The 41,854-nt window shown below is 46.0% G+C and carries 26 protein-coding genes and 1 rRNA gene (1 of these 27 running past the window's edge); 21 read left to right on the forward strand and 6 right to left on the reverse strand.

The annotated features are described in order from the left end of the window. From IE165_RS16795 to IE165_RS16850, 12 genes are all read left to right on the forward strand, one after another. Positions 1–1,684 carry the 3' portion of an alpha-L-rhamnosidase-related protein gene (locus IE165_RS16795; protein ID WP_189627808.1) on the forward strand. It extends 476 nt beyond the left edge of the window, so only the last 1,684 of its 2,160 coding nucleotides appear in the window; the start codon falls outside the window, past its left edge; it ends in the stop codon at positions 1,682–1,684. Continuing rightward, entirely contained in the window at positions 1,662–4,943 is a 3,282-nt protein-coding gene (locus IE165_RS16800; RefSeq protein ID WP_229826613.1) for a glycoside hydrolase family 2 TIM barrel-domain containing protein, read from the forward strand. Before IE165_RS16795 ends, IE165_RS16800 begins: the two co-directional genes overlap by 23 nt. Positions 4,944–4,950: 7 nt before the next feature. Next, positions 4,951–8,346, forward strand: a complete 3,396-nt coding sequence (locus IE165_RS16805) for a glycosyl hydrolase (protein WP_189627809.1) — start codon at positions 4,951–4,953, stop codon at positions 8,344–8,346. A 23-nt stretch (positions 8,347–8,369) separates the two neighbouring features. Further along, the gene (locus tag IE165_RS16810; RefSeq protein WP_189627810.1) at positions 8,370–10,388 is read left to right on the forward strand and encodes an aceric acid hydrolase; all 2,019 of its coding nucleotides are present in this window, start codon (positions 8,370–8,372) and stop codon (positions 10,386–10,388) included. A 33-nt stretch (positions 10,389–10,421) separates the two neighbouring features. After that, positions 10,422–11,840 carry a sialate O-acetylesterase gene (locus tag IE165_RS16815; protein ID WP_229826614.1) on the forward strand — a complete coding sequence of 473 codons (1,419 nt, stop codon included), beginning with the start codon at positions 10,422–10,424 and terminating at the stop codon, positions 11,838–11,840. Between the two features lie 28 nt (positions 11,841–11,868). Continuing rightward, the gene (locus IE165_RS16820; protein WP_189627811.1) at positions 11,869–14,214 is read left to right on the forward strand and encodes a DUF5703 domain-containing protein; all 2,346 of its coding nucleotides are present in this window, start codon (positions 11,869–11,871) and stop codon (positions 14,212–14,214) included. Between the two features lie 118 nt (positions 14,215–14,332). Next, on the forward strand, positions 14,333–15,406 hold the full coding sequence (gene rhaT, locus IE165_RS16825; RefSeq protein WP_189627812.1) for an L-rhamnose/proton symporter RhaT: 1,074 nt from the start codon (positions 14,333–14,335) through the stop codon (positions 15,404–15,406). A gap of 22 nt (positions 15,407–15,428) precedes the next feature. Further along, positions 15,429–17,537 (forward strand): bifunctional aldolase/short-chain dehydrogenase, encoded by a 2,109-nt coding sequence (locus IE165_RS16830; protein ID WP_189627813.1) that lies wholly within the window; start codon positions 15,429–15,431, stop codon positions 17,535–17,537. 75 nt (positions 17,538–17,612) lie between these two features. Beyond that, a complete protein-coding gene (locus IE165_RS16835; RefSeq protein ID WP_189627814.1) occupies positions 17,613–18,887 on the forward strand; it encodes a sugar isomerase in 1,275 nt (424 codons plus the stop codon). Positions 18,888–18,897: 10 nt separating this feature from the next. Next, positions 18,898–20,253 (forward strand): FGGY-family carbohydrate kinase, encoded by a 1,356-nt coding sequence (locus IE165_RS16840; RefSeq protein WP_189627815.1) that lies wholly within the window; start codon positions 18,898–18,900, stop codon positions 20,251–20,253. A 248-nt stretch (positions 20,254–20,501) separates the two neighbouring features. Next, positions 20,502–21,908, forward strand: a complete 1,407-nt coding sequence (locus IE165_RS16845; protein WP_229826615.1) for a 3-keto-disaccharide hydrolase — start codon at positions 20,502–20,504, stop codon at positions 21,906–21,908. 18 nt (positions 21,909–21,926) lie between these two features. After that, entirely contained in the window at positions 21,927–23,342 is a 1,416-nt protein-coding gene (locus IE165_RS16850; protein ID WP_189627816.1) for a Gfo/Idh/MocA family oxidoreductase, read from the forward strand. Positions 23,343–23,598: 256 nt separating this feature from the next. On the opposite strand, the gene IE165_RS16855 is transcribed toward IE165_RS16850, so the two are convergent. From IE165_RS16855 to IE165_RS16870, 4 genes are all read right to left on the reverse strand, one after another. Continuing rightward, positions 23,599–24,243: an HAD family hydrolase gene (locus tag IE165_RS16855; RefSeq protein WP_229826616.1), complete on the reverse strand. Its 645-nt coding sequence runs from the start codon at positions 24,241–24,243 to the stop codon at positions 23,599–23,601. A gap of 693 nt (positions 24,244–24,936) precedes the next feature. Beyond that, positions 24,937–25,752, reverse strand: a complete 816-nt coding sequence (locus IE165_RS16860; RefSeq protein ID WP_189627818.1) for a ZIP family metal transporter — start codon at positions 25,750–25,752, stop codon at positions 24,937–24,939. Positions 25,753–25,863: 111 nt separating this feature from the next. Then, positions 25,864–26,649, reverse strand: coding sequence for a response regulator transcription factor (locus IE165_RS16865; RefSeq protein ID WP_189627819.1), 786 nt, complete (start codon positions 26,647–26,649; stop codon positions 25,864–25,866). Next, positions 26,642–29,758: a ligand-binding sensor domain-containing protein gene (locus IE165_RS16870; protein ID WP_189627820.1), complete on the reverse strand. Its 3,117-nt coding sequence runs from the start codon at positions 29,756–29,758 to the stop codon at positions 26,642–26,644. The genes IE165_RS16865 and IE165_RS16870 overlap by 8 nt, the downstream gene beginning before the upstream one ends. Positions 29,759–29,854: 96 nt before the next feature. On the opposite strand from IE165_RS16870, the gene IE165_RS16875 reads away from it, so the two are divergent. The 5 genes from IE165_RS16875 (at position 29,855) to IE165_RS16895 (ending at position 37,317) form a co-directional block, all read left to right on the forward strand. Next, a complete protein-coding gene (locus tag IE165_RS16875) occupies positions 29,855–30,979 on the forward strand; it encodes a family 43 glycosylhydrolase (RefSeq protein ID WP_229826617.1) in 1,125 nt (374 codons plus the stop codon). Further along, on the forward strand, positions 30,976–32,076 hold the full coding sequence (locus IE165_RS16880) for a glycoside hydrolase family 43 protein (RefSeq protein ID WP_229826618.1): 1,101 nt from the start codon (positions 30,976–30,978) through the stop codon (positions 32,074–32,076). Before IE165_RS16875 ends, IE165_RS16880 begins: the two co-directional genes overlap by 4 nt. Before the next feature lie 267 nt (positions 32,077–32,343). Continuing rightward, on the forward strand, positions 32,344–34,002 hold the full coding sequence (locus IE165_RS16885) for a sulfatase (protein ID WP_229826619.1): 1,659 nt from the start codon (positions 32,344–32,346) through the stop codon (positions 34,000–34,002). A gap of 1 nt (position 34,003) precedes the next feature. Further along, entirely contained in the window at positions 34,004–35,854 is a 1,851-nt protein-coding gene (locus IE165_RS16890) for a glycoside hydrolase family 2 protein (protein WP_229826620.1), read from the forward strand. 290 nt (positions 35,855–36,144) lie between these two features. After that, on the forward strand, positions 36,145–37,317 hold the full coding sequence (locus IE165_RS16895) for a chloride channel protein (protein WP_229826621.1): 1,173 nt from the start codon (positions 36,145–36,147) through the stop codon (positions 37,315–37,317). Between the two features lie 207 nt (positions 37,318–37,524). On the opposite strand, the gene IE165_RS16900 is transcribed toward IE165_RS16895, so the two are convergent. Together IE165_RS16900 and IE165_RS16905 are read right to left on the reverse strand one after the other, a co-directional pair. After that, entirely contained in the window at positions 37,525–38,244 is a 720-nt protein-coding gene (locus IE165_RS16900; RefSeq protein WP_189627822.1) for a 3-ketoacyl-ACP reductase, read from the reverse strand. 46 nt (positions 38,245–38,290) lie between these two features. Further along, on the reverse strand, positions 38,291–38,776 hold the full coding sequence (locus IE165_RS16905; RefSeq protein WP_373297927.1) for an MFS transporter: 486 nt from the start codon (positions 38,774–38,776) through the stop codon (positions 38,291–38,293). A gap of 71 nt (positions 38,777–38,847) precedes the next feature. Between IE165_RS16905 and IE165_RS16915 the strand changes: the two genes are divergently transcribed. The 4 genes from IE165_RS16915 to IE165_RS16930 all read left to right on the forward strand — a co-directional run. Then, positions 38,848–39,051 (forward strand): Lrp/AsnC ligand binding domain-containing protein, encoded by a 204-nt coding sequence (locus IE165_RS16915; RefSeq protein ID WP_506004874.1) that lies wholly within the window; start codon positions 38,848–38,850, stop codon positions 39,049–39,051. Between the two features lie 84 nt (positions 39,052–39,135). Continuing rightward, the gene (locus tag IE165_RS16920) at positions 39,136–39,783 is read left to right on the forward strand and encodes a FadR/GntR family transcriptional regulator (protein ID WP_189627825.1); all 648 of its coding nucleotides are present in this window, start codon (positions 39,136–39,138) and stop codon (positions 39,781–39,783) included. A gap of 9 nt (positions 39,784–39,792) precedes the next feature. Beyond that, positions 39,793–41,001, forward strand: a complete 1,209-nt coding sequence (locus tag IE165_RS16925) for an MFS transporter (RefSeq protein ID WP_189627826.1) — start codon at positions 39,793–39,795, stop codon at positions 40,999–41,001. A 560-nt stretch (positions 41,002–41,561) separates the two neighbouring features. Beyond that, positions 41,562–41,854 (forward strand): 16S ribosomal RNA (locus IE165_RS16930); the annotation flags it as partial.

A 41,854-nucleotide genomic window follows, 5' to 3' on the forward strand; every position in this document is an offset into this window, starting at 1 on the left:
CACCTATGTAAAGGCGGGCTACTGGAATTTTGATCAAGCTGCCCAGCGACCATCGACGTTCAAGCTGCCCACGCGCCACGAGGAATCCGTAGCCAGCACAACGCAAGGCAAAGGAACGCTCATAGACTTTGGCAAAAATACCTTTGGTTTTCTAACGCTACATAAATTAAACGGAAACGGAGAGCTAAATATTTACTATGGCGAATCCAAGGAGGAAGCACTGGCTACGGCGACTTGTGAAACACTGGATCTGCTCAGCATCAACCAGCAATCTGCACAAGATAGCACGCTTGATTTGTCGAAGGCATTCCGTTACGTATACATCGAATCTAAAGGCAATGTATCATTTGATAAGGTTTCGATGGAGTATGAATACCTTCCGGTAGAAGACCGCGGTGCATTCAAAAGTTCAGACGAAGAGCTAAACAAGATCTGGGAAGTAGCCAAATATACGATGGAGCTTACCTCTCGAGAGTTTTATATCGATGGAATTAAGCGTGATCGCTGGATATGGAGTGGCGATGCTTACCAGTCCTACGCCATGAACTACTATCTGGGTTTTGATTCGGAAACGGTAAAGCGTACCATTTTGGCGCTGCGCGGAAAAGAGCCTACCGTGAGCCATATCAACACCATTATGGATTACACCTTTTATTGGTTTTTGAGTATCTACGACTATTACCAATATACGGGCGATAAAGAGTTTATTGCGAGTATTTACCCGCGCATGCAATCACTGATGCAGTTTTGTTTGGATCGTCGAAATGCCGACGGCTTGATGCAAGGGCTTTCGGGCGACTGGGTGTTTATTGATTGGGCCGATGGATTAAGCAAACAAGGCGAAGTCAGTTTCGAGCAGTTGCTGCTATGCCGTAGCTTGGAAACCATGACGCTCTGTGCTGACTTGATTGGGCAACAGGACGATCAGAAGCACTACGCAAAGGAAGCAACAAAATTAAAAACCAAGATTTTCGATTATTACTGGGACGAACAAAAAGGCGCATTTGCCCATAGCCGGATCGATGGTAAGCAAACCGGTAATGTAACGCGCTACACCAATATGTTTGCGATATTTTTCGATTACCTTTCTGAGGCGCAGCGGACAGCGGTAAAGGATAAGGTATTGTTGAACGATGCCATTCAAAAGATCATGACTCCCTACATGCGCTACTATGAGCTGGAAGCACTTTGTGCGCTCGGAGAGAAGGATTATGTGATGAAGGAAATGAAAAAATATTGGGGTGGGATGTTAAAACTGGGAGCAACGACCTTTTGGGAAGAGTACAATCCCGACAAAAAAGGCGCAGAGCATTATGCGATGTATGGACGCGAATTTGGAAAAAGTCTTTGCCATTCGTGGGGCGCTAGCCCGATATACCTATTAGGGAAATATTATTTGGGCGTAACGCCTACAGCCGCAGGTTACGAAAAATATACGATCGAACCTTATTTGGCTTCCTTGGAATGGATGGAAGGGAAAGTGCCAACACCTCAAGGCGATATAGCAATCCATGTATCTAAAAAGAAAATCAAGGTGCAATCACCCATCGGAACGGGGACGCTGCACATCAAAAGTAAGGTTTTGCCACGATGCAAACAGGGAACAGTAAAGAAACTGGAAAATGATACGTACAGCGTGGAATTGAAAAAAGGAATCAGCTATGAAGTGGATTATGAAGCGTAGTTTATCGGTGTATTTGGCAAGTATCTTCAGCTTGCTAGCGCTTAGCATTTCCTCGCGGGCACAAACAGTCGATGGGAAGCCGGCCGTTATTCCACCGGTGCCGGATGGCGTAATTGCGTCTGCGTGGGAAAATCCCATGATTACCTCCATCAACCGAGATCCCGCACGCACAACGGCCTATTCCTATGCATCGGTAGAGGCAGCGCTCAAAAACGATCGAGCAAACAACGATAGGTTACTGTTCCTTAATGGCGAATGGGATTTTAAATTTGTCTTCAAACCTGCCGATGCGCCTAAAGACTTCCATTTGCATGAAGTCAAGGGATGGGACAAAATTCAGGTGCCCTCCAATTGGGAAATGAAGGGCTACGATATTCCGATTTACCGATCGGCGGTTTATCCTTTTCAACCCATCGATCCGCCAAGAATACCGACAGACTACAATGCTGTAGGATCTTATCAGCGCAGTTTCGAACTGCCTAAAAATTGGGAGGGGATGAATATCACCTTGCATTTTGGTGGTGTGATCTCTGCCTATCATCTGTGGGTGAATGATAAGTACGTCGGCTATGCCGAAGATTCCTGCCTGCCTTCAGAATTTAACGTAACACCCTATCTGCATGCCGGTAAGAACCGGATATCGGTGCAGGTGATCCGCTGGAGCGACGCTTCTTATCTGGAAGATCAGGATCATTGGCGCATGAGCGGCATACACCGGGAGGTGTTTCTCATGGCCGAGCCGAAGGTGCGTATTGCTGATTTTCATTGGCAGGCGAAACTGGATGAAAACCACCAAGATGCCATTTTTTCTTTACGCCCGAAGATCGATAACTTCTCCGGAGATAGCATCCGCGGCTTTGTCGTCAAAGCGCAACTCTATGATGCCACAAATCGTCCGCTTCTAAAGAAAGATCTCCAAAAGGACGCCGATCAGATCTTTAATGAGATCTATCCACGATTGGATAACGTGAAGTTTGGGCTACTGGAAACTACGATTTCAAATCCAAAGAAATGGTCGACCGAAGATCCGAATCTGTACACCTTGGTGCTCAGCCTCTACGATAAAGACAATAAGCTCTTGGAAGCGAAGAGCTGTGTCGTCGGTTTCCGCGATATCGCCTTCTCCCCAAAAAATGGAAAGCTGCTCATCAACGGTAAAGAAACCTATCTCTATGGCGTAAACCGGCATGACCATCACCCCGAGCGGGGGAAGGCTTTGACGCGTGAAGACATGGAGGCCGATATCCGGCAAATCAAACAGTTTAATTTCAACGCCATCCGCACCTCGCATTATCCCAATGATCCGTACATCTACGAGTTGTGCGATCGATATGGACTGATGGTGATGGACGAGGCCAATCTGGAAACACATGGTCTTGGGGGTAAATTAATGAATGATCCGGTTTGGCTTGCCGCGCATATGGAGCGTGTAACGCGGATGCTAGAGCGCGACAAGAATCATCCATCGATCGTCATCTGGTCGTTGGGCAATGAGTCCGGACGCGGGCCTACGACTGCGGCAATGGCTGCTTGGATCCACGATTTTGATATCACCCGACCGGTACATTATGAACCGGGCATGGGAAGTCATCAGCTTCCGGACTATATCGATCCTTCGGATCCGCGTTATCCAAAATCTAATGATCATGCCCATCGTCTGCAAAATAATAAAGATCAGTATTACGTGGATATCGTATCGCGTTTTTACCCGGGTATATTTACTCCGGAACTTTTGCTGAACCAGCAAAACGGCGATAAGCGACCTATTTTGTTTGTTGAGTACTCCCATTCTATGGGAAACTCCACGGGAAACATCAAGGACTTTTGGGATATCTTCCGTGCACATCCGCGACTCATCGGCGGCTTTATTTGGGATTACAAAGACCAAGCGCTTGTTCGCGAAGATTCCGTCTATGGGAAGGTACTGGCTTATGGCGGCGATTTTGGTGAAAAGGTACACAATGGATCCTTTAGTTTGAACGGCATCGTCGATGCTTGGAACAGACCCAAAGCGGCGATGTATGAAAATAGGCGCATATACCAAGCAGCCGAGGTAACTCTGCTGGAACCGGAGAACGCACGCATAACGATAAAGAACCGCTCTAGTTTGTTGAACTTGGATCATTACCAAGCAGTATTGCAGGTCCGCGAGAACGGAAGCGTTGTGCGTGAGATCAACCTACCGTCCATCAACCTTGCTGCCGGCGATAGCCTGCAAATGGATCTGCTTCCGTATATTCCCATAAAACGGGTAGCGGAAAAAGAGTACCAGTTGGATGTGCAATTTCGGTTGAAAGAAAATGCCGCTTGGGCGGCTAAAGGTTTTGTAGTTTCCTCTAGCCAGCTCCGTTGGCAGGAAGTGCAAGGTTGGCCAACGGTAACGAAGAATAAAGGCAAAGCTTTGCAGCTGCAACAGCAAGATAGTCTATATCGCGTATTAGGGCAAGATTTCGAGGCCGCTTTTAGCAAAAAATCGGGCGCATTGACACAATTTGTTTATAAGAACGAGACGGTTGTAAACGGCGATTTGCTGCCTAATTTTACGCGACCAGCAACCGACAACGACCGCCGTGGATGGAAGCCGCAACTGAAACTTAAATATTGGTACAATCCTGTTTCGTTCGAAGATATAGCCGTAAAGGAACATGCTGACAGCATGAGCGTGGAAAGCCGCTACCGTTTGTCTGGGGATTCTGCACAGCTACATGTGCGCTATACGGTTTATAAGGACGGAACTGTCGGCGTCGATTATCGCTTGCATACGACAGCGCAGCTGCCCAACATTCCAAAGGTCGGGATGCAACTCGGCATTAATCCGCAGTTTGACAGTATCCAATATTACGGATTGGGCGCCTTGGAAAATTACGCCGATAGGGCCTATGGTTTTGATTTAGGTGTTTACAGTAGCAACATCGACGATTTTATGGAACCCTACCTGTATCCGCAGGAAAACGGAAACCGAATGGATGTCCGCTGGTTTAGCCTGCAAAACAAAAAGTATGGTCTGATGGTAACGGGCAAACAGCCTTTGCAAATGAGCGCTTGGCCTTTTTCACAAGCGCAGATCAGCCAGATAAAACACTGGTATAAGTTGAAGAAGGAGAGCCGCATTACGTTAAATATTGATTACCTGCAGATGGGCATAGGAGGAAATGATACGTGGACAGATGTATCGCAGCCTTTAGAGAAATATCAGATTCCTGCTAAAGATTATCAGTATTCTTTCCGTTTGAAACCATTTGAAGTAGGCAAAAAGTAAGTTACCCATGAAGATAAAAAGCTATATACTGGGATGTCTGCTGTGTTGCATATCGACGCTTAATGCGCAGATTAAAGGTATTCCGGCCTCGCTGATCGCCTTGGACGAGCAGTCCTATCAACAGGCAAAACCTTGGGTCGTTTGGTATTTTATGCATGCCAGCTACTCCAAAGAAGGCATTACGGCGGATTTGCAAGCCATGGCGGCAAATAATATTGCAGGGGCGTACTTTACGCCCATCAAAGGAAAGACCGATCCACCCTTGTTCGAACCGGCTATCGAAACGTTGACGCCCGAATGGTGGGAAATGTTCCGCTATTTGGTAAGCGAAGCAAAGAAATACAATATTAAGATTGCGCTTTTTCCAAACGATGGTTTTGCAACGGCTGGAGGTCCTTGGATTACAGCAGATAAGTCTATGCAGAAGATTGTGGCAGCAGATACGGTTGTCTCGATCGATGGATCGTCCAAAGTACGTATCAGGTTACCCGATCCTGAGCGAAATGAAAGTTATTATCAAGACATCAAGCTATATGCCATCTCGCAGCGACAGCGGTACAAAAGTAGCGAGACCAATATACCCAAGGTGAGCAATAGCTATGGCGAAGATCTGCAGCGCTTGGCTACTAAAGGAAACAAGCAACATTTTGCAAGCTCCCAACCGGGCTGGATACAATATGAGTTTGACGAACCTTTTGCAGCAAATGCACTCAAGATCGAGTGGAACGCATCGAATTACCAAGCAAACCGCTTACAGGTTTTGGTGAGCGAAAATGGTAAAGACTTCAAACTGCTGACGCAGCTGCAATCGCCTCGGATGGGTTGGCTCGATTGGGACAATGGCGTTACGCATACCTTGCCGCAAACGAAGGCGAAATTCTACCGTTTCGTGTATGACCCCAAAGGCTCGCAGCCGGGAGCAGAAGATCTGGATATCGGCAAATGGAAGGCTTCGTTGAAGCTGTTGGGCATTACGCTCTTTGAAGAAGCCAAGATCAATCAGTTTGAAGGAAAAACGGGCGAGATCTGGCGCGTTTCGCTACCCACATCGCCTACCGATATCCCGAAAGAAAAAATTATCCAAGCACAAGACGTTCGGATACTTCCTGCACCATCCGCCAGTGGCGAAATAGAACTGGATTTACCGAAAGGATTATGGAAAATTCTTCGCGTAGGGCATACCAGTACCGGTCACAAAAATGAAACTGCCGGTGCCGGAAAAGGATTGGAGTGTGATAAGCTCGATGCCGAAGTCGTGGCCTTTCAGTTCGAACAATGGTATGGAAAGGCAAAGCAAGCTGTGGAGCCGAGCTTGTCGAAAGAGGTACTGACGGTATTTCATATCGATTCTTGGGAATCGGGAAGCCAAAACTGGACAAAGCGCATGCCTGAAGAATTTAAAAAACGAAACGGTTATGCCTTGCAAGACTATTTGCCTGTGCTGGCGGGCTATGTCGTAAACAGTGTGGAAGCCTCCGAAGCATTTTTGCACGACTATCGCGAGACAATTGCTGCTTTATTGCTGGACAAAGGTTTTGGAACCTTGCGCCGAATGTCAGATAAATATGGCGTGGAACTTACAGCGGAAACGACGGCTCCCGTCATGACCAGTGATGGGCTTTCCCATTTTAGTTTAACCGATCGCACCATGGGCGAATTTTGGTTCAGAAGCCCGTCGCACGATAAACCCAACGATGTATTGGATGCCGTATCTGGTGCACATATTTACGGCAAGAATGTCGTGATGTCCGAAGCGTTTACGCAGATTCGGATGCAGTGGGACGAGCACCCACGGTTACTAAAGCCCGTGCAGGATCTAAACTATGCCTTGGGCGTAAATAATTTGGCTTACCATGTGTATGTGCACAACCCCTGGATGGATCGCAAGCCCGGCATGACCTTGGACGGCGTGGGGACTTACTTCCAGCGCGATCAAATCTGGTGGAAGCCGGCCAAAGCTTGGGTTAATTATGCCATCCGTACCCAGCAGTTGCTTCAACAAGGTAAGCCGGTGCGTGATGTGGCGGTATTTATCGGCGAAGAAATACCACGAAGGGCGCTTTTGCCCGATCGATTGGCCGACGTATTGCCCGGCATCATTGGTGCAGATCGTGTCGCTCGTACGGCTACAAAATTGGCCAACGAAGGACAACCTTTGCAGAAAATAGCAAGCGTGACGACCTCCGCTAATATGTACAATCCGGTAGATTGGATAGATCCGCTACGCGGATATGCGTATGATTCTTTTAACCCACATGCATTGCTACAGGGCGCAAAAGTGGTTGATGGTGCAATCCAGTTTTCAGACCATATTGCCTACAAGCTATTGGTCGTGCCGGGTAAGCACCTGTTGAATCCGAACCCGGAAGCGAGCTCACTGGCCGTGCTTTCGAAATTTGCCGATTTGGTGGAAGCTGGAGCGACGATCTTGTTCCAAACCAAGCCCAGCAAACTCAATGGAATTGTGACAGCACCGGATTCAGCTGCTTTTCAGACGCTATTGGGACGCTTATTTGATGAGATGCATACAGATCATGGTTTGCAGGTCAAAAGCCTGGGGAAAGGAAAGGTTTATTTAGGCGCCTATGAAGGAAGCGATTTTAACGCGTTAGGTATTGCGGAAGATCTGATTATCGACAGCAAGAAGAACGAAACGATTGCTTGGAACCACCGACATTTAGATGGAATCGACAGCTATTTCTTGAGCAATCAGGATAGTTCAGCGCGTGAAGTAGCGCTTTCTTTCCGCAGAAAAGCGGCCCATATTTATTTGTATGATGCGGTAAGTGATAAAATACGTGCTATAGAAACAAGAAATGACGATGGCCGTATTGCCGTTTCCATAGATTTTGCTCCTCATCAATCGTTGTTTATACTCTTGAGCGACAAACAGCTAGATCTGCCGGTTTGGAAAGAACAACGGGCCGAAACTTTAAAGGGCAAGTGGACACTGCAGCTCGAAGGGCAAGAGGCCAAAGTAATGGAACAGGGAGTTCCTGCATTTTGGACGGAGTCAGATGAAGAAGCGATTCGCTACCATGCGGGCAAAGGAACCTATTCCTTGCGCTTTAAACAGTCCAATACAATAAAAAACAAGCGCGTAGTACTTCGCTTAGCGGATGTAGAAGGTATGGCCGAAGTACTATTGAATGGAAAGGAAGTGGGCGTAATTTGGGCAAAACCTTATGAGATGGATGTCACTGATTACTTGAAAAAAGGTGAAAATCTATTGGAAATCAACGTTTATCATACTTGGGGCAATCGATTTGGCTATGAAGAAAGTGGCAAGGCCGAGCAGCAGATGATACAGACGACGGCGACGCCAAAATTTCTGAAAGCGTTACAACCGGCGGGATTAGCAGGAGATGTGCAGTTGCTTTGGTTTGAAAAAGGGGAAAAATAGATTTTTTACAGGGAAGGATAAAAATGATCAATAAAAAAATATACGGTATAGGCCTTGCGCTGCTCTGTTTAAGCAAGGGACTGTCCGCGCAGGAGCGTGCGATAACCAACACGAGTTCTAGCCCATTTGCGCTACAGAAGGCTGTGGATATGGGCGATGTAACCTGGACAAAAGGATTTTGGGCCGATCGGACGGCAACATGCTACCAGCACATGGTGCCCAATCTGTGGGAGGTTTACACGCGGGCAGATATCAGCCACGCTTATCGGAATTTTGAAATCGCCGCTGGAATTGAACAAGGCGAGCACAAAGGCCCTTCCTTCCACGATGGCGATTTTTACAAAACGTTGGAAGCCGTTTGCGCACTCTATGCACAGACGAAAGATAAGAAGCTGTTGCAGATGATCGATCAGGTGATCCCGGTCATTGCTAAAGCGCAGCGCGCCGATGGCTATATCTATACCAAGGCAACGATCGATCAGCGCAATGCTGGAACGAACATCGAATTTCAGGATCGGCTGAGCTTTGAGTCGTATAATATTGGACATTTGATGACTGCCGGATGTATCCACTATCGCGTCACGGGGCAGCGTGATCTACTGGATATTGCCATAAAAGCGGCCGACTACCTGTATGGATTCTATAAAAAATCCAATCCAACCTTGGCACGCAATGCTATCTGCCCTTCGCACTACATGGGCACAGTCGAACTCTACCGGACGACCAAAGAGCCGAAATACCTCGAGTTAGCTAAACATTTGGTGGATATTAAAGGCGAGATTGCAGACGGAACGGATGATAACCAGGATCGCATTCCTTTCCGCGAGCAAAATAAAGCAATGGGACATGCCGTCCGCGCGAGCTATCTGTATGCTGGCGTAGCCGATCTTTGTGCCGAATTGCAGGATACCACATTGAGTAATCGACTTTTTAATATTTGGAATGATGTCGTGCAACATAAAATGTACATCACAGGTGGATTGGGTGCCTTGTATGACGGTACTTCCCCTGATGGTACATCCTACGATCCAGCGGAAGTGCAAAAGATACATCAAGCTTTCGGTCGCGACTATCAGCTTCCTAATTTGACCGCACATAACGAAACTTGTGCCAATATTGGAAATATGCTGTGGAACTGGCGCATGACCAACTTGACAGGCGATGCCAAATATATGGATGTATTGGAGTTGGCGCTCTATAATTCGGTGCTGTCCGGTATAAGTTTGGACGGTGATAAATTTCTGTATACCAATCCACTTAGCTTCTCCAATGCTTTGCCGTTTCAACAGCGCTGGTCGAAAAAACGTGTGCCCTATATTTCGCTTTCGAATTGCTGTCCACCGAATGTTGTACGGACAATTGCAGAGGTCGCCAATTACGCATACGGTCTGTCCGAAAATACAGTTTGGGTGAACCTCTATGGCGGCAACGTGTTGAATACAAATATTCAAGGTAAAGCCATTAAGATTAAACAGCAGTCCAATTATCCTTGGGATGGTGACGCCACTTTTACCGTAGAGGAAGTCCCTCGCGATTACCGGTTGAAATTTCGCATTCCGGGTTGGGCATCTACTGCCGAAATAAAGAAAAACAACCAACCGACCGCTTTTAAAATGGAAAAAGGATATGCGATCATTGCAGAACCAATAAAAAAAGGCGACCAATTCAGTCTACACCTGCCAATGGAGGTGGAATTTATGGAGGCAAATCCATTGGTCGAGGAAACACGTAATCAGTTAGCTGTAAAACGGGGTCCTGTCGTTTATTGCCTGGAGCAAGCAGATTTAGCTGATGAACAAGATCTTTTTGCATTAAAAATCAAGACCGCAGAACGATTTGAACCGGTTCATGATGCCGTGTTGGGACAGGATTTGGTATTCTTAGAAGGAAAGGCATATACCGACGATGCTGGGGAATGGAGTAGTCTATACCGTAAGCTGTCTAAAGATGAAAAGAAAGCCGTGTCGGTACGGCTTATTCCGTATTTTGCTTGGGGGAATCGGGAGCATGGCGATATGTCCGTTTGGCTTCCGGTTCGATAAACTAAGTCCATCTAAAATTTTAAACTGTTTCGCGTGAAAAATCTACTAACCCTTCAGTTACTTTTTTTGTCGGTATTATTGAAAGCTGAAATTCGTCTCGCGGCTATCTTTACCGATGGGATGGTTTTGCAGCAGCAGAAAGTGGTGCCTATTTGGGGCTGGGCCAAACCCTTATCTGTCGTTAAGATCCGCACGTCTTGGGATAATAAGGCCTATCAGCTGAAAGCTGATAAAGAAGGCAAATGGCGCCAAGATGTGCAAACAGCAAAGGCCGGAGGGCCGTATACGATCGGCATTTCAGCAGATACGAATATCACGCTAACGGATGTATGGCTAGGTGAGGTTTGGTTGTGTGCTGGTCAATCCAATATGGAGATGCCTTTGAAAGGATATCCTGCGCAGCCCATTGTCGGTAGTACCGAAGCGATACTAGATAGTGAAGATCAGCAATTGCGCTTATATACCGTTCCCCGAAACACACAACTGAAGCCGGCAGCGGATAGTAAGCCTTCCTTATGGAAAGTAGCAAGGCCGCAAACGGTCGCCAATTTCAGTGCGACGGCGTACTTCTTCGGAAAACGCTTACGGCAACAACTCCATGTACCTGTAGGTTTGATTGTGAGCAGTTATGGCGGTTCCAATGTAGAAGCTTGGATGGATGCCGCTTGGCTTGCCGATCAACAAGACATCACGATACCGCAGCAGGAAGAAGGACTAAAAGATAAGAATCGCGTGCCGACTATGCTGTATAACGGCATGATCCATCCGCTGATAGGATTTGGAATAAAAGGAATGATATGGTATCAAGGGGAGTCTAATTATGAGCGTCCAGATGTTTACGAACATCTTTTTCCACGCATGGTAGAAAAGTATCGAACGTTGTGGAATGCGCAAGAGATGCCTTTTTATTTTACGCAAATAGCACCTTTCCATTATGCTAGTTTACCTCCATTTCATGTTGGATCCAAATACAATTCGGCCTATTTGCGCGACGCGCAACGGAAATCTTTAAGACATATTCCACATAGTGGAATGGCCGTGACATTGGATTTAGGGGAAGAAAATTGTATCCATCCTGCGCGCAAAAAGGAGGGTGGCGAACGTTTAGCCTTACTGGCTTTGGGCAGTAATTACGGCTTCGACGCTGTCGCTTACCGTAGCCCGAGCTTCGATAGCCTTTCCATTGATGGCAGTACGGCCGTACTTCGTTTTCAAGATGCGCCCTTGGGGCTCACCTCATTTGGCAAACCAATTGCAACAGTTGAAATTGCCGGAGCAGATAAGGTCTTTTACCCGGCAACAGCCCATATACAAGGAAAAGTAGTTGTGGCTTCTTCACCGCGTGTCTTGCATCCTGTAGCCGTGCGTTACGCATTTAAAGATTTTGTTGTCGGTGATTTATTTGGTGTTAACGGTCTTCCGGTAAGTTCGTTTCGTACGGATGATTGGTAATGCAAAACGTCGTTTTAACCCTGTGCGCATGAAGTTCATATTGTATTGTTTTTCTGTTGTTATCGTATGCTTCCTCTCACCTGTTGAGCGTTTGCAGGCGCAATCATTTGCTTGGGAAAATTACAACGTTCGTTGGACAAGCCCAAGTAAAAATTCATCGGAATCGATGCCTGTAGGTGCTGGCGATATCGGCCTGAATGTGTGGGTAGAAAATGGCGATGTCCTGTTTTACCTAGGCAAGAGTGGTGCTTTTGATGAAAATAATACCTTACTGAAACTGGGACGTGTGCGGTTGAACATATCACCGAATCCATTTCAAGGCGTAACGTTCCGGCAGGAACTGCTGCTAGAGAAGGGGCAGGTAGTTATTGCCGGGCAGAGCAATGGTGTCAAAGCCGAGTTGCTCCTTTGGGTGGATGTCCACGCACCCAATGTGCATGTTGAGTTAAAAACCGATAAGAAGGTGGAGCTCGTAGCAACCTATGAAAATTGGCGCTACAAAGATCTTTATCCGCAAAAAAAGGAAAACAATGCCAACTCGTGGAAATGGGCGCCGCCGAAACCGGTGGTAACGCATCGGGACAGCATCTCTGCAATATCCAACGGTCTGCTGTTCTTTCACCAAAACAAACCGGAAACAGCCTTTGATATTGTCGTTGGACAGCAAAAGCTGGAATCGGTAAAAGACTCGCTCTTCAATCCGCTCTACCCCCTCATCTCGGGAGGCATCTTGCGGGGGCAGCATATGCTGTTCGATGGCTATCACCACGGACGCTATCTAGACACCGACTTTATGGGCTGGCGCCTAAAAAGCAAGAAGGCATCCACGATACATCGGCTGCAGGCGACTTTGTTGGTACGCCAAGCTGCCGAGCTGACCGACTGGAAAAAGGAAGTAGAACAACAGGTTGAAGCATGGAGCACGTTGCGTCAAGTGAAACAAAAGGCCGAAAAATGGTGGTCAAATTTTTGGTCGCGCAGCTATATCGCCATCAATCCGTCAGCTGAGAATACCACAGACGCGGCATGGCAAGTCGGGAGAAACTATCAGCTTTTTCGCTACATGCTAGCCTGTAACGCCTACGGCGAATATCCAACCAAGTTTAACGGTGGACTGTTTACCTATGATCCTTCTCGCGTGGAAAGCAGCTTTACCTTCACACCAGACTTTCGAAATTGGGGCGGGGGGACGCATACCGCGCAGAACCAACGCTTGGTGTATTGGCCGATGCTGAAAAGTGGAGACTTCGATATGATGGAAGCGCAGTTTAAGTTTTACCAGCGCATACAACGGAATGCCGAATGGCGATCTAAAGTCTACTGGGGGCATGCCGGCGCAAGCTTTACCGAACAGCTAGAAAATTTTGGGCTGCCTAATCCAGCTGAGTATAACTGGAAGCGGCCACAGGATTTCGATCCGGGACTGGAATACAACGCTTGGTTGGAGTATCAGTGGGATACGGTACTGGAGTTTTGTATGATGATGCTTGAAACCCATAACTACGGAGGCCAGTCGATCAAAGGCTACCTACCTTTTGTAGAAAGCTGCATCCGTTTCTTTGATGAGCATTATCAATATCGCGCGCGACAACGGGGAAGCAAAATACTGGATCAGGATGGTCATCTTGTTTTTTATCCTGGATCCTCGGCAGAGACCTATAAAATGGCTTACAACGCGTCAACCACCATCGCAGCACTGCAACAAGTGACCAAACGCATGCTCGCCTTGCCCGCTCAAGACCTCGAAGAAAAACAACGTGCCTATTTCGAATCCTTTCTCAAAAAGATACCGCCATTGCCTACGCGCACATTGGATGGAAAAGCAATGCTGGCTCCTGCGCAAGTATGGGCTCGTATAAATAATACGGAGGCACCCCAACTCTATCCGGTATTTCCTTGGGGCATATATGGTGTGGGGTTACCAAATATCGAGCTGGCAAGAAACACCTATTGGCATGATCCTGATGTGCAGAAGTTTAGGAGCCATGTGGGCTGGAAACAGGATAACATCTTTGCCGCTCGTCTCGGTCTGACAGTAGAAGCCAAGCGATTGACCCTGTTAAAGCTATGCAATGCCGACCGCCGTTTCCCGACATTTTGGGGTCCAGGATTCGACTGGGTGCCCGACCATAATTGGGGGGGATCAGGCATGATTGGCCTCCAAGAAATGCTACTGCAAACGGTGGACAGCCAAATTTTATTGTTCCCTGCTTGGCCAGAAGGCTGGGATGTAGATTTCAAACTGCACGCTGGTCGACAAACCACGGTAAGCGGAAAATTACGTAACGGAAAGCTGATTGAACTGCAGGTGTTCCCTGTCGAGCGGAAGAGCGATGTGGTCAATATGCTGGAAGAAAAAGAATACAACATGTAGGGTATAGATGGACCGAGAAAGGTAAAAGGTGTTAGCATGACAGTGCATAACAGTTTTTCCCATTTTTCATGTTACCTTAGAGCATCAATATGAATCTATCTTATTTTAACACATAATTATGCATGCATTAGCGGGAGTTATATTCCACTTTATTGGAGGTTTCGCATCCGGAAGCTTCTACGTACCCTATAAAAAGGTCAAAGGTTGGTCGTGGGAAGCGATGTGGATCTTAGGTGGTCTGTTTTCATGGATCATCGTGCCGCCGATTGCAGCCTATCTTACCATTCCAAATTTTATAGCTATTATACGGGAAGCAGGTGTATCAACGACGGGTTATACCTATCTTTTTGGACTATTGTGGGGCATAGGTGGATTGACATATGGTCTGGGTGTGCGCTACTTGGGTGTATCGCTAGGAAGCAGCGTGATTCTAGGATTAAGTATGGTTTTTGGCTCCCTGATGCCCGCTATATACTATTTCTTTCATGAAACGGTCGGAAAACAAGGCATCGACTACTTCCTAACGACAGATGCTGGGCGGTGCGTGTTGTTGGGTCTTTCCGTATGTGTGGTGGGCATCTACCTATGTGGACGCGCCGGGATGCTGAAGGAAAAGAACTTGGCCAATCTGTCTGCAGAAACGAAATCTGATTTTAATTTCGGTATCGGTATTGCGGTGGCTATCGTTTCAGGAATTTTAAGCGCTTGTTTTAATTTTGGAATTGAGGCTGGTAAGCCAATGGCCGATGTGGCTAATGAACTTTGGAAAGCAGCCAACCCTAATCAGGGCGAATTTCTTTACCAAAACAACGTAACATATATCGTGATCTTGTGGGGCGGTTTTACGACAAACGTTGTATGGTGTCTTTATCTATTAACGAAGAATAAGACGTTTTCGGATTATGGAAAATCATCGGCGCCGCTTGGCCGAAATCTATTGCTTTGTGCATTGGGGGGTACCACTTGGTATCTACAGTTCTTCTTCTACGGTATGGGCGAAAGCCGCCTCGGAAACGGTGCCAGCTCTTGGATCCTGCATATGGCTTTCATCATTTTAATTTCCAATGCGTGGGGCGTTATTTTGAAAGAGTGGAAAGGGGTCAATAAATCGACATACACGTCGATCATTGCCGGTATCGTCACGATTATCCTCTCCATTTGTATCGTTGGATTTGCAAAAACATTAGAATAATAAACATAAAAAATTTTGAATTGTGAAAGAATATAAACACGTAAACTACTTATGGGATGATACCAAAGCGAAATCGCTTGAAGGCGACGAAGTTGCGCTATTGTTATATCGTTCCAACCTATTGGGTTCAGACTTGCGAATTACCAATTACGGAGGTGGCAATACGTCTTGTAAGTTGATCGACAAAGATCCTTTGACGGGTGAAGAAGTGGAGGTGATGTGGATCAAAGGTTCTGGAGGTGATATTGGCACCCTAAAAAAATCAGGCTTAGCCGCATTGTATGTTGAGCGTTTACGCAATCTAGAGAAGGTTTATCGGGGCATGGAGCATGAAGACGAAATGGTTCAGCTGTTTAACCATTGTATTTTCGACTTGGCCTCTAAGGCGCCATCGATCGATACACCGCTTCATGGTTTTCTTCCTTTCGCACATATCGACCACCTTCATCCCGATGCAGCAATCGCTATCGCGGCGGCTAAAGACGGTAAAAAGATTACACAGGAGCTTTTCAATGGACAGATCGGGTGGGTAGAATGGCAGAAACCGGGATTTGACCTTGGCTTGCAATTGCGGGCCTGTTTGGAGGAAAACCCTGGAATCCGCGGTATTATGCTCGGTTCGCACGGTCTATTTACCTGGGGCGATACCGCTTATGAAAGCTATGTAAACTCCTTGGATGTTATTGAAGCTTGCGCGGAATACTTAGCGCAAAACTATGGAAAAATCAGGCCTGTTTTTGGCGGTCAAAAGGTGGAAAGCCTACCTGCCGAAGAGCGAAAAGAACAGGCCGCAAAATTGGCGCCGATACTACGTGGTTTCTGTTCCAGCGAACGTCACATGATCGGCCATTTTACCGATGATGAGAAGGTATTAGAATATATCAATTCCAATGATTTGGAACGTCTTGCTCCTTTGGGGACAAGCTGCCCCGATCACTTCCTGCGCACGAAGATTCAGCCGCTTGTCCTGCACTTGGATAAAGCCGCAGACTTGAGCGATGTGGAAGCTGTAAAAGCACAGTTAGCGCCGTTGTTCGATGACTACCGGGCAATGTACACCGAGTATTATGAGACCTGCAAACACGAGAACAGTCCGGCTATCCGCGACCGCAATCCGGTGATCATCCTATATCCGGGGGTAGGGATGTTTGCTTTTGCAAAAGATAAGCAGACAACCCGTGTTGCCGCGGAGTTTTATATCAATGCCATCAACGTGATGAAAGGCTCGGAGGCGGTGAGTGAATACACATCCTTACCTCGGCAGGAAGCATTCAATATTGAATACTGGTTGTTGGAAGAAGCGAAGCTTCAACGCATGCCGAAGCCAAAACCGTTGTCGGGTAAGATTGCGTTGGTGACAGGTAGTGCTGGTGGAATAGGTAAAGCTATTGCCAAGAAATTTGCAAACGAGGGGGCGGTAGTTGTGTTGAACGACATGAATGCCGAGCGTCTTGCAGGCGCTGAACAGGAATTCATAGACTTGTTCGGCAAGGACACTGTGACCACAGCAGAGCTGGATGTAACCCATCAAGAACAGATCGAAGAAGCGCTTAAGAAAGCAGCATTGGTCTTTGGGGGCGTAGATATTATTGTTAATAATGCTGGTTTATCGATCTCCAAAACCATTGAAGATCATACCCAAAAAGACTGGGACTTGTTGTACAATGTCTTGGTGAAAGGACAGTTCTTGGTTACGCAGGCTGCCACTAACGTGCTGAAAGCACAGGCCGTTGGTGGTGATGTGGTGAATATCGTGAGTAAGAATGCTTTGGTAAGCGGACCTAACAATGCCGGCTATGGTAGCGCTAAAGCAGCACAACTGCACTTAAGCCGTTTGAATGCTGCTGAATTAGGGGCCGCTGGTGTACGCGTAAATGTGGTCAACCCAGATGCGGTGATTTCCGACAGCAATATCTGGGCTGGTGGCTGGGCAGAAGGCCGTGCAAAAGCATACGGTGTTACTGTAGAAGAATTGCCTGCGTATTATGCAAAACGTACCTTATTAAATCAAATTATCTTGCCAGATGATATCGCGAATGCTTGCTTCACTTTTGTGGGAGGCGATTTAAGCAAATCTACCGGCAACGTATTGAACGTAGATGGTGGCGTAGCAATGGCCTTTGTAAGATAAACATGAATGGGAGATAGCGTTGTACCGATGCAACGCTATCTTTTGACTTTTTAATTTTGACTTTTTACTTTCCAAATGAGAATAGATAGAAAAGATATAGAAGAACATAACGAAGGCCTTCGCGCGAAGCATGAGCGTGCCTTCAACTTTATTGCCGAAGATATCGCTAACCTAGAAGATGTTATCGCCAAATTGGAGAAATTCCAGATCGCCATACCGAGCTGGGCTTTAGGGACAGGGGGAACCCGTTTTGGTCGCTTCTCGGGGAAAGGTGAGCCGGGCAATTTGGAACAGAAAATCGAAGATGTTGGTTTGCTGCACGCCCTAAATCAGTCCAGTGGCGCGATTTCCCTGCATATTCCTTGGGATATCCCTCAAGATGCTGAAAAAATCAAAGAGCTAGCGGCTTCTTACGGATTGGCATTTGATGCGGTCAATTCCAATACCTTCCAAGATCAACCCGGACAAGAACACAGTTATAAATTTGGGTCGTTGCAGCATGTAGACCCGAAAGTGCGTAGGCAAGCTATCCAGCACAATATCGAGGTAATCAAGCATGGTATTGCATTGGGATCAAAAGCGCTAACGGTTTGGTTGGCCGATGGATCGTCCTTTCCAGGACAATTAAATTTCCGCGAAGCCTTTCAAAATACCTTGGAAAGCTTGAAAGAAATCTATGCACATTTGCCCGAAGATTGGAAGCTCTTTGTGGAATACAAAGCTTTTGAGCCGAATTTTTACTCCACCACAATTGCAGACTGGGGGCAGTCGTTGTTATTGGCGAATAAGTTAGGTGACAAGGCCTATACGTTAGTGGATTTGGGGCACCACTTACCAAATGCAAACATCGAACAGATCGTTTCTTTGTTGTTGATGGAAGGCAAATTGGCCGGTTTCCACTTCAACGATAGTAAATATGCGGATGATGATCTAACAGCAGGAAGTGTTAAGCCTTACCAGCTATTTTTGATATTCAACGAGTTGGTCGATGGAATGGATGCGCGAGGCATAGATCATGCTACCGGATTGGGTTGGATGATTGATGCATCCCACAACTTAAAAGATCCATTGGTCGATTTGCTGCAGTCCGTTGACGCCATAAAGATAGCCTATGCACAAGCTTTGTTGGTAGATCGTACCGCATTAAAGGAGGCGCAGCAACGGAATGACGTTGTTGCCGCACAGGAAATTCTGCAACATGCTTATCGCACGGATGTACGGGCTATCGTTGCAGAAGCACGTCTTCGTCGCGGAGCGGCATTAAACCCTGTGGCCTTGTTTAATGAGCTGGACGTTAGAAATAAGTTGGTTGAGGAGCGTGGTGCGCAGTCGGTAGCGACAGGATTATAGCATTTCATTTATGGGGAAAGCACGCATACCGGTTGTCGCCGTTTTCGACGTAGGAAAGACGAACAAAAAACTATTTTTGTTCGATGAGCACTATCAGATCGTTTTCGAACGCTCAGCACGGTTTTTGGAAACGGAAGATGAAGACGGTGAGGCCTGCGAAAATCTAGAAAGCCTTCGCCTATCAGTTTTCGACTCGCTGCATGAAGTCTTCCGGCGCGATGAATTTGATATAAAAGCCATAAATTTTACCTCTTACGGAGCAAGTTTTGTCTATCTAAATGAGAGCGGTCGTCCGTTGACACCGCTCTATAATTACCTCAAAAATTATCCGAAAGACTTGGAACGCACGCTGCACGAAGGTTACGGTGGTGTAGCGGCATTTTCCCTGCAGACAGCATCACCAGCATTGGGAAGTCTGAACTCCGGCCTGCAGGTATATCGCATTCAACAGCATCAACCCGGTGTTTTCCAGCAGATAAAATATGCTGTCCATCTACCACAGTACCTTAGCTTTTTGGTTTCTGGACAGATGTATACCGATATGACCAGTATCGGTTGCCATACTGCCTTGTGGGATTTTGAAAACAAGCGCTATCACCAATGGGTCAAGGATACTGGAATTGAGCAAAAGCTCGCCCCGATTGTAAAGGGCGACGAGGTCTTTTCAGCTGCGTTTCCGGGAAGCACGTACAAAGTAGGGGTAGGATTGCATGATAGCTCCTCGGCTTTAATACCCTATCTACTCAATTTTCACGAACCTTTTGTGTTGATTTCTACCGGCACATGGTGTATATCCTTAAATCCGTTTAACGATGAAGGGTTAACGCAGGAAGAGTTGGCGAAGGATTGCTTGTTCTACATGACGTACGCAGGTACGCCTGTGAAAGCCTCTCGTTTATTTGCTGGCTATGAACATGAAGTACAGACAAAGCGTATTGCCGAATACTTTAACGTCACTACCGCACGCTTTAAAAATATAGAAATTGACTGGTCTGTCATAGAAAGTCTTACGCAAGACAGGGATATTCCGACAGAATTAGGTGCTTTTGAAACGGTAGATCTGGCAAATTTCGCAAGCTATGAAGAGGCTTATCATGCCTTGATGGTCTATTTGGTGTCTGCACAGGTTGCGTCAACGAAGCTAACCTTTTCCACTCAGCCCGTGAAACGTATTTTTGTGGACGGTGGTTTTAGCAAAAATAACATATTTATGAATTTGTTGGCAAGGCACTTTAGTGATATGGAGATTTACGCTGCCTCGATGGCGCAAGCAACGGCTATCGGAGCAGCATTGGTCATCCATAAAGAATGGAATAGCCAGCCTATTCCGAGTAACATTATAGCACTACGCTATTACAGAGCGTAAACACGCACCCGATCATCTACTATAACAAACGTGCAAACCCTTTATTTGCACGTTTTTTTTGTAAATGGGCTAAAACGTTTTCGTAGATAACCATTTTTTTACTCGGGATGCTAGCAAATAATTGATATACTTGTAACCATAGCAAGTGCATAATATAGCTCGTATGAGGGGTTTCGGAGGAAATCGATCACGGCTTGTTATGGACGAAGCGCTAACAATTTTTATAAACATATACAAACTAAATTTTCATGATAATGAACTACGTGAATTCGTTCAAAAAATTGCTGCCAGCCTGTGGCATGTTCGTGTTATTTTGTTTTCCGAATACGAGCCAAGGGCAGTCGCCCACTACAAAAAAAGGTTGGAAGAATCTTTTTGACGGCAAAAGTCTGCAGGGTTGGAAAGCCGTTGGAGGAAATGCCCCTTACACGGTGCAAGACGGCGCCATTGTAGGTACTATGACTAAGGGGACACCGAATTCTTTTTTGATAACGGAACAGGAATACGGTGATTTTATTTTAGAGCTGGACATTAAATTAGAAGGTGATCAGACTAATTCGGGCGTGCAAACAAGGAGCCATATCGATGCTGCCGCCAACAATGGTAGGGGTAGGGTTTACGGCAGACAGGTGGAAGTAGACCCTTCTGCACGTGCTTGGACCGGCGGTATATACGATGAAGCGCGTCGGAGTTGGCTTTATCCCTTAGATTTAAATGAAAAGGCTAAAACGGCATACAAAAAGGAACAGTTTAACCATATGCGTATCGAAGCTATTGGGGACGAACTCCGTACCTGGATCAATGGTGTTCCGGTGGCCTATGTCGTAGATACAATCGACGCAAGTGGTTTTATCGGCCTGCAGGTACATAGTGTGCCTGATGCCCAAGATGGTAAAAAGGTGTATTTCAAAAATATTCGGATTCAAACGGAGCATCTCAAGCCTAAGGCTTTCCCGAAAGATGTCTATGTAGTTAATTTAAAGCCCAATGTGTTAAATGAAGCAGAGAAAAAGGCCGGATATAAATTGTTGTTCGATGGCAGCAGTTCGGAGGGCTGGCGAAGTGTTGGGGGAGACGCATTTCCAAGTAAAGGGTGGGAAGTGAAGAATGGTGAAATTAAAGTATTAAGATCCGACGGCGGAGAATCCACAAACGGAGGCGATATTATCACCAAAGATCAGTTTGCTGTATTCGACCTTTCTTTCGAATTTAAATTGACCCCGGGAGCGAACAGTGGCGTGAAGTATTTTGTAACATTGAAGGAAAAAACCTCAGGCTCTGCAATTGGATTGGAATACCAAGTGTTGGATGATGAAAAGCATCCGGATGCAAAACTTGGACGTGATGGCAATCGTACCTTGGCATCGTTGTATGATTTGATAACATCTAACCGCGATGCGCGTGCTCGGCGCCCCATTGGAGAATGGAACCGCGGAAGGGTAGTCGTTACAGCTGACAATCAGGTTACCCATTACCTCAATGGTGTAAAAATGCTTTCTTATGAACGCGGCTCACAGGCATTTAAAGACCTGGTGGCAATCAGCAAATATAAAGGATGGGAAAAATTCGGAGAAGCGAATACAGGGCATTTGTTGTTGCAGGATCATGGCGACGAAGTGTCCTTCCGCAGCATTAAAGTGAAAAAAGTAAAGTAGGGCAACAAAATGGAAAAAATGAATCATTATTTATCACGCCGCAGCTTCATTAGCCGTACGGCTATGGCGGGCGGCGCGATGTTGTTATCTAACAGTGTGCTGGGCCATGTAAAGTTGGCGGGCGCTAATGAGCGTGTTAACCTTGCGGGTATAGGAATCGGTAACCGCGGCGGTGAAATTATTAAGGAATTGTATAAAACGGGCCTATGTAACATTGTTGCCCTTTGCGATGTGGATATGGGCGCGAAGCACACACAAGAGCTTATCGCGATGTTTCCCGACGTCCCACGGTATCAGGATTTCCGAAAGATGTTCGATGAAATGGGGAATCAAATAGATGCGGTGACTGTTGGAACTCCGGATTTTGCGCATTTCGCCATAACAATGATGGCGATCGACCTTGGGAAGCACGTATATGTGGAAAAACCTATGGCACGCACGTTTTGGGAAGTAGAGCTCATGATGCAAAAGGCTAAAAAATTCCCTAAAGTGGTCACACAGATGGGAAATCAAGGGCATTCCGAAGCAAATTATTTCCAGTTTAAAGCTTGGAAAGAGGCTGGGATAATCAAGGATGTTACCCGTATTGATGCGCATATGAATATGCCACGACGTTGGCACGGTTGGGATACAAATATAAAGGGTTTTCCTGCTGCCGAAAAAATCCCTGATACGTTGGATTGGGAACTTTGGCAAATGCAGACCTTAGGCCATAATTATAATAGGGATTTCATCAATGGACAGTGGCGGTGTTGGTTTGATTTTGGCATGGGAGCATTGGGCGACTGGGGAGCACATATTTTGGATACGGCCCATGAGTTTTTGGACTTAGGTCTACCGACCGCGGTGGAAGCAGTCGCTTTGGATGGACATAACTCGTTCTTTTTTCCCATGTCGTCTACCCTGAAATTCCGGTTTGCAGCACGCAAAAAGATGCCGGCTTTGGATATCAATTGGTATGACGGCTTGGATAACCTTCCGCCTATTCCCGAAGGCTATGGCGTCTCAGGACTCGATCCAAACATCCCGCCACCAAGCACCGGTAAAATGGAGCCTGCAAAGCTTAATCCCGGGAAGATAATTTATGGTAAAGGATTGACGTTCAAAGGAGGTTCGCACGGCAGTACCTTACAGATTATTCCAGAAGATAAAGCAAAGGATATGGCCGCAAAATTGCCACAGGTGCAGCGATCTCCCTCTAATCACTTCGCTAATTTCCTAAAAGCATGTAAAGGGGAAGAGAAAACGCGCTCATCATTTGATATAGGAGGCCCATTAAGTCAGGTATTTTGCTTAGGCGTCATTGCGCAGCGATTAAATGCGAAGCTTGCTTTTGACCCCATCAAAAGAGAGGTTACGAACGACAAATTCGCACAGGCATTATTAATCGGGCCACCACCGGCCAAAGGTTGGGAACAATACTATCGCGTATAATGATATCGTTTCTTTAATTGTGTAATAGAATGATGAGATACGGGCGTAATTGCCCGTATTTTTTTATAAAAAAAAGGTTTTCAAACGGGGAGAATGAAAACCTTTAGCTAACCAATTATAAACCTAAATTATGATGACACAAATATCGTTTTTTTTTTGCTAAACCGCATAGTAGCACTACAAAAATAAGTTTTAAATGACATTTTTTTGATTATAGTGTCTCAAAGCGGCATTTTTTATAAATTATTTGGCTATTTTAGATAAATGATAATAGTTGAACTGGTTTTTGTATAATGAGATCAGCTCCATTTGCGCGAAGTTCCTCTTCTGTTCGGAAACCCCATGTTACTCCTACTGCCGTTACACCAGCCCGTGTTGCGGTAAGCATGTCTACTGATGAATCACCGAGATAAAAACAATCTTTCCGATCTACATCTAGCATACGTAGCGTGTCATGGACGATGTCTGGATCGGGTTTTGCTGGTTTCCCCACACGGTGGCCAAGAACTAAGTCAAATTTGATTTCCGGGAAGTAATGTGCTACTAAAGCAACCGTTGCTTCATGGTATTTATTCGATGCAACACTTAACAGATAGTTCTCTTCCTTAAGCGTGTGAAGTAATTTGTGAATACCAGGATAGGCTTTTGTATTATCTTGAGCATGTCTGCCATAATGGATCATGAAATCTTCTTTTACTTTTTCTATGGTCGCGCGGTCTCGTAATTCCTCAGGAAGCGCCCGTTCAATTAAGGTCCGGACGCCGTTTCCGACGAAATATTTGTAGGCAGCTGTGTCATGGGTCGGGAATTGATTCATCTGCAGGGCTCGATTGCAGGAGATTGACAAATCTAAGAGGCTATCGATAAGCGTCCCATCCAAATCAAATATGATAAGTTTCATGACGGCAAAGCTACGAAAGATTAGGTAATACAGGATAAGATGAGTACGTATCGCGGTATAATTGTTTAAACAATTATAATACATACGCTGTATTTTAAAAAAAATTATAAATTTAACACGTTTATATTTGCATTTTCATAATTAAATACTATCTTTATAGACTTTGTAGCGGTTAGGATGACGGCTACATTCAACCATGTTGTTTAGAGGATTTCGTTCAGATTGGTTTCATGCAGCAGCAGATACACGTACGTGCCGAAAAAGTCGATTAATCATCTCAAACGCATTTTTTCTTTTGGAAAGTAGAAGGCTGTGTTAGTCAGCCTGCTTTTTCATATATGTTGTTTAGTTATCAAATGAATGCCCAGAAGTCCTCTAACGCCTGTTCGAGGATTGATGGGCATGCATTTTTATGACTTCGATACCATGCATGATCTGCCGAAATATGCTCTCATATCATGCGTTCTAGTGTCGTTGATCCATTTCTTTAGGGATCGGTGTCTCCGGTGGAAACGCAGCCTGTTAAAAGATGTTAAAACAAGAATAGATGATACTATTTCAAATACCGCTACGTTTTATAGGTAGCAATAGAGTAATTTTTTTCATAAATTAGGTTAGTTAATAATTGGTTAGTAGAAAAAATCCTGAAGCACCTGCTTCAGGATTTTTTTGGAAACCACCGTTTGCTTCATGTTAGCCCAAAACCACATCTAGGGTCATCATCATGATAAAGCCGCCAATAAAGCCTAGTGTCGCTAAATCGGAATTTTTGTTTTGCTGGGCTTCGGGTATCACTTCTTCCACGACGACAAATATCATGGCGCCGGCCGCAAAGGCAAGGGCGTAAGGCAGTACAGGTGTAAAAAACCCTACAGCGAGTGCGCCCAGCACGGCAGCCATGGGTTCGACAATAGCTGACAGCTGTCCATAATAAAAGCTTTTTCGTCGAGACATCCCCATGCCACGTAACGGCATGGAAACAGCAATGCCTTCAGGAAAATTTTGAAGCCCAATACCTAGAGCCAGCGCTACAGCACCACCGATGCTGGCATCTGGAATGCCCGCGGCAACCGCGCCAAACAACACCCCGACAGCAAGACCTTCTGGAATATTGTGCAAGGTGATTGCCAAGACCAGTAATGTCGTTTTTTGCCAAGGTGATTTTACTCCTTCAACCTGTTTGAAATTTACATGAAAATGTGGGAGAACCTTGTCTAAAGCAAAGAGAAAACCTGCCCCCAACAGAAAGCCAAGAATGCTGGGCAACACCTGTAAAAAACCATCGCCATCACTCATCTCGATGGCCGGGATCAACAGGCTCCATACACTAGCCGCTACCATAACCCCACCCGTGAAACCCAGCATGGCGTCCAAAAAGTTGCGATTCATGGTTTTGAAGAAAAATACAATTGAGGCGCCTAGGGCAGTCAAAAGCCAAGTAAAGATGGAGGCATAAAAAGCCGCTAGTACGGGGTGTATGTTCGAAAAATATGCAATAAGTGCTTCCATAAATAGTAGACCTTCACGTTTGATCTCCGCAAAAATAGAAAGTTAAGCGAGTTCGGGCAACAATCTGCTGATTTTTGTCGTACTTGCCCTCAGCCAGCCAAAAATTCGTGTTTAGGATGATTGCCTACGTTGCTCGCTCCATTCTTTCGGACTAATGCCAAATTGTTTTTGAAAGTTACGGATAAAATGGGAGGAAGAACTGAAACCGACCATGCTGGAGATCTCATAGACTTTGTAGTTGCCATCGTTCAAGTATTCTGCAGCCTTTTTCAGGCGCGTTACATTGATCAACTCATTTGGTGAGAGATCGGATAAGGCTTTGATTTTACGATACAGCGTCGGGCGACTCATGTTCATGCGGTCGGCCAGCAGATCGACGCAAAGCGTCTGTTCGGTGACGTTTTCAAGGATGAGAAGGTTAATCTTTTCCAAAAATGTCCTGTCGGACTTGTTCAGTGCCGTGTTCTGCATCGGGCTGCTGGGTGAATGGTTGTAGTGGGCACGTACGTGTTGTCGATTGCGTAGCAAACTGGTAATCTGTGCTTGCAAAAAAGTGGGTGAAAAGGGCTTTTCGATATAAGCATCTGCACCATACTCCAGTCCCTCGATTTTTGATTGTAGGCTGTTTTTAGCCGTTAACATAATAAACGGAATATGGCTGAAATGTAAATTTTCTTTCAGTCGCGTACACAGTTCATAACCGTCAACCCTCGGCATCATCACGTCGCTTACGATCAAATCGACGGGGTGGCTTTCTAAAAATTGCAAAGCTTGGGCACCATCTAGCGCTTTTAGGACATGGTAATGATCGCTCAGATCATCCGCGATAAAATCTAAAATTTCTTGGTGGTCATCGGCAACCACAATCGTGGGCTTCAGTTGATTTGTATTAGCCATAGGTTCCTCGTATCGGTATAGTCAATACGAATATATTTAAATTTTCGGAGTTATCTAAATAAATTAAATTGCCTCGATGTAGCTCTGCAAAGGAATGGGCCAATGCTAGTCCAAGTCCCGATCCCTCTATTTGATAGTGTTCCGAAGCACGGTGAAAAGGTTTAAAGATATGGTCTATTTCGGATTTGGAAAGGAGCCGCCCATCATTTTTGATCGTTAGGCGAAAATGAGTTTGGCTCGCCGTGAAGCCTAGCTGAACAATGACCATCGCTTCGGCATATTTGCTTGCGTTCGTTAGAAGATTATCGAGAATCTTTCCCAAAATGTCAATATCAGCAAACGCATCAATAGTGGCGTGGCACTGGTAGCTGAGGTTCAAGTCTCGTTGGTTAAAGACCGGTTGAAACTCTTGAAGACGCTCGGTAACAAGTTGGTTGATGTTATGCCATGCTAGTTTAAGGTTGTATTCGCTACTTTCAATCTGCCTAAAGTCCAGCAGTTGGTTGGTCAGGTTGACGAGTTTTTCGGTGTTTTGCTGCATGGTTTTCAAAAGCTTTTCCGTTTTTACATCCGTCTGATCGTTATGCATGATGCGCTCCAATGGTGCCTTGATCAACGTTAGTGGCGTTTTGATCTCATGCGCAATACGAGCAAAGAAATCCATCTTGGTTTTAAATAGCGCACGCTCCCGATAGGTTTTGATCACTTCCAAGCGACGTCGATTTTGATCCTTGATTTTCCTGTCATAGGATCGGAATATGTAGTAGATAACCATACTGGCTATGCACGCATAGGCAATAAGAGCCGGTATACTTGCCCAGATGGGGGGCAAAACTTCGATTTGTAGCTTTTTTTCCTCCGACAGCGCCTGTCCATTTGCATCGACAGCTTTCACGAGAAAGGTGTATTTGCCAGAAGGTATTTTGGTAAAGTGGGCAGTATGGCTGTTGCGAAGGAGTGTCCACTCCTTGTCGAAGCCCTCCAAGATATACATGTAGGCTGTGGATTGTGCCGCAGAAAAGTGAAGGGCGGCGAAATCGATACGGAGAGTGGATTCATCATGCTCAAGCACAATTTTATGCAGATACGTGACGGATGAATCGATGGCAGGCCCTGGCCCCCCAACACGTAGATCGCGCTGTAGTGCTTGAATCCGGGTAATGTAGATCGGGCTATGGGCAGCGTTATAGCTGTTGTTAAGCAGACTGTCTGGATGAAATTGAATGAGGCCTGACGAGGATCCGAAATAGAGTTGTCCGTCAGTATCCTTGAACGTAGCATTGTAGTTGAATTGTAAGTCCAGCAGTCCAGACTCCTTGTCATAAATGTGAAGACGGAAGTCCGGAAGGTGCATCCGTACCAATCCACGGGTGGTCGATATCCACAGGTTGTGGTTTTTATCTTCTTGTAGGGCCAAAATGAGATTGCTGGGCAGGCCATCTGCCTTTGTGAACCGACGTACGGATTTTCCTTCGCTGGTCCATAGCGCGAGTCCATTTTCGGTAGCGATCCAAATATGTCCAAAACTATCTTGGAAAATACGATTGACCCGGTTGCTGTTCAAGCTTGTCGAATCATCTTTTTGATGTAGATAGATCTTGGTGTGCCCAGTCTCATGATTGATGTGATAAAGACCGTCGCGCCACGTTGCAAGCCAAATGTTCTCCTGTGCATCCTCAAAGATGGAGGTGTAAAATATATATTCTGGGGCTTGTTTCACCAACGCAAATCGATCCTCTCCAGGGAAGAATTCGCAGAGGCCCCGCGCAGTGGCCAGCAGGATACGTCCTTTTTTTGTGCGATAAATTTGGTAGATAAAGTTGTTGCTCAGACCAGGACTGTTTTGCGTATCAAAATGTTTGATCAATTTGTGGGTTCGAGTATCCAGTATATCGAGTCCACGGTCAAAGGTGCCCACCAGTAGACTATCGCCAGCAAGCGCCAAGCCATGAATATTCGTGTGTGATAGCCCATTTTCGGTGTTGAAGCGGTGAAATATGCCATGGCGTTTGTCCCAGGCGTAAAGCCCATTGTCTTCTGTCCCGATCCATATCTGTCCCCGTTTGTCCTGTGTAATCTCTCTGACAGCATGCCCTTGAATAGAACTTTGTAAAAAGCGGGGGAAGATTTTTTGAAAGATATTGTGCTGCCGATGATAATAATTAAGTCCACCAAAAAATGTTCCGACCCATAATCCGCCTTGGTGATCTTTACAGATGGTGTATACCGCGTTGTCGGAAAGACTCCAAGGGTGGTCTGCCTGTTGACGAAGCCTGGTGTATTTGCCGCTACTGCGATGGTATACCATAACACCGCTTTCTGTCGCTATCCAAAAAGTTTCGGCATCTGCCTGTTGGATATCCCTTACAAATAATGGATTTCGATCGATAGCGGGAAGTGTATGTACGATTGTGCCGCTACTGGGATCAAATGTGTAGAGCCCGTGCTTGGATGTCGCGATCCAAAGTTGTTGCCGATCGTCCCTATAGATTTTTTCAATCCACTGGGGTGCGTCGTGCTTTACGGGAAGAACGTAAGAGGCGCCTGTTTTTAGGTTTTTGATAGTCCGATTGCCGCCGATCCATACGTCACCGTATTGATCAAAACCGAAAGCCGATACTACCTGATCCTTGATGTCCGTATGTTGTTTCAGTTGTCCGATTAAGGGTTGAAAACAGAACAGCCGGTTGTTGGAGATAAACCACACATTGCCCTTTGTGTCCTCCTCGATCTGAAGTATTTCGCCCTGATGTTCACTTCTGAAAGCTGAAAACAGTTCGAGGAAAGGGTTAAAAATGTATATTCCTTGATCGGTTCCTACCCAAATATGGTTGTTGCGATCCACCATCAGGCTGTGAATGAAATTACTGCCTAATCCGTTGTTGCTATCGGTGTCGCTATAAAACTGTTTGAAGGTGTAGCCGTCAAAACGATTTAGGCCATCTCTTGTGCCAAACCATAAAAAGCCATTTTTATCTTGAACGCTGCACAGTATCGCGTTGTTTGATAGCCCCTCGTCGACCCCGAAATGATTGAAATAGTAGCTTTGCCCTCTACCAATTGTTGCAAAGAGAAATAAACTAACAATAATAAGGAGTTGTTTTGGCATGGTTTCAGTTGGTTATACCTACATTTTGAGACAAAATAGTGATTTATTGAAATAAATAAGCAATGCTTTGCCAAAATCATTTTACAAATTTGATAGATGAAAATAAACCTAGGTGTGGCTGCACCGCGGCAACCTCGTGGTCATTACCATATGTTATTATTGTTGGCTGTTCTATTGGTTGTAATATGTGTTTTTGGCAAGGGTGCGCTAGTCGCGGGCAACAATATGCGGCCGGTGTTGGATACCAGCTCTACGTATAAAAATCCTGTTTTTGAACCTATTTTGGCCGATCCAACAGTGATTCGCGAGCCTGGGACAGGTGTGTTTTACGCATATGGAACGCAAGATAATTGGGGTGATGGAAAGGGGAGCCGCCTTATGCCTATGCTGCGTTCCAAGGACTTGGTTCATTGGGAGTACGCGGGCGAGGTATTCACAAAAAAGCCCGATTGGAAGAAAAATGGCGGCCTGTGGGCGCCGGATATCAACCTTATTGATGGGAAATATTACCTGTACTACTCGTATTCCCTTTGGGGAGATCCTGACCCCGGCATCGGATTGGCCATAGCTTCCAAACCTGATGGACCTTTCGTTGATCAGGGAAAGTTGTTTACTTCGCGTGAGATGGGTGTCCCGAATTCTATTGATCCTTCATTTTTTAACGAGGAGGGTAAACCCTATTTGATTTGGGGAAGTTTTGGGAAAGGGCCAAACCAAGGGATTCACATCATTGAGCTCTCGTCAGACGGACGCGAAGTCATGCCCGCCGAAAAGAAGATTCAGCTCGCGGCGGGCGATTGGGAGGCTGCTATGATACACTATCGGGATGGTTTCTACTATTTTTTCGGATCAAAAGGAAGTTGTTGCGAAGGGGCTAACAGCCAATATAAAGTCTTTACAGCCCGATCCAAAAGCCTTGCCGGCCCCTATTTAGATCGCGCTGGCAAACGTATCACTGAACGCGGAAATGGCACCTTACTGCTACAGGGCGATGCGCTGTTCGTTGGTCCGGGCCACCATGCGAAAATTATTACTGACGACGCAAACCAAGATTGGCTGTTGTACCACGCCATATGGAAAAAAAACGACAAGGTGAGCTCTGGAGCGAGCCGCCGCGTTTTGATGTTAGACCGTTTACTTTGGAAAGATGGCTGGCCACGCATGGAAGCAGGTACGCCTAGTTCCAAAGAAAACAAAATCCCTCTATTTAACAAAAAATGATGAAAAAGAATCTCCTATTGACAGGGATCGCTTTAGCTTTGCAAATCCTGATCGCCTTTGGTCAACACCTTGAAACCAACAATCCTTTGGACATTCCGTTGGGAGACCCCTATATTCTTTACGATAAAGTGTCTGATGCCTACTACCTATATGGTACCGGTGGTACGGAAAACGGCTTCGTGGCATATGCCTCCACAGATTTGAAGACCTGGGAAAAACAAGGCGTGGTTTACTCCTCCGCGCAATCTAAAAATTGGGGAACGAAAGATTTTTGGGCGCCAGAGGTCTATGCCTACAACGGGAAGTATTATCTATTTTACAGCGCCCACTGGAAAGAAAACCCAAATCATGAGTTGGAAAACTACCGAATTGGAGTAGCTGTCGCTGATAAACCCACCGGCCCTTTCGAAGATCTGACAGGTAAGCCGCTTTTCGATCCAGGCTATCCAATCATTGACGCAAATGTCTATTTTGCCGAAGATGGAAAATGTTACCTGTACTACTCGCGCTGTTGCTACAAGCATCCCGTGCAATCCGAAATTTCAAAATGGGCCAAAGACAAGGGGCTATACCAAGAGATCGAAGAAAGTTGGGTATATGGGGTCGAGCTAAAAGCTGATTTTTCGGGCGTTGCTGGCCAGCCCAAATTGCTCTTGCGACCTCCCGTCGCTATGAACGATCAACAGGCGGAATGGGAAAGTCGTTCCGTAACATCGGGGGAAGTAAACCGCCGTTGGACCGAAGGATCGTATCTTTTCAAGCACGATGGACGCTACTATATGATGTACTCTGCGAATCATTTCGCCGGAGAAAACTATGCGGTAGGCTATGCAACCGGCAAACATCCCCTCGGGCCATTTGTAAAATCTTCGTTTAATCCCATTTTAGAGAAAAATACAAATAAGGGTGGTGTTGTTTCTGGAACAGGGCACAATAGCATATTGCTGACAAAAGACGGGAAGCGTTTATGTGTATATCACGGACGTACGACAGAAACAGGCGATCAGCGTTTGGTGTTTATAGACCCGCTAGAGATTAACAAAGACGGTCGTTTGCAGGTGAAAGGGCCTACCGTCGGGCCAGTCAAGATAAGGTAGGAAGAAAAAAAAGGAAGCCGACATGGGATAGCGTCGACGCTGGGAAATGGAGCCGGGGGACACAGCGATGATACGATTTGTTGATAAATTGATCTGATTTGAAAATATTTTCCCGAGATGAGAGCCTACCTTTGGTTTACACGATTATAAACATACGACCGAAACTATCCATGAAAATTTAACCGTACGCTTAGATGTCGCTGATCAGCTGTCATCATCCCGTATGGTGAATGGGCGTGGGAATAAATGGAGTAACAAACATCCTATATGATAGTCACATTGAAAAGATCAAGTAAGCAGAAGATCGCAAGCATTTGCCTCTGCTTGGTGCTTTCTTTTTGTGGAGGGTGGGTGCGGGCGCAAAATACAGAACTGCCGTTTTTCGATGAGCGTGCTGCAACCAAAACTGACGTTCCGCTAACGGTTGCAAATGCCGAAACAAAAAGCCTCCGAAAGATGGCGGTGAAGGCAAAGAAACAAAAACCGTATAATGTACTGTTTCTATTGGTAGACGATTTGCGGCCTGCACTGGGGGTTTATGGAGATGCCGTGGCCAAAAGCCCACAGATCGATCGATTTGCCCAACAGGCTTACGTTTTCGAACGTGCCTATAGCAACCAAGCGGTATGTGTAGCATCGCGTTACAACCTGCTGCTCGGATCACGTTCTACCTCAACAGGTTTGTACGACTTTGGTCGCGCTTTTCGCGACTTTTATCCCGAAGCCACGACGATGCCCGAACATTTTAAAAAAAATGGGTATTACACGGCGGCGATAGGGAAGGTGTTTCATATCGGACACAATACGTATAACGACGAGCGGTCGTGGACAGACGCACATGCGTACGATCTGGTCGTCGAGTATGCCGACAAATCAAAGAAAGGAGAAACGCGTGAGGAAGCGCTTTTCGCCAATATTCCTTGGTCCGAAGCAAATAAATTGCGCAAAGGTGCGCCTTGGGAATGTCTGGATGTTCCGGATGAAACCTACGCTGACGGAAGGGTAGCGCAATTGGCAGCAACACGTTTAGCCTATCTCAAGGAGCAGGATAAACCGTTTTTCTTGGCCGTAGGTTTTGCACGACCCCATCTTCCGTTTTCTGTGCCTAAGAAATATTGGGATCGATATCGCGTGAATGATCTGCCCATGCCTGCCATACAGACCAATCCCGCAGCATCTCCATCTTATGCCAATAAAAGGGATGGAGAAATTGTGCAGTATCTGGGGATTCCTTCATCGGAAGAGAGCGACCCTTTTCCAGATAGTTTGACACGGAAGCTCATCCATGGTTATTATGCAGGGGTGAGTTATGTAGACGAACAGATCGGAAAAGTACTGCAACAACTGCATGCTACGGGTTTGGATGAGAACACGATTGTTGTGCTGTGGGGGGATCACGGCTACTTATTGGGCGAGATGGGCATGTGGACCAAACATGTCAACCATGAACTCGCCAATCGTATCCCTTTGTTGATCCGTCATCCAACGCTGAAAGGCCAAGTGAAAACTAAAGCATTGATCGAAACCGTGGATATTTATCCGACCTTAGCCGAGCTCTGCGGAATCGATGTCGAATCGACCCAACAGCCACTGGATGGAAAAAGCTTCATGCCTTTATTAATGAACGAGACAACGGAAACAAAAGATTATGTATACCACTGTTTTCCACGCGATGGAAAACTTGGTCGGGCCATTCGCAATGATCGATATAGACTGATCGCCTGGCAATCCTTTGGGGGGGCAGGCACGCCGACCTACGAATTGTATGATTATAAAAATGGACTGGTGGAGAAGAAGAATACATGGCGTGCGGATCATCCAGCTTTCCTAAAATTGAAGAAGGCTCTGGAACTGGAGCCTCGACCGGCACCATTCCGTCCGGAAAGCGTGAAGAGAGAAGTGAAATTTGAAGAGAAAACAAAATAAGATGATGAAAAAAACGATGGCCTTGGCATGTGTGATTGCCAGTTCCTTTTCCCTGAGCTTTGCACAACAATGGAAGCCTGCTGGAGACAAAATTTTAACGACGTGGGGCGAGCAGCTAAATGCTTCGAAACCACATCCAGAGTATCCCCGTCCGCAATTGAAACGTACGGGGAATTGGCAAAACCTAAACGGGCTTTGGAAATACAAAATTGCTGACAAAGGAGAAATAACGATCCCTTCTTCTTGGGACGGCGATATTTTGGTGCCTTTTGCGGTAGAGTCTGCACTCTCAGGTGTAGGTAAAAGTGTGAACAAAGATCAGGCCCTATGGTACCACAACGAAATCTCTGTCGATAAGAAGCTGCAGAAGGGTAGAGTGCTTTTGCACTTCGGCGCTGTGGATTGGCAATGCGACGTATACCTTAATGGACAGCACGTGGGGCAACACGAAGGTGGATTTGACCCGTTTTCATTTGACATTACAACTGTCCTGAAAAAAGGAGGAAAGCAACAGTTGAGCGTTCGCGTTTGGGATCCAACAAGTGATGGGCCACAGCCTCGCGGGAAACAAATAAATAATCCACATGGGATCTGGTATACGCCTGTGACGGGAATCTGGCAAACGGTATGGTTGGAAGGTGTTCCGCACACCTATATTGCGAAAACAAAACAAACCCCAGATGTAGACGCGTCCTCGTTGCACGTAGCAGCGGACGTCGAGGGGGCGCAGGCCGGCGATCTGGTTTTGTTGGAAGCATACGATCAGGGAAAGAAAATAGCAGAGAAGTCCGTTACGGCGGGCAATGATGCGACGCTGCAAATTTCGAATGCACAGCTCTGGAGCCCGGACAGTCCCAAATTATACGATTTAAAAGTGAAAGTAATGCGCAAGGGCAAAGTCATCGATCAAGCAGATAGCTATTTTGCCATGCGTAAAATGAGCGTGGGCAAAGATGCGAAAGGCATTCAACGGATGTTCTTAAATGATAAATTCGTCTTTCATTACGGTCCGCTCGATCAAGGTTGGTGGCCTGATGGATTGCATACTGCGCCTTCGGATGAGGCTTTGAAATTCGATATCGTGAAAACCAAAGAAATGGGATTCAATATGATTCGTAAGCATATCAAGGTAGAGCCAGCGCGATGGTACCGTCACTGTGACAGCTTGGGAATTTTGGTGTGGCAAGATATGCCTAGCGGCGATCTTGGCGGAAATGTTTGGGACATGCAACCAGGCAAAATCTCGAACGGTAAGCACGATAAAGAGCGGAGTGCCGCATCGGAGGCAATCTATAAAAAAGAATGGAAAAGCATCATGGAGGCACTGCACAACTTTCCTAGTATCGTGATTTGGGTGCCTTTTAATGAAGCCTGGGGGCAATTTAAAACCAAAGAGATTACGGAATGGACGATGAAAGCTGATCCTTCGCGGCTCGTGAACAGTGCAAGTGGCGGTAACTTTTCGTATACCGGCCATATTTTGGATATCCACAATTATCCCGATGCCGCCATGCCAGATCCCACTATCTTCGGTGATAAATTTGTTCTGGCCTTGGGCGAGTTTGGTGGCCTGGGGCTGCCCGTGGAGGGCCATACTTGGCAACAGAAAGACAATTGGGGCTACCAATCTTTCAAAAACAAAGAAGAACTACAGAAGCGTTATGAGGAGGTCATTGCTAACTTGACAAGCCTCGTTCCCCTTGGCTTATCTGCCGGTGTTTATACGCAGACAACGGATGTCGAGGTAGAAACAAACGGGCTCATGACCTACGACAGGAAAGTGATCAAAATTCCAGAGGCTACCCTCAAAAATATACATAGCAAGTTGTACAGTGTCGATGTAGCTAAGTAGTTTAGTCGAGAAAAGGGTGCTTAGGGTCAGGACATCCTAGGCCCCTTTTCCAATTTCGTAAAGCGTTCCATATCTTTCTCCGCTCGCGGCGCTATAACGCAAAGTTCGCGCAATAAAACGTACCGTCTGATGCGATGTTTTCGAGCAGCTATCGCTAATCAATCGATTTGTTTCTACCTTTGTATCGCAATTAGATCGTTATGCGAAATAAAATCCTTTTTTTTAGCTATTTTAAATTAGTCCTGGCTTCTTCCGTCATCGCCTTCTTGTGTTGTTTACTTGCTTTCTTGTTGAAACAACTCACTGAGTATACACAACATCTTTTTTTTCTCGGCGCGCAGCAACAGCATGTATATCTGTTTGTGATACTGCCATCTATGGGTATCACCGCTATTTATTTTCTGCGTAAATATGTTTTTCATAATAGGAAGAATAAGGGTATCAAAGAAATTTATACAACATTGGAGACGCGAAAAGACCACCTTCCGGTATTTAAAATCCCCTCTCATTTTATCAACGGATTTTTGACGGTGGTATTTGGTGGATCAACTGGAATCGAGGTTTCTACGGTGGTATCGACGGCAACGATTGGCAACCAAATTTACAAACGGAGATTGATGCCGTTGGCGTTTAAGAAAGCGTGCATCTGCGCTGGCGTAGTCGCTGGCGTGACGGTACTATTTGGAAGTGCCATTGGAGGCTGGCTGTTTGCGATCGAAGTGATAGCCAAGAAATTTCAGAAAAAGGTAGTGGTTAGCGCAACCGTGTCCGCTTTAATCGCGTTTTTTTTTATTCAGTACGTCGGATCACCTTATTTAATTCCGATGTCTGCTGCGGTGTGGCAGTGGAAGGCGCTTCCCTACATGATGTTGCTAGCCGTGCTTGCTGGTTTGTTGGCGACATATTTTACACAGATTGTCATCTTTTGTAAGCACTGGTTTTCAGGTATATCAAACAATTTTTTGCGTGTCAATCTTGGTGCGTTGGCTGTAGGTATCCTGATTGTAGGCTTCCCTAGCCTTTATGGCGATAGCTATCATGGGTTGGTCGATATGCTGCGAACATTTACATTTAGCGGTATACATCTTCCAGGCAGCCTTCCGCTCACGCTTGCTGCACTGTTTTTGTTAAAGCCAATTGCCGCATCATTGACGCTAGGTGCGGGTGGTGATGGTGGCGTTTTTGCGCCAAGTATTGTCGCTGGAGCTTTTCTCGGTATTCTCTTTGCCTACCTGTGTAACACCTATTTGGGATTCGAGTTTTTGGTTGTCAATTTTGCCCTTATCGGGGCGGCAGCGACATTGGCAGCGGCTATACATGGTCCCATGACCGCCATATTTTTGATCTGTAGTCTGGCGCCGAATGGCTATCAATTGTTGTTCCCGCTGGGAATGGCAGCCTTCTCGGCCTATATGCTCTCCAAGAAAATATGCTCGTATAACGTTTATTCCTATCAGGGATGACGGCGGGATCGCATCCAACATGTCGGAACGCAAGCGTCGTCGGTAAGGGGCATGCATCGTCGCTTGATAACAAAAAAGAAGCCCAAAGTCGGGCGACTTTGGGACTTCAAAACCAATTATTAACCTAAATTATGAAGTAATTCAGAAGCAAAATCTATGCCAAAATTACAATGTTTAGCTTTTGCCATTAGCATACTTGTAAATTTTTTAGGGATTAGTTGAAAATATAGAAGCGCTGGCAAGGAGCGCACGTCTATTGAATCGCAATACATCGATGATAAGTGCTGCAAAATCCTCTGGCTGCAAGATCTTTTCCGGATTTCCATCGGTAATTTTTAAATCCACCATAGTCATATCGGTCGCGATGGTGCTCGGTGTCAGCGTCGTTACGCGGATGTTTTCTTTCCGCATTTCGTACATCAGCGATTCCGAGAACGCTATGACGGCAGATTTTGAGGCGCTGTAGGCTGATGAATTGGCACTCCCTTTGAGCCCGGCGGTGGAGGCTATATTGATGATGTCGCCCTGCCCCTGCGCTTTCATGATGGGCACAACAGCTTTGGCCACATAGTAAACGCCGAGCACATTGATTTGAATGATATTTTCCCAGATTTCGCTGGGCATGTCCTCTACGGTGCCGAATGCCGCTATTCCAGCATTGTTTATCAAGATGTCAATACGAGGAAAAGTCTGATGAATGGTCCTGATGCCAGCTTCTACCTCCGCTTGGTTTCCGACATTGAAAGCCGCATAAGTCGCCTTGATGCCGAATGCCTCAAGCTCATTTGCCGTGCTTTTCAGTTGTTCTTCGTTTCGGCCGGTCACAGCGATATTGACGCCTTCCTTTGCTAGAGCAATGGCAGTAGCTTTGCCAAGCCCTCGTCCACCTCCAGTGATCAAGGCTGTTTTTCCCTTTAATGTAGTCATATATATAAGCTATTTTTTAGGTAAAAATAGGGAAAATTGCAAGCGGTTAAGTATTTGCTGTTTGTAATGTTTTCGCAAGAACACGTTTATCGGCGGAGGTAAGGTATAGGAGCAGGCATATGGCTATAAAAGCGTAGCCAAGCAGAACGACCAGGCTGGCAGGCCCAATGGCAAGTCCGCTGGGAAACCATTGCGCCAAAAGTGACAAGAACGAGAGCCCGATGCCTGCACCCAAGAAATAACTGGTGCTGGTCAAGCTGGCGGCCATCCCATAATGTTGTGTTTCTACATCTTTGACACCCAAGACCGATAGACTTGTGAAGCAGATTGTCATGCCGATCTCCGAGATGCATGCCGCGCCGCACAAAACAAGTACCAACGGGTGGTGGGTATACGTTGCGATTAGCAGTAAGCTCAATCCGCAGAACATGCAGCACATGCCTAAGATACCCAGCTTGGCAGGAACTAGCTTTTTGCTGAGTGTCGGTATCAAAAATTTAGCGATCAGTGCCGATAGGACACTGAAGGGCACCAAGAGAAGTCCAGCGGAAGCCGAGGTATATTGCGCTGAGCGTACACAATAAGAAAACGGCAGGAAAATTTATTCAGGAAGTTGCGCAACTTCCTGAAGTGATAGAGTTCTACAACATCAGCGGCGACTTTGACTTCATGTTGAAGATTATCTCTTCCAGCATGGACGATTTTCATGATTTTTTTGTTAATCGTTTATCAGAAATTGACGGTATTGGGCAAACCAAGAGTATTTTCGTGATGAACACGATTAAAGAGTCGCAACAAATTCTTTAGGATTTTTTTGTTCATAAGCTACTTGTCCGGCAGATACTTTCTTTTATCTTTGCCGTATCATCATATCATCAGATGAATTAAGTTATGATTAAGAAAACATCACTAGCGGAAGAAGTAGCTGAACGTATTCGAGCTAAAATAAAATCCGGTGAATTGGCGCTGCATAGTCAGCTGCCCATAGAGCCTGCGTTAATGAAAATGTTCGGTGTGGGGCGTTCCAGTGTGCGCGAAGCTGTACGGATTTTGGCCAATCAGGGGTACCTCAACGTGCAGCAGGGGGTCGGAACATTTGTCGCTGATTGCGAGGGAAGGGAGGACCTCGGTGAAGCTTTTGAGCGAGCCGCTTTAACAGATTTGTTGGAGGTAAGGCAGTTGTTGGAAGTGCGTATAGCAGAAAAGGCAGCCCGACAGCGTAGCGATGACGATCTCTCAAAGATAGCGCGAGCTTTGGAAAAACGTAAGATCGAAGCCGATGCAAATGCCCTAGTGGCATGTATTGAGGCCGACATTGCCTTTCATCAAGCTATAGCTGACGCTTGTGGAAATTCCATGCTAAGCGAGCTGTATAGAGCTTCGTCTAAGCATATCGTTACTGCTTTCAAGCACATGTATCTCGATACAACTGTCTTTGTCGAAACGCAGCATTCGCATGAGGAGCTGTTTCTTGCCATCGAACGCCAAGATGTTTCGCAGGCTTGCGCTGTTCTTCACGAAATTATTGAAGCCGTCTAATCCATTATTATGAAAGCACTACATCCATCGGCAGAGCCGATTACAAGAAACACTATTTACAGTATTTTATTTGCTATTAGCTTCGGTCATTTATTGAATGATCTGATGCAATCTGTTATTCCATCGATTTATCCGATGTTGAAAGTGAATTTTAATCTCAGCTTTACACAGATTGGATTGATCACGCTCGTTTTTCAGCTGTCGGCTTCCATTTTACAACCATTTGTGGGGAATTACACAGATAGAAGACCTAATCCGCAGTCGCTGGCCATTGGGATGGGATTCACCTTGTTGGGATTGCTCCTTTTATCTGTTGCCAGCAATTTCATCTTTATTTTGGCTTCCGTTGCGTTGATAGGCGTAGGCTCGTCGATTTTTCATCCAGAGGCATCTCGTGTGGCGCAATTAGCTTCCGGCGGACGCAAAGGTCTGGCACAATCTATATTCCAGGTCGGAGGGAATGCAGGGAGTGCCATCGGCCCACTTTTGGCGGCCTTGATCGTCATACCCTATGGTCAGGTTAATATCCGATGGTTTGCCTTCTTTGCTGTTTTGGGCATCGTTGTCTTAACCATTGTCGGTCGATGGTACAAAGAAAACTTGGCCGAACGGAAACGCCGTATCGCTTCGCCCGCCTCCTCTGTTTATGCTCCCGGGCTAACAAAGGGTAGGGTAATTTTCTCTATTGTCATCTTGTTGATCCTTATTTTTTCGAAATATTTCTACATGGCGTCCATGAGTAGTTACTTTACCTTTTATTTGATCGATAAATTTGGTTTAGGTGTTCAGCAATCGCAGATTTGTTTGTTCGCATTTCTTGCGGCGGTTGCGGTAGGCACGATATTGGGTGGCCCTTTGGGTGATCGTTACGGTCGAAAGTTGATAATTTGGATTTCTATCCTTGGTGCCGCGCCGTTTACGCTCTTACTGCCGCATGTAGGTTTGATTGCTACCGTGGGGCTTGCCATGCTTATTGGTGTGATCATTTCCTCCGCGTTTTCTGCAATATTGGTTTATGCAACGGACTTGGTTCCCGGGAAAGTGGGAACCATTGCCGGCTTGTTTTTTGGTTTTGCCTTCGGAATGGGAGGTATTGGATCGGCATCATTAGGGTATCTTGCTGATAAAACAAGTATCGCCTATGTGTTTCAAGTATGTGCTTATCTTCCATTGATCGGTATAATTACTTGGTTTTTGCCAGACATTAAAGGTAGATAAATGTAATGGCGTACTTACGGTGTTTTTTTGTAGGCTTTTGGGATAAGGTGGTTCCGATCGTAAATTATCCTTCACTACACCAGCTTGTTGCGGTCTATGGCGAATGAATAAGCTGGAATAATTTGCAGGATATATGCCAAAGTTTCTATCTTTGCACCACTCCGCAAGGGAGGGACGATTGAAAAGCGAAAAACAGAAGATGGAAAAGGCCTTTAACGAAGGGCGTTTCCACGGTTAAAAGGCCCGAAAGGGCGTTGAAAAAAGTTCAACTTTATTTTGCGGAACCGAAAAAGTCTTCTACCTTTGCAGTCCCAACGAGAAGGAGGGAAACAAATAAGATAGTTCGGGCAGTGATGCCACGATATATAAAAAGCCAAAGCGCGACGCGGCGGCGAGAAAAGTTCTTTAAGAAAGATGATCATGTAGCGTAACGAGTAGTCGGGAGACGAAAGTTATACAATAACAATAAAGTCAACCTGTCAATCACGGAACGTAAGAGACAAAAAAAACGGTTCCGGTTATTTATTGATAAATAGCTTGGTATCGGACAATTCATTTTTACAATGGAGAGTTTGATCCTGGCTCAGGATGAACGCTAGCGGCAGGCCTAATACATGCAAGTCGGACGGGATCTGCCGGAGAGCTTGCTCGACGGCAGTGAGAGTGGCGCACGGGTGCGTAACGCGTGAGCAACCTGCCCATATCAGGGGGATAGCCCGGAGAAATCCGGATTAAGACCGCATAACACTGTGATTTGGCATCATGTTACAGTTAAATATTCATAGGATATGGATGGGCTCGCGTGACATTAGCTGGTTGGTGGGGTAACGGCCCACCAAGGCGACGATGTCTA

Origin of the sequence: Sphingobacterium griseoflavum (assembly GCF_014653155.1) — a bacterium.
Classification (GTDB): Bacteria; Bacteroidota; Bacteroidia; order Sphingobacteriales; family Sphingobacteriaceae; genus Sphingobacterium; species Sphingobacterium griseoflavum.

Bases quoted from the DNA above. Each gene is read 5' to 3' on its own strand.
- IE165_RS16800 (WP_229826613.1), top strand. From the start codon at position 1,662: ATGAAGTGGATTATGAAGCGTAGTTTATCGGTGTATTTGGCAAGTATC.
- IE165_RS16805 (WP_189627809.1), top strand. From the start codon at position 4,951: ATGAAGATAAAAAGCTATATACTGGGATGTCTGCTGTGTTGCATATCG.
- IE165_RS16810 (WP_189627810.1), top strand. From the start codon at position 8,370: ATGATCAATAAAAAAATATACGGTATAGGCCTTGCGCTGCTCTGTTTA.
- IE165_RS16820 (WP_189627811.1), top strand. From the start codon at position 11,869: ATGAAGTTCATATTGTATTGTTTTTCTGTTGTTATCGTATGCTTCCTC.
- rhaT (WP_189627812.1), top strand. From the start codon at position 14,333: ATGCATGCATTAGCGGGAGTTATATTCCACTTTATTGGAGGTTTCGCA.
- IE165_RS16835 (WP_189627814.1), top strand. From the start codon at position 17,613: ATGAGAATAGATAGAAAAGATATAGAAGAACATAACGAAGGCCTTCGC.
- IE165_RS16840 (WP_189627815.1), top strand. From the start codon at position 18,898: ATGGGGAAAGCACGCATACCGGTTGTCGCCGTTTTCGACGTAGGAAAG.
- IE165_RS16845 (WP_229826615.1), top strand. From the start codon at position 20,502: ATGATAATGAACTACGTGAATTCGTTCAAAAAATTGCTGCCAGCCTGT.
- IE165_RS16850 (WP_189627816.1), top strand. From the start codon at position 21,927: ATGAATCATTATTTATCACGCCGCAGCTTCATTAGCCGTACGGCTATG.
- IE165_RS16855 (WP_229826616.1), bottom strand. From the start codon at position 24,243: ATGAAACTTATCATATTTGATTTGGATGGGACGCTTATCGATAGCCTC.
- IE165_RS16860 (WP_189627818.1), bottom strand. From the start codon at position 25,752: ATGGAAGCACTTATTGCATATTTTTCGAACATACACCCCGTACTAGCG.
- IE165_RS16865 (WP_189627819.1), bottom strand. From the start codon at position 26,649: ATGGCTAATACAAATCAACTGAAGCCCACGATTGTGGTTGCCGATGAC.
- IE165_RS16870 (WP_189627820.1), bottom strand. From the start codon at position 29,758: ATGCCAAAACAACTCCTTATTATTGTTAGTTTATTTCTCTTTGCAACA.
- IE165_RS16875 (WP_229826617.1), top strand. From the start codon at position 29,855: ATGAAAATAAACCTAGGTGTGGCTGCACCGCGGCAACCTCGTGGTCAT.
- IE165_RS16880 (WP_229826618.1), top strand. From the start codon at position 30,976: ATGATGAAAAAGAATCTCCTATTGACAGGGATCGCTTTAGCTTTGCAA.
- IE165_RS16885 (WP_229826619.1), top strand. From the start codon at position 32,344: ATGATAGTCACATTGAAAAGATCAAGTAAGCAGAAGATCGCAAGCATT.
- IE165_RS16890 (WP_229826620.1), top strand. From the start codon at position 34,004: ATGATGAAAAAAACGATGGCCTTGGCATGTGTGATTGCCAGTTCCTTT.
- IE165_RS16900 (WP_189627822.1), bottom strand. From the start codon at position 38,244: ATGACTACATTAAAGGGAAAAACAGCCTTGATCACTGGAGGTGGACGA.
- IE165_RS16920 (WP_189627825.1), top strand. From the start codon at position 39,136: ATGATTAAGAAAACATCACTAGCGGAAGAAGTAGCTGAACGTATTCGA.
- IE165_RS16925 (WP_189627826.1), top strand. From the start codon at position 39,793: ATGAAAGCACTACATCCATCGGCAGAGCCGATTACAAGAAACACTATT.